The following is a 57,671-nucleotide window of genomic DNA, read 5'->3' on the forward strand; positions in this document are numbered from 1 at the left end:
GATCCAATGACCTCCTCTTCTTCCTTTTCCCAGGACTCCAAGCGCTTCGCGCACAGCCACCCCGAGGGTTTTCGGGCCGATGCCCTGATGGAAGAGGACGTCGCCTGGAGCCACGAGATCGACGGAGAGCGGGACGGCGATCAGTTCGACCGCTCCGACCGCGCGGCCCTGCGCCGTGTGGTGGGCCTCTCCACCGAGCTCGAGGACGTCACCGAGGTCGAGTACCGCCAGCTCCGCCTGGAGCGGGTCGTCCTCGTCGGCGTCTGGACCTCGGGAACCGTGCAGGACGCGGAGAACTCCCTCGCGGAGCTCGCCGCTCTCGCCGAGACGGCCGGTGCGCTGGTGCTCGACGGAGTCACCCAACGCCGCGACAAGCCCGACGCGGCCACCTACATCGGCTCCGGCAAGGCCGAGGAACTGCGCGACATCGTCGTCGAGACGGGCGCGGACACCGTCATCTGCGACGGTGAGCTCAGCCCCGGCCAGCTGATCCACCTCGAGGACGTCGTCAAGGTCAAGGTCATCGACCGGACGGCCCTGATCCTGGACATCTTCGCCCAGCACGCCAAGTCCCGAGAGGGCAAGGCGCAGGTCGCTCTCGCGCAGATGCAGTACATGCTGCCGCGACTGCGCGGCTGGGGTCAGTCGCTGTCCCGGCAGATGGGCGGCGGCAAGGGCGGCGGCCTCGCCACCCGTGGTCCCGGTGAGACCAAGATCGAGACGGACCGGCGCCGGATTCGCGAGAAGATGGCGAAGATGCGCCGGGAGATCGCGGAGATGAAGACCGGCCGCGAGATCAAGCGCCAGGAGCGCAAGCGCCACAAGGTGCCGTCCGTGGCCATCGCGGGCTACACCAACGCCGGCAAGTCCTCGCTGCTCAACCGCCTCACAGGCGCGGGCGTGCTGGTGGAGAACGCCCTGTTCGCGACCCTCGACCCGACCGTGCGCCGGGCCGAGACCCCGAGCGGGCGGCTGTACACGCTGGCCGACACGGTCGGGTTCGTACGCCACCTGCCCCACCACCTGGTCGAGGCGTTCCGCTCCACGATGGAGGAGGTCGGCGAGTCCGACCTGATCCTGCACGTGGTCGACGGTTCGCACCCGTTCCCGGAGGAGCAGCTGGCAGCCGTGCGCGAGGTGGTCCGGGACGTCGGCGCCACCGACGTGCCCGAGATCGTCGTGATCAACAAGGCCGACGCGGCCGACCCGCTGACGCTCCAGCGGCTGCTGCGCGTCGAGAAGCGGTCCATCGCCGTCTCGGCCCGCACCGGCCTGGGCATCGAGGAGCTGCTCGCGCTCATCGACAACGAGCTGCCGCGCCCGTCGGTCGAGATCGAGGCGCTCGTGCCGTACACGCACGGCAAGCTGGTCGCCCGTGCACACGACGAGGGCGAGGTGATCTCCGAGGAGCACACCCCGGAGGGCACCCTGCTCAAGGTGCGGGTCCACGAGGAGCTGGCGGCGGAACTCATGCCGTACGTTCCGACGCCTGCGCTCTGAGCCCGAGCCAGGCCCCGCGTCTCGTGCGACGCGAGAAGGCCCGCCCCCTGTCACGGGGGGGCGGGCCTTCAGCATCTGCGGGTCACTGACCGCCGTACGTCTTGCTCATGTTCTGGTAGAGCGCCTCGGCGTCCCGGCCCAGCTGCGGACCGGCCAGCCACGTGTTGTCGGCCGGGCCGATCGAGGTGTTGGAAACCAGCACCGACTTGCCGTTCAGGACTCGGAACCAGCCTCCACCGGACGAACCGCCAGTCATGTCGCAGCCGATGCGGTACATCGTCGGCAGGGACGGGCTGAGCGAGAACCGGCCGGGCACGTCGACGCACTTGAACATCTTCTCGCCGTTGTAGGGCGGTGCGGCCGGGTAGCCCCAGGCGCCCATCTTGCGGGACTCGGCCGCGGACGGGGCGGAGAAGTCCACGTCCAGCGCGGCGCCGACCGTCTCCTCCAGGGACTTCGCGCCCTGCTCCGGCTTCACGTGCAGTACCGCGTAGTCGTACGCGGCTCCGTCGCCACCGGTCTCCGAACCGCCCTGGATCCACTGGTTCGACGTGGAGGCCCAGTTCGCCCACCAGTTGCCGTACGGGGCGATCTCGCTCTGGTTCGCGTTGCTCAGCTCCGCCTCGGACTTGCCGAGGTCGTTGTAGGCCGGAACGAAGACGATGTTGCGGTACCAGCCGCCGTTGCCGCCGGCGTGCACGCAGTGGCCCGCCGTCCAGACCAGGTTGGACTTGCCCGGGTGGTTCACGTCCTTGACGACCGTGCCGGAGCAGACGGCCGGGCCGTCGGGGGAGTCGAAGAAGACCTTGCCGACCGGTGCCGCGTTGCGGTGGTACGGCGTCTTCTCGGCCTGTGCCCGGACAGGCGCCGGGTCCGGGTCGCTGACCCCCTGGCCGACCGACGCGTCCTTCGTCGTGACCGTCTTGTCGGCCTCGTCGGCGGACTGCATGCGCTCCGGCTTCCAGAGGCCCTCGATCACCGGGTTGACGAAGTCCTTGGCGTCACTGAGCCACTTGTCCTTGTCCCAGTCCTTCCAGCCGCCGTCCTTCCAGCGGTCGACGTCGATCCCGTGCTCCTTGAGCTTGCCCGCGAGATCGGCCGGGACCTTGACCTTGCCGCCGTCCGCGGCGGCCTGGGAACTGCCGGCGTCGGGCTTGTCGCTCGCCGACTCCTCGGAGCCGTTGCAGGCGGTCGCGGTGAGCGCCAGGGCGGCGGCGAGCCCGGTGGCGGCGAGGACGGTGCGCCGCCCACGCCTGGATGCAGGCGTACGTGTGGAACGCATGGTGCGATGACCCCCGTGGTGCGTACGAATGTGGTGCTGGTGCTGGTGCTGGTGCTGGTGCTGGTGCGTCGGTGCGCGGCGCTGCGTGTGCATGTCATGGTGCGCGCGTCGGTGCTCCCGCGCGACTCCCCACTATGCCCGCGGAGTTGAGGGGCTACCGGGGTGGGGCGGTGAAGGTTTTCCGAGAGCCCCCGGGCCGGGCCTCGTGAGGAAGCCGCCCGGGGTGCGCCGCCCCACCGGCAGCGCGATTCAGCGGCCGGTCAGCGCTTGGCGTACTTCTTGCTGACCGAGTCGTACACACCCTTCGCCACGTCGCCCAGGCGCGGTCCGGCCAGCCAGCCCGACGTCACCGGGCCGATCGAGGTGTTGGACACCAGCGCCGGCTTGCCGTCCGAACCGGTCGCGACCCAGCCACCGCCGCTCGAACCGCCGGTCATGGTGCAGCCGATGCGGTACATCGTCGGATCCGACGCGGTGACCGACAGCCGCCCGGGCCGGTCCTGGCAGCGGAACAGCTTCTGCCCGTCGTAGGGCGGCGCGGCCGGGTAGCCGATCGCCGTGACGCTCTTCACCTGCGGCACCGCGGGCGCCTTGAAGTCGACCGGCAGCGCCGAACCGACTATCTCCTCCAGCGACTTGCCGCCGCTGCCCTTCTCCGGCGTCACATGGATGACCGCGAAGTCGTACGGCGCGCCGTCACCGCCCGTCGAACCGCCCTGCTCGATCCACTGGTCCGAGGTCTGCGCCCAGTCGCCCCACCAGACACCGTAGGGAGCGACGTCCTCGCGGGTGGCGTTCTCCAGTTCCGCGACCGGCCTGCCGTCGTCGTTGTACGACGGCACGAACGCGATGTTGCGGTACCAGCCGCCCTTCTTGCCCGCGTGCACGCAGTGGCCCGCCGTCCACACGAGGTTGGACTTGCCCGGGTGCGCCGGGTCCTTCACGACGGTCGCCGAGCAGACCGCCGAGCCCTCGGGGGAGTCGAAGAACACCTTCCCCGCCGTGGGGGCGTTGGCGTGGTACGACGGCGGCACGGCCTGCGCCTCGACCGGCTCGGGCGTCGGGTCGGTCACGCCCTGGTCACCGGAGAGGTCGCTGTCGTCGACGCCCTGGTCGGGCTCCTCGGCCTCCCGCATGCGGTCCGGGTTCCAGAGCCCCTCGATGATCGGGTTGATGTACTCGTTCGCCTCGCGCAGCCAGTCGTCCCGGTCCCAGTTCTTCCAGGCGCCGTTCTTCCACTTGTCGACGTCGATCCCGTGCTCGCGGAGCCGGTCCCTGATGTCGTCCGGGATCCTGAGCTTGCCGTCGTCGGAGGCGGTGGCCGACGCGGAGGCCTCACCGTCCGCCGTGGCGTCGCCCGACTCGCAGGCGGTGGCGGTCAGCGCGAGCGCCGAGGCGAGGGCGACCGCGGCCAGCACGGGGGAGTTCCCGCGGCGCGCCCTCCCTCCTCGGCCGGTATGGGACGACGGTCGTGTGGATCGCATGATCTGACTCCCCCTGGTACGGAACGAACGTGGACGAACCGGCGCTTCGCCCCCGATTCCCGCTGTCTCGCGGGAACTTCGGGGCGACCTCACGGTGTCCGGGAACGGCACCACACACTATGCGGTGGCTGTGGGGGCGATCCGACGGATCCGCAACAGTTCCGTCACGGAAAGGATCTTGAGGCAACCCGTAACCCCGTGAGTGATCCGGGGTTGTTAGCGGATGGGGGGCCTGCTGTCTGGATGCGGTCCTCTGTGCCCGTGCCCAGTGGGAGGTCTTGGAAGCCGTGGCGGAATCCACCTATGGGGGTCGTGCGTCGGAGGAGGCCGCTGTGGGGTGTACGCAGGTGAAATCCGCCCCCGGCGGGGCCGTCGACCACACCGCCCCCGTCCCGCGCTCCACGCCCGAGGGAGCCCCGCGCCGCCAAGGCACACGCGAACCCGCAGCCCGGACCTACGCCCGTGCCCTGCCGATCGTTCCGGTGCGCGCCCGGGGACTGACCATCGAGGGCGCGGACGGCCGCCGATACCTGGACTGCCTCTCCGGCGCCGGCACACTCGCCCTGGGCCACAACCACCCGGTCGTCCTGGAGGCCATCCGCAAGGTCCTCGACTCCGGCGCACCCCTGAACGCCCTCGACCTGGCGACCCCCGTCAAGGACGCCTTCCTCGACGAGCTGCTGCGTACTCTTCCGCCAGGCCTCGCCGAGCGGGCGCGGGTGCGGTTCTGCGGACCGGCCGGCAGCGAAGCCGTGGAGACCGCCTGGGCGCTGGCACGCACGGCGACCGGACGGAGCGGCCTCCTGACGTTCACCGGAGCCGGTCGCGGTGGTGCAGCCGGAGTCCTCGACGGCCCGTCCGCGAACACCCATGACGCGCGGGTGGCCCGCCTGCCCTACCCGCAGGACTACCGCTGCCCGTTCGGCGTCGGGGGCGAGCGCGGGGCCGATCTCGCCTCCCGCTGGACGGAGTCCCTCCTCGACGACCCGGGGTCCGGGGTGCCGCTGCCCGCCGGGATGCTCGTCGAGCCGGTCCAGGGCGAGGGCGGCGTGCTCCCCGCACCGGACTCCTGGCTGCGGCGCATGCGACAGCTCACCGCCGACCGGTCCGTCCCGCTGATCGCCGACGAGATCCAGACGGGCGTGGGCCGGACCGGCGCCTTCTGGGCCGTGGAGCACAGCGGCGTGACTCCCGACGTGATGGTCCTCTCCAACGCCATCGGCGGCAGCCTCCCGCTGGCCGTTGTCGTCTACCGCGACGACCTCGTCACCCGGGAACCCGGCACCCCCGCCGACGCCTTCCCCGGCAACCAGCTCGCCATGGCCGCCGGCACCGCGACCCTCGCCCACGTCCGCGAGAACGCCCTCGCCGACCGCGCGGCGACCCTGGGAGCGCGCTTGCTGAGTCAACTCCGGCAACTGGCCTCCGGTTTCGCGTGTGTAGGGGATGTGCGGGGGAGGGGACTGATGATCGGGGTCGAGCTGGTGGATCCGGACGGGGAGGGGGAGCGCGGCTTCACAGGTAGTCCCGGGGCTGCGGAAGGCGACGCGGCGGCGTCGTTGGTGCCCGGCAGTGGACGCCGACCGCTCCCCGCCGCCCCCGAACTGGCTGCTGCGGTCCAACGGGAGTGCTTGCGGCGCGGCCTCATCGTCGGACTCGGCGGCCGTCACGCGAGCGTCGTGCAACTGCTCCCTCCTCTGACCATCACCGACGAACAGGCGGCGGCCGTACTGGACCGCCTGGCCGACGCGGTCCGGGCAGCGGCCCGGTGCCGAGGGGGTGGCACGGCAGCCACACCGTGAACGCGGCGAGCGCCAGTGGCATGGGAGCCCACGCCGTGCCCGGGCGTTGGTGCCGGGTCACCTGCCAGGCGTTGCCCGACAGGCAACCAGACGACCAGCGCCCGGGCGACCAGGCGCCCTAGGTCTGGCCCGTACGCCCGCCACCTGCGCGACTTCGCGCCCCCTCGGGCCGCGCCGAGCGGAGTGGAGCTCCTCGGCCCGCCGCCCCCACCCCGCATGATCCGAACCACCCCATGAGGTACCTGTCGTGAACGCCACCCCCCACCCCGACGACCCCACCCCGACGCCTGGACACGGCTCCGTCGGCGCCTGGCCGCCGGGGACGTCACCGAACCCGCGAATCCCTCACCAGCGGCCGGTCGCGAAACCCGTCCGGGGGCTGAGCGAAGGCCCAGACGGCGACCCCCTGGAGCATCCCGACCCGCACATCGTCGCCCAGGCCGCCGCGGTGGAGAACCTGCTCCGCTGCTGGGCGCGCGAGGCCGACCAGCCTGCCCCGGCAGACGGCGTCCTGCGTATCCCCCTTCCCGCCAGCGGCACGACTCTCCTCGCGCCGGTCCGCTACTGGTCCCCGACGGGCTGGCACCGTTTCGGCCCCCCTCGTCTCGCCGATGCGCCCGACCACGCCCCGCCGGCCGACGCCGTCACGATCGCCGCCCTGTTCACGAGGGAGACGTCCTCAGACGGCTCCGGTACCGGACCCGCCCACGACTCCCTTCCCACGGGCGCCCCCAGCCCCGCCACCGCCGGCTTCGGCTACGGCGCCGGGCTCGTCGCGGCCGTTGCCGACTCCCTCCACCGGGTCGCCGGTTTCGTCACCGCCCGCCGGGAAGCCCCGGCCGACGGCCCCGACCTCTTCTTGTCCGCGGAACAGGCACTCGTTCTCGGACACCCCCTGCACCCGAGCCCCAAGAGCCGCGAAGGCCTCTCCGACGCCGAAGCGCTCCTGTACTCACCCGAGTTGCACGGCTCCTTCCCCCTGCACTGGATGGCTGTCGCTCCCTCCGTTCTCGCCACCGAGTCCTCCTGGACCGAACGCGGGCGCCCTGTCGCAGCGCCCCGGCTCACCGCCCGCCTCGCCGGGACCGCACCGGCACTGCCGGACGGGTACGCCCTCCTGCCCCTGCACCCCTGGCAGGCACACGAGATCCGTCACCGTGCGGAGACCGCTGCCCTGCTGGACGCCGGGCTGCTCCGTGACCTCGGCACCCACGGCCCTCCCTGGCACCCCACCTCCTCCGTACGAACCGTCTACCGAACCCACGCCCCCGCGATGCTCAAGCTCTCGCTGGGCCTGCGCATCACCAACTCCCGCCGCGAGAACCTCCGCAAGGAACTCCACCGCGGCGTCGAGGTCCACCGCCTGCTCCGCAGCGGCCTCGCCCAGCAGTGGCGGGCCGTGCATCCGGGCTTCGACATCGTCCGGGACCCGGCCTGGCTCGCCGTGGACACTCCCGACGGCGTCCCGGTGCCCGGACTGGACGTGGTGATCCGCCACAACCCGTTCAGCCCCTCCGACGACGTCTCCTGCGTCGCAGGACTCCTCTCGCCGCGCCCGTGCCCGACTCCGCCGGAGGGTGCCCCGGGGCGTACGGAGGAGCACGGCCCGGCCCTGCGGTCCCGGCTGGCCGAGGTCGTCACCCGCCTCGCCCGTCGTACCGGCCGGCCCCGCGGAGCTGTCGCCGCCGAGTGGTTCCTGCGCTACCTCGCGCACGTGGTGCGTCCCGTCCTCTGGCTGGACGGCGAGGCCGGCGTCGCCCTCGAGGCGCACCAGCAGAACACGCTGCTCCTGCTGGACCCCGATGGCTGGCCCACGGGTGGTCGTTACCGCGACAACCAGGGCTACTACTTCCGGGAGTCCCGGCGCGCGGAGCTCGACGACCGGCTGCCCGGCATCGGAGAACGGAGCGACACGTTCGTCCGTGACGAGGTCACCGACGAGCGGCTCGTCTACTACCTGGCGGTCAACAACGTGCTCGGCCTCATCGGCGCGTTCGGCGCCCAGGGGCTGGCGGACGAGCGGCTGCTGCTCGCCGCCTTCCGCCGCTTCCTGGGGGACGTGGCCTCCGGCCCCGCCCCGCTGCACAGCTCACTGCCGGCCCGGTTGCTCGACTCACCCGTCCTGCGCTGCAAAGCCAACCTGCTGACCCGGCTGCACGGCCTGGATGAACTCGTAGGCCCGGTCGACACCCAGTCCGTCTACGTCACCATCGCCAACCCCTTGCACTCCTGAGTGCCTTGATCGCTCCTGACCACTGCTGACCTGTCTCCTTCCTCCTTGAGGACATGCCCCACCCCCTTCATGAGAGGAGTGTTCGATGCCTCCCGCCGAGCCGATCGCCGAAAGCGGTATCGCCGTCCCTGGCAGGGCCGACGTGGTCTGCGCTGCCGGGTCCCGATCCGACTCCCCGGATCTCGGCAGGGCCTCCGGTGAGGACTCGGCATCACGTGCTTACTCCGTCCCCTGTCATGACGACCTCCTCGACCGCGTCGCCGAATGGGGCCCGGTCGACACACCCGCAGGCGGGTTCCACCTCGTCCCCGTGCGCCTCGAACGCGACCTTCCGCTCATCGGCCGCTGGATGAACGACCCCGTCGCCGCGGCGTTCTGGGAGCTGGCGGGACCGCAGGAGGTGACGCAGGACCACCTGTGGGCCCAGCTCGCCGGCGACGGGCGCAGCGTGCCGTGCATCGGTGTTCTGGACGGAGCGCCGATGAGCTACTGGGAGATCTACCGGGCGGATCTGGACCCGCTGGCCCGTCACTACCCGGCCCGGCCTCATGACATGGGGATCCATCTCCTGGTCGGCGGAATTGCGCATCGTGGGCGCGGCCTCGGGGGTCTGTTGCTCCGGGCCGTGACCGATCTCGTTCTCGCGCGGCGCCCCTCTTGCACACGTGTCATCGCTGAACCCGACATTCGCAACACCCCCTCCGTAGCCGCATTCCTGACGGCCGGCTTCCGGTTCTCCGCCGAGGTCGACCTGCCCGCCAAGCGGGCCGCCCTCATGGTCCGAGACCGGTCCCTCCGGCATCTGCTGTAGCGCTGTGTCACCGAGCCATCACTCATTGAACGCAGTCCGTCCCGCCGCAGTTCCCGCCCGAGCCGCGAATCTGCCGGGCAATTCCGCCAGGACCTCATTCGCGCGGTTCCGCCACGACCTCATCCCCGTAGCCGGTCGGCCCGCCCACAGCCCACCCCACCACCTCAACGAGGAGCCCACGGTCTTGATCCCGTCCCCCGTCCCCGCCTTGGTCGCCCGTTTGTCAGTGCGGGGTCGTAGGGTGGTCGCGCTATGACGAAGCCCTCACTCCCCGAACTCCTGCATGCTGCCGTCACTGCCGTCGGCGGTACGGAGCGCCCCGGTCAGGTGGCCATGGCCGAAGCCGTCGAGGAAGCGATCGACGACGGCTCCCACCTGCTGGTCCAGGCCGGCACCGGTACCGGCAAGTCGCTGGGCTACCTGGTGCCCGCGCTTGCGCACGGGGAGCGAGTGGTCGTCGCGACCGCCACCCTGGCCCTGCAGCGCCAGCTGGTGGAGCGCGACCTGCCGAGAACGGTCGACTCGCTGCACCCCCTGCTACGTCGCCGCCCGGAGTTCGCGATGCTCAAGGGCCGGTCGAACTACCTGTGCATGCACCGACTGCACGAGGGAGTCCCGCAGGACGAGGAAGAGGGCCTCTTCGACCAGTTCGAGGCCGCCGCGCCCACCAGCAAGCTGGGCCAGGACCTCCTCCGCGTGCGCGACTGGGCCGATGAGACCGAGACCGGCGACCGTGACGACCTCACGCCCGGCATCTCGGACCGCGCCTGGGCCCAGGTGTCGGTGTCGTCGCGGGAGTGCCTGGGCGCCTCGAAGTGCGCGTACGGTGCTGAGTGCTTCGCCGAGATGGCTCGTGAGCGGGCCAAGCTCGCCGAGGTCGTCGTCACCAACCACGCGCTGCTCGCGATCGACGCCATCGAGGGGGCCCCGGTCCTCCCGCAGCATGAGGTGCTGATCGTCGACGAGGCGCACGAACTGGTCTCCAGGGTCACCGGAGTCGCCACCGGCGAGCTCACCCCCGGCCAGGTCAACCGCGCGGTGCGCCGTGCCGCGAAACTCGTCAACGAGAAGGCCGCGGACCAGCTCCAGACCGCAGCCGAGGGTTTCGAGCGGCTGATGGAGCTGGCGCTGCCGGGCCGTCTGGAGGAGATTCCCGAGGACCTCGGTTACGCCCTCATGGCGTTGCGCGACGCGTGCCGCACGGTCATCTCCGCGATCGGCGCGACCCGCGACAAGTCCGTCCAGGACGAGGACGCCGTCCGCAAGCAGGCCCTGGCCTCCGTGGAGAACGTGCACGACGTGGCGGAGCGCATCACGAACGGCTCCGAGTGGGACGTGGTCTGGTACGAGCGCCATGACCGCTTCGGTGCCTCCCTGCGCGTCGCCCCGATGTCCGTCTCCGGTCTGCTGCGGGAGAAGCTCTTCGCGGACCGTTCCGTGGTCCTGACGTCCGCCACGCTGAAGCTGGGCGGCGACTTCAACGGTGTGGGCGCCTCCCTGGGCCTGTCCCCCGAAGGCACCGAGGGTGACGACGTCCCGAAATGGAAGGGCATCGACGTCGGCTCACCCTTCGACTACCGCAAGCAGGGCATCCTCTACGTCGCCAAGCACCTGGCCCGTCCCGCACGGGACGGCGACCGTGCGGACATGCTCGACGAACTCACGGAGCTGATCCAGGCGGCGGGCGGCCGCACCCTCGGCCTGTTCTCCTCGATGAGGGGGGCCCAGCTGGCCGCCGAAGAGCTCCGGTCCCGGATCCCCGAGTACCCGATCCTCCTCCAGGGCGAGGAGACGCTGGGCGAGCTCATCAAGAACTTCGCGGCCGACCCGAAGACCTGCCTCTTCGGCACGCTGTCGCTCTGGCAGGGTGTGGACGTCCCGGGATCCAGCTGCCAGTTGGTCGTCATGGACAAGATCCCGTTCCCGCGCCCGGACGACCCCCTCATGAGCGCCCGGCAGAAGGCCGTCGAGGACGCGGGCGGCAACGGCTTCATGGCGGTCGCCGCCACCCACGCCGCGCTCCTCATGGCTCAGGGCGCCGGCCGCCTCGTACGGGCGTCGGGGGACCGGGGTGTGGTCGCGGTCCTCGACCAGCGTCTGGCGACGGCCCGGTACGGGAGCTATCTGAAGGCGTCACTGCCCGACTTCTGGTTCACGACGGACCGTAACCAGGTGCGGAAGTCCCTGGCGGCGATCGACGCGTCTGCCCAGCAGACGGCAGCCGGGCAGACGGACGACGCATGAGCTGCGGGTTGGCCGGTGGCTCAGCCACAGGCCGACCGCCGGCCCCCACCACACGAGTCGGCGCCCCGGTCTGCCCCCGGACAGCGCAGGGCCCCGGAACCGGCGCAGAGGTCCCGGGGCCCGGTCAGGGGGCGGGCCCGTTGGGCCCACCCGACGCGGTGCGCGCTGTCAGACGCGTCGCAGTACGGCCACCACCTTGCCGAGGATGGTCGCGTCGTCGCCGGGGATGGGCTCGTAGGCCGCGTTGTGCGGCAGGAGCCAGACATGGCCGTCCTCGCGCTTGAAGCGCTTGACAGTGGCTTCGCCGTCGAGCATCGCGGCCACGATGTCGCCGTTCTCGGCGACCGGCTGACGGCGCACCGTGACCCAGTCGCCGTCGCAGATCGCGGCCTCGATCATCGAGTCACCGACGACCTTCAGGACGAACAGCTCGCCGTCCCCGACGAGCTGCCGGGGGAGGGGGAAGACGTCCTCGACGGACTCCTCGGCGAGGATCGGGCCACCTGCGGCGATGCGGCCGACCAGCGGCACGTACGACGCGGCCGGCTTGCCCGCGGTGTCCGTGGGCTGCACCGAGGCGGCCTGGTCGGAGCCCCGCACCTCGTACGCCCGCGGGCGGTGCGGGTCGCGGCGCAGGAAGCCCTTGCGCTCCAGAGCCATCAGCTGATGTGCCACGGAGGAAGTGCTGGAGAGGCCGACGGCCTGACCGATCTCCCGCATGGACGGCGGGTAGCCCCGTCGCTGCACGGAGTCCCTGATGACCTCGATGACGCGGCGCTGGCGATCGGTGAGTCCCGAGCTGTCCGCCCGGATGCCGGGAGGTCGGCCCGGCAGGGAGCGCTTGTGCCCCTCAGGGTTCGTAACTTCGTTCATCGCATGCACCGGCTCCAGTCGGCCCTGGGAGCGGTCCTGGGCAGCGATGGCGGCACTGTCTGCGGTGGTGGTCACGTCGGCCCCTCTCGATGGTCTCCCTGCTGGACAACGGTAGTTGCTTTCGAAAGGTTGCGCCAAACACACGTTCGAGTGAAAAATCGCGAATCACCGGACGCGATCATGTGTCCGGGTGTATTGGCGGCCGCGCCACCTGGCGGGCAAAAGGGCCCATTGCTGTACTCTTCACCGCCGGGGTGATCGCTCGTGGACTGGTGCCCCAGTCTGCCATTCGGCATTCCCCTGCCCCGGGACCAGGCCTCATCTGTGCGGGAGTCCTACGTCCCCTCCTCGCGGCGCCCACGGTATCTCCGCATGTGCCGCGGCGATACGGCTGTGCAGGAACGGATCCGTCCGTGTCCCCGGGAAGGCCGTTCGCGGGGGGCCCTCCGCAGGTATGCGGGTCGGTGGGGCTCGGCCCGTCGTGTGCCACCGGCTCCTCCGCGCGCGACACGCGGGAGCGGTGTCGATGTATGAGCCAATCCCCACATCTAGTGGTTGGATTGCATCAGCAGCCCAGAAGTTGTGGTCCCCCGGGTCTCGAGGCCCATGGTCATCGCCTATGCTTGGGACTGCTTCGTGGGGCGCAAGAGGCCCGGCGAGGCTATTGAGTCTGCTGTGAGGAGGGTTGGGAGTTCATGCACTGCCCCTTCTGCAGGCACCCCGACAGTCGTGTCGTCGACAGTCGTACGACCGACGACGGCACATCGATCCGCAGGCGCCGTCAGTGCCCTGACTGCTCCCGTCGTTTCACGACCGTGGAGACGTGCTCGCTCATGGTGGTGAAGCGGTCCGGAGTCACCGAGCCCTTCAGTCGTACGAAGGTCATCAATGGAGTGCGCAAGGCGTGCCAGGGGCGGCCCGTCACCGAGGACGCACTCGCCCAGCTCGGCCAACGGGTCGAGGAGGCGGTGCGGGCCACCGGAAGCGCCGAGCTGACCACCCACGACGTGGGGCTGGCCATACTCGGCCCGCTGCAGGAACTCGACCTCGTCGCCTACTTGCGATTCGCTTCCGTCTACCGGGCGTTCGACTCGCTCGACGACTTCGAGGCGGCCATCGAGGAACTCAGGACGCAGACGGGGCACCCCGGCGCGGACGACGAAGACCGCGAGGACACGGCCGCGGGGGGCCAGGAAGACGACCGCGGGTCCGGAGGGGCGGAACAGGTCCCCCAGCCCGCCGGCGCCGCCGACTGACCGGCGGGCCGGACCCGGAAGGCAGCTCCGGGCCCGGCCGGGCGGCGGCGATGTGAAGACCTGTTGCGGGCGACGTGAGTGGGTGCCCGCAACACCAGACAGAACACCGTGCCACGGGAACAACGGGGCACTTCAGGGCGTTTTCGCCCGTACAGGGAGGCGGCATGACAGAGACGGCGAGCGGTCCGGCACGGAGTTCCCGCGCCAAGAGCGCCAAGGCGAGCAAGGGCCTGCGTATCGAGCGCATCCACACCACCCCTGGGGTCCACCCCTATGACGAGGTGGCCTGGGAGCGCCGTGACGTCGTCATGACCAACTGGCGCGACGGCTCGGTCAACTTCGAGCAGCGCGGCGTCGAGTTCCCCGACTTCTGGTCGGTGAACGCGGTCAACATCGTCACCAGCAAGTACTTCCGCGGTGCCGTGGGCACCCCGCAGCGCGAGACCAGCCTCAAGCAGCTGATCGACCGCATCGTGAAGACGTACCGGAAGGCCGGTGAGGACTACAAGTACTTCTCCTCGCCCGCCGACGCCGAGATCTTCGAGCACGAGCTGGCGTACGCCCTCCTGCATCAGATCTTCAGCTTCAACAGCCCTGTCTGGTTCAACGTCGGCACCAAGCAGCCCCAGCAGGTCTCCGCGTGCTTCATCCTGTCCGTCGACGACTCCATGGAGTCGATCCTCGACTGGTACAAGGAAGAGGGCATGATCTTCAAGGGCGGCTCCGGCGCAGGCCTGAACCTCTCCAGGATCCGCTCCTCCAAGGAGCTCCTGTCCTCCGGCGGCAACGCCTCCGGCCCGGTCTCCTTCATGCGCGGTGCCGACGCCTCCGCAGGAACGATCAAGTCCGGTGGCGCCACCCGCCGCGCCGCCAAGATGGTCGTCCTCGATGTGGACCACCCGGACATCGAGGACTTCATCGAGACCAAGGTCAAGGAAGAGGAGAAGATCCGCGTCCTGCGCGACGCGGGCTACGACATGGACCTGGGCGGCGACGACATCACGTCCGTCCAGTACCAGAACGCCAACAACTCGGTCCGTGTCAACGACGAGTTCATGAAGGCGGTCGAGCAGGGCGGCCAGTTCGGGCTGCGTGGCCGGATGACCGGTGAGGTCATCGAGGAGGTCGACGCCAAGTCGCTCTTCCGCAAGATCGCCGAGGCCGCCTGGGCCTGCGCCGACCCCGGCATCCAGTACGACGACACCATCAACACCTGGCACACCTGCCCCGAGTCCGGCCGGATCACCGCGTCGAACCCGTGCAGCGAGTACATGCACCTGGACAACACGTCCTGCAACCTGGCCTCGCTGAACCTGATGAAGTTCCTGAAGGACGACGGCAAGGGCAACCAGTCCTTCGAGGCCGAGCGCTTCCAGAAGGTCGTCGAGCTGGTCATCACCGCGATGGACATCTCGATCTGCTTCGCGGACTTCCCGACCCAGAAGATCGGCGAGAACACGCGCGCGTTCCGCCAGCTCGGCATCGGCTACGCCAACCTCGGCGCCCTGCTGATGGCCACCGGTCACGCCTACGACTCCGACGGCGGCCGCTCCCTCGCCGGTGCCATCACCTCCCTGATGACGGGCACGGCGTACCGGCGCTCCGCCGAACTCGCCTCGGTCGTCGGCCCGTACGACGGCTACGCCCGCAACGCCGACGCCCACAAGCGCGTCATGAAGCAGCACTCGGACGCCAACGACACGGCCGTCCGCATGGACGACCTGGACACCCCGGTGTGGGCCGCCGCCAGCGAGGCCTGGGGAGACGTGCTGCGCATCGGTGAGAAGAACGGTTTCCGTAACTCTCAGGCGTCCGTCCTCGCCCCGACCGGCACCATCGGTCTGGCGATGTCCTGCGACACCACCGGTGTCGAGCCCGACCTCGCACTGGTCAAGTTCAAGAAGCTGGTCGGCGGCGGCTCGATGCAGATCGTCAACGGCACCGTGCCGCAGGCCCTGCGCCGCCTGGGCTACCTGGAAGAGCAGATCGAGGCGATCGTCGCCCACATCGCCGACAACGGCAACGTGATCGACGCCCCCGGCCTCAAGCCCGAGCACTACGAGGTGTTCGACTGCGCCATGGGCGAGCGGGCCATCTCCCCGATGGGCCACGTCCGCATGATGGCCGCTATCCAGCCGTGGATCTCCGGCGCCATCTCCAAGACGGTCAACATGCCGGAGACGGCGACCGTCGAGGAGGTCGAGGAGATCTACTTCGAGGCCTGGAAGCTGGGCGTCAAGGCGCTCGCGATCTACCGCGACAACTGCAAGGTCGGTCAGCCCCTCTCCGCCAAGACCAAGGAGAAGGAGAAGGCGGAGATCACCGAGAAGACCGAGGAGACCATCCGCACCGCGGTCGAGAAGGTCGTCGAGTACCGCCCGGTCCGCAAGCGCCTGCCGAAGGGACGTCCCGGCATCACCACGTCCTTCACCGTCGGCGGTGCCGAGGGCTACATGACCGCCAACTCCTACCCGGACGACGGTCTCGGTGAGGTCTTCCTCAAGATGTCCAAGCAGGGCTCGACCCTCGCTGGCATGATGGACGCCTTCTCCATCGCCGTCTCCGTCGGTCTCCAGTACGGCGTGCCGCTGGAGACGTACGTCTCGAAGTTCACCAACATGCGCTTCGAGCCGGCCGGCATGACGGACGACCCGGACGTGCGGATGGCGCAGTCGATCGTCGACTACATCTTCCGCCGCCTGGCGCTGGACTTCCTGCCCTTCGAGACGCGCTCCGCGCTCGGCATCCACTCCGCCGAGGAGCGCCAGCGTCACCTCGAGACCGGGTCGTACGAGCCGTCCGACGACGAGGTCGACGTGGAGGGGCTGGCCCAGTCGGCACCGCGCGCCCAGGAGCTGAAGGCCGTTGCCGCTCCGAAGGCCGAGGAGGCGGTCAAGCCCGCCCCGCAGCAGGCGCACACCAGCGCCGAACTGGTGGAGATGCAGCTGGGCATCCAGGCCGACGCCCCGCTGTGCTTCTCCTGCGGTACGAAGATGCAGCGCGCCGGTTCCTGCTACATCTGCGAGGGCTGCGGCTCGACCAGCGGCTGCAGCTGACGCCGAACGCCTGAGCCGATGACGGAGGGGCACCGCCTACGGGCGGTGCCCCTCTCGTCGTACGCGCCTCGTCCGCGACCAGGTCAGGGCCGGTGCGCCGCGCCCATCGTCCTGGTGAAGTCCACCGGGTCGCCCTCGAAACCACGGAGTCCGGAGCGCAACTCCCATGGGCCGGAGCCTTCCCGCACGAACTCCGCGACCGTCGCCGCCGTCGCTCCCAGGACGTCACCGAAGTCGCCCTCCGCCAGGACGGTGTACCCCTCGCGGATACGCAGTCCGGGGTTGCGCACGCTGACGAAGGTGCGCTCCGCCGGGCGTTGCTGAATGACGACACCCACCACCACGCGGGCGTAGCGGGCGTCGAGCCGGTCGAGCTCCAGCGTCATGACTTCGTCGTAGCCGAAGCCCTGACCGTCCTTGCTGTCCCGGTCGAGCGTGATGGTGCCGTCGGGGGAGCGGCTGTCGAAGTGCACCAGGTACGCGGCGTCGCCGTGCGGGTCGCCCGCCGTATAGGTCGCCGCGACCAGGTCCAGATCGGTGGACGGCTGCCCCGCCGGGCTGGGATCCCACCGCACAGCGATCTCGACCTTGCGAAGCCCCTTGTTGAGCCCGTCCACCAGAGTCCCCTTCCCCGTTCGACCTGTCCGTCGGCCCCAACTGCCGGGCGCACATGACTGTTTGTCCATCCTGCCACGCGAGGGGGTGCGGGCGTGGAGGAGCGGTCCAGCCGAGAGTGACCGACGCCACGCTTCCTGGCCTTACCATGGCGCGGTGCTGGTCAAGTGGATTCGCTGCACCGTGGTGGACCGCCGCGGTTTCGAGCGGGGGCAGCGGAAGTGGGCGGGGCTTCTGGGGGAGCCGGGGTTTCGCGGGCAGGGGGGTGGCTGGAGCCGGGGGCGGCCGGATGTGGCGCACATCTTCGCGTTCTGGGAGAGCCGCGCCTTCTACGACTCCTTCATGGCACGGTCCCACGACCGGCTCGCGTCGACCCAGGCGGGCACGTTCAAGGACGCCCAGGTCAGACTCTTCGACTACCGCTTCGACGTGAAGACCGGTTTCGAACCGCGCTTCACGGACGCCGACCTGCTCCGGGTGGCGCTCTGCCGCATCCACGAGGAGCGGGCCGAGCACTTCGTGCTGATGCAGGAAAAGGTCTGGAACCCGGCGATGGCGGGCTCGCCCGGCATGGTGCGCGGGCTGTTCGGCGAGGCGCCCGGGAACGAGTTCATGGTGCTGTCGATGTGGCGCTCGGCCGCCGAGCACGGCAAGTACCGCACGGAACGTGTGGAACGGCTCGCCCTGAGGGCTCAGACGGAGGCGGACGTGGCGGCGCTCACCGGGGACGTCGTGGACATGGAATCGAGCTGGACGGTCTGATTCCGACCGGTCTCGACCGCTTCTCCGGATGCTCGGACACGGGCCCTGTGACGCCGGGTGGGCGCGGACGGAGTCATTTCGTCCGTACAAGCGTGCGACCGGTGTGACCTGTGGTGCAGGAATCGTGTGACCTACGCCGTATGGGTGCGGGGGGAGTGCTCCACCGGACCTCACCCGATCTAGGGTCTTGGCATGGCACGACCACGGCGCATCGTCCTTGTCCGGCACGGCGAATCAACGGGCAATGTTGATGACTCCGTCTACGAGCGTGAACCCGACCACGCCCTCGCGCTGACCGAGCGCGGCCGGCGGCAGGCGGAGGCGACGGGAGAGCAGCTGCGCGAGCGGTTCGGCGACGAGCACGTCAGCGTGTACGTCTCCCCCTACCGGCGTACGCACGAGACCCTGCGCGCGTTCCACCTCGACCCTGGACTCATACGAGTGCGCGAGGAGCCGCGGCTGCGTGAGCAGGACTGGGGCAACTGGCAGGACCGGGACGAGGTCCGCCTCCAGAAGGCCTACCGGGACGCGTACGGCCACTTCTTCTACCGATTCGCCCAGGGCGAGTCCGGCGCCGACGTCTACGACCGGGTCGGCGGCTTCCTGGAGAGCCTGTTCCGCAGCTTCGAGGACCCCGACCACCCGCCGAACGTCCTCATCGTCACCCACGGCCTGGCGATGCGGCTGTTCTGCATGCGGTGGTTCCACTGGACGGTCGCGGAGTTCGAGTCGCTGTCGAACCCGGGGAACGGCGAGGTGCGGATGCTCGTTCTGGGGGACGACGGCAAGTACACCCTCGACCGGCCGTTCGACCGTTGGCGAGATCCCGAGCCGTACGGGATCACCGGATAGAGTGGCAGGGCGATGACCGCTGATTCCTCCCCCGACGTGCGCCTGGAGCGCGCCCTGGCCTGCCTGCGCGGACTGTCCGTCGGAGACGCCCTCGGCTCCCAGTACTTCGTGCCGGTGAACTACCCGCTGCTGAAGCGCCGCGAGGTGCCCTCCGGACCGTGGCAGTGGACGGACGACACGGAGATGGCCGGCTCGGTCGTCGCCGTCCTGGCCGCCCACCACCGCATCGACCAGGACGCCCTGGCGCACTCCTTCGCCGAGCACCACGACTTCGACCGGGGCTACGGTCCCGCGGTCAACCGTCTGCTGCGGCTCGTCCGGGAGGGTGGCGACTGGCGGGAACTGGCCGCCGCGCTCTTCAAGGGGCAGGGGTCCTGGGGCAACGGCGCGGCGATGCGGATCGCTCCGCTGGGGGCCTGGTACGCGGACGATCCGGAGCAGGCGACCCACCAGGCGGAGATCTCGGCCTACCCCACCCATCAGCATCGCGAGGCCGTCGTCGGGGCCATGGCCGTCGCCGCGGCAGCGGCGTTCGCCGCCGCCCCCGAGGGGCCGCCCGGAGCCGAAGCCCTCCTCGACGGTGTCATCGACCTGGTACCGAAGAGCGCCGTGGGCGCGGGACTCCGCAGGGCGCGGGACATGCTCGACTACGGCGACCCGGGCACGGTCGCGGCGGTACTGGGGTGCGGGCGGCGGACGACCGCCCACGACACCGTTCCCTTCGCCCTCTGGTCGGCGGCGAGGAGCCTCGGCGATTACGAGCGGGCGTTCTGGACGACCGCCCAGGTCGGCGGGGACGTCGACACCACGTGCGCCATTGTCGGCGGCGTCATCGCCTCGGGGAAGGCGGGGGCACCGCCCGCCGAATGGGTCGAGCGGACGGAGCCGCTCCCGGACTGGGTGCCCACGTCGGCCTGACGCAGGACTCGCGCCTCGTTCGGAAACTCTCCGTACATCCTGGGAACTCTCCGTGATCGGCCGTCCGTTGTTCCGGCATCCGCTGTGTCACTGTCGGGGCGTGCACACGCCGGACGTCCGTGTTCGTGGAGAGGGGGGTGGTCATGGAGGTGCTGCCTGCTGTTCTGATCGGCTGGTGCGGCGCTGTCACGCGTCGTGGGTGTCGCGCGAGGGCAGCCGTGCTGCCGGTCTCGCGGTCCGTCCCTCGCCTGCGACCCGCCCCGCCGCAGCCGAGCACGAACCGGCCCGGCAGCCGCCGGCGGGACTGTGCTGCACCCTTCGGTGAGGCTCCGGAGCCGGTTCGTGGTGCTCCTGCGTCAGCCGAGTCCTGGTCCGGCAGAACCGGAGAGGGCCTCCAGGTCGCTCTTGCGGACCCGGATCACCAACCAGGCCGTTGCCAAAGCGAGGACGGCCATCGCGGCGGCCGGGATGAACGCCGTCGAGATCCCGTGGGCCAGCACCTCGTGCCCCCACGGCGCGGGCAGCTGGTGGGTCCTGGCGAACTCCGCCTTCTGCTCCGCCGTCCCCTCGGCCATGAACTGCGGAAGCTGCTTCTCGGCCTCGTTCTTCGTCGCCGTGCCGAAGACGGTCGTGAGGATGGACAGGCCCAGCGATCCGCCCACTTGCTGAGTCGTGTTGAGCAGCCCGGAGGCCGCGCCCGCCTCGTGCGGGGCGACGCCGGAGACGGCGGTGAGCGTCAGCGTCACGAAGTTCAGCCCCATGCCGAAGCCGAACACCAGCATCGGGCCGAGGACACCACCGACGTACGAGCTGTCGGAGCTGATGAGTGCCTGCCAGGCCAGCCCGGTCATCGCGAGCGCGGAGCCCACGAGCATGAAGGGCTTGGGGCCCAGTACCGGCAGGAACCGCTGCGACAGACCGGCGCCGAGCGCGATCACGACCGTCACGGGCAGGAAGGCGAGCCCCGCCTGGATCGGGCTGTACCCGAGCACGTTCTGCACGAACAGCACGATGTAGAAGAACATGCCGAACATCGCCGCAGCGAGGCTCAGCATGATCACGTATGTGCCCGAGCGGTTGCGGTCGGCGAACATCCGCAGCGGGGTGATCGGCTCCTTGGCCCGGGATTCGATGACCCCGAAGGCGAGCAGCAGCAGCACGGCGGCGGCGAAGGACCCGATGGTGAGGCGGTCCTTCCAACCCTCGTCCGCGGCGCGGATGAAGCCGTAGACGAGGGACGCCATACCGGCGGTCGAGGTCACGGCGCCCGCGATGTCGAAGCGGGCCGAGTGCCGTTCGGACTCGCTGATGTAGAGCGGGGTGAGCACGGCTATCAGTACGCCGATCGGCACGTTCACGAAGAGCACCCAGCGCCAGTCGAGCCACTCGGTGAGCATGCCGCCCGCGAGCAGGCCGATGGCGCCACCGCCCGCGGAGACAGCGGCGAAGACACCGAAGGCCCGGTTGCGCTCCGGCCCCTCGGGGAACGTGGTGGTGATGAGCGCCAGCGAGGTGGGCGAGGCGATCGCGCCCCCCACGCCCTGCAGGACCCGGGCGGCCAGCAACTGCCAGGGTTCCTGGGCCAGCCCGCCGAGCAGCGAGGCCAAGGTGAACAGGAGGATGCCGGTCATGAAGACCCGGCGCCGTCCGAGGATGTCACCGGCGCGGCCGCCGAGGAGAAGCAGGCCGCCGAAGGTGAGGGTGTAGGAGCTGACGACCCAGGTGAGGTCGGTGGTGCTGAACTCGAGCGCTTCTTGAATGTGCGGGAGTGCGATGTTCACAATCGTCGCGTCGAGTACCACCATGAGTTGGCAGGCCGCGATGACGGCGAGCGCTATGCCGGGGCGTCCTTGTCGGCGTGCCGCGCCTGGCTTGTGATCTTGGAGCAATGGAGAGGTTGTCACTATGGGTCCCCCACGAGTGCTTTAGTGAACGCTGGCGTTCACTGCCGCGTCAACGGTAGTGAGTCCCCGACAGTGAACGCAAGCGTTCACTTAGACGTCGTCGGTCGGCACGTCCCCCTGTATGGCCGTCCGGCGCGTCTCTCATCCCCGGAATTTCCGCTTCCTCTGCTCGTTGGAGAGAGTCAGATGGTTACCCCCAGCTGGGCGGATGCCCCCGCTCAGACTGCCGTCCGCCGCCGCGGCGCGGTCCTCGAACGTGCGATCCTCGACGCCGCCCTCGACCAACTCAGCACCGTCGGCTGGAACGGCCTGACGATGGAGGGTGTCGCCGCCGGCGCCCAGACCGGCAAGGCCGCGGTCTACCGGCGTTGGCCGTCCAAGGAGGATCTTGTCGCCGACGCCCTGCGTGCCGGGCTGCCGCAGTTCGACGCCGCTCCGGATGAAGGGAGCGTCCGCGAGGACCTCTTGGTGCTGTGTCTGCTGGCCCGTGACGCGATGTTCTCCCGCCCGGGTTTCGCGCTTCGCTCGGTGATTCACGAATGCGACACGGCGCAGGCCGAACGCTTCCATGGCGTGATCTTCGACGGGGTCGTGGAGCCCACCATGAAGATGTTGCGGGAAGTCGTCGACCGCGGGATCAAGCGCGGCGAGGTGCGCCCCGAGGCTGCCAACGGCTATGTCTTCGATGCCATACCGGCCATGATGATGTACCGCTCCAAGATGTGCGGCTGTGAATGGCAGGACAGTGAAGTCGAGGAGATGATCGACCAGTTGATGGTTCCACTGCTGCGGCCGCACGGTGTCTGACGCTGCCCTCGAGGAGGCTTGCGCTGGAGTCGAGCGACGGCCCGCGCGGCGACCGGCCGATGCTCGGCGGGGGGTCTCGAGGGCGACGAGGCTGCCGTGGCGGACCGGGGTGTCGCGGGCAGTTCCCGGCGGCGTAATCTAGGGGCGCCATGCCGTACGAACCGCCTACTCACACCGTCGAGCGCTCCCTTCGAGCCACGACCGGAGCGAAGATCGTTGCAGGTGTCGACGAGGTGGGCCGCGGCGCGTGGGCCGGGCCCGTTACCGTCTGCGCGGCGATCACCGGACTGCGTCGCCCGCCCGAGGGGCTCACGGACTCGAAGCTGCTCACCATCAAGCGACGCACCACCCTTGCCGAGGAACTGCGGACCTGGGTGACGTCGTACGCACTGGGTCATGCCTCCCCGGAGGAGATAGACGCTCTGGGGATGACGGCCGCGCTGCGGCTCGCTGCGGGGCGTGCGCTGGACGCACTGCCCGTGCGTCCCGACGCGGTCATCCTCGACGGCAAGCACGACTACCTCGGTGCGCCCTGGCGGGTCCGAACGGTGATCAAGGGTGACCAGTCGTGCGTGGCGGTCGCGGCGGCCTCGGTGATCGCCAAGGTCCAGCGCGACAAAATGATGGCCGAACTGGGTATCGACCATGCAGACTTCGGTTTTGCGGACAACGCCGGGTACCCATCACCCGTGCACAAGGCCGCACTGGCGGAGCGGGGCCCCACCCCCTACCACCGGTTGTCGTGGGCGTATCTTGATGCGCTGCCCCAGTGGCGGCACCTCAAGAAGGTCCGCAGCTGGGCGGACGGAAGTGTTCCGGAGATCGAGGGGCAGCTCGGCTTCGATTTCTGACGGTTTCGTTCGCGCGCATGCGCCACCCGCTGACGCGGGTCGTACCAACGTTTGATAGATATCAACTCATGCCTCTCATTCCCGAGGAGCCTCAGATTCACGAGAGTGCCCAGGGTCCCCGCGCCACTCCGGCCAGCAGCCGTACCGCGCCGACCCCCCGTCCCGTACCCGGCCCCCGTCCCGCGGCTCCGTCGCGTCCCGGTCGTCCCGGCCCTCTCCGGCCGGCGCCGCCCGTGCAACGGAGTCCGCGCGATGTGGCCACGAAGCCCGCTCCGTCGGGTCCCGCCGCCGATGCCGCCGCTCCGGTCACCCCGCAGATCCAACTGATCCCGGCTTCCGTGGAGGGGGCGCTCGACGCCGCCGAAGAGGCCGTGGACCTGCTGCTGGACTCCGGTCGTGCCCCCGGCGACATCCTGGTGATCACGACCGGGGAGCAGCACCCGTGGGCCGCCCACGAGCTGTCCTTCGGCGAAGCCTCCTACTGGGCCCAGCACGACGCCGGCGACGACGTCTTCTACACGGACGTCACCATCGCGGCCCGCGCCGCGTCGCGTCCGGTGACCGTGGTCGCCGTCAACGGCGGTCCCGAGGATGCTGCCGTGAGCGCCCTCTCCCTGGCTCACTCCCGGGCCGGTGCCCTGCTGATCGTCTGCGGTGACCCGCAGCGGATCAACTCGGTGCTGGGCGCGGGTGTCTGAGCCTGTGCCGTAGCGCCCGGCAGGGCGTTGGGGGTGACTTCAGGTGCCGCTGCCGCGGCGCTGCCCGGCGGGTTGTTCACCATGCCCGAGGGCGGGGGCCGTGCCCGCGTGGTGACCCGGCCCGACCCGAGAAGCGCTTCTGTGGCCGTGGCGGACCGCCGTGCTTGCGGCAGGTCCGGTGCAGGGGCCGGACGGCCTCTTCCGGCTCGTTGTCGGAGTCGTGATGCGCCGTGTGACGAAGTGCGGTCCCGGCTCCGTTCGGAACGGTCTGTTCGGGACTCAGCGTGCCGCCGCTGCGCGGCGCAGTACCTCGGAGGCGCCGCCGGTGCGCGGTATGGGTGGCGGTGCCTCCGACGTGGCGAACGGCTCCGGTGCGGACGCCGAGTGAGGGCGGCGTCCGCCGCGGCCCTCGCCCAGGACCTGCCATCCGTCACGGGTCAGCGTGATGTACGCCCCGCAGCGCAGTCCGTGGAGCGTGCACGCGTCGCGCAGCCCCCACATCCACGCGCCGTCCTCCTCCGTCCAACGAGCGTCGCCCTCACGGCAGTAGAGCAGTATCGCGGTGCGCGCCGGTGTGCGGCGGCGCAGATCGTGCGGGATGACCCGGCGCAGCTGTGCGAGCAGCGCGTTGCGGAACATCCAGCCGTCGGCAGGGGCCGCACGGCGCACGAACGAGGCGCTCGCTCGCAGCCGCTCGTCCGGGTCGAGTACGGCGACGACAGCCGTCGCCGGCTGCGGGTGGTGCCGGGCGTGCAGTCCGCTGACGATCTCACGGGGGTTGCGCAGGAGTGGGATCCCGGCGGCGGCCCATTCCGCGGGTTCGAGCAAGCGGTTGGCGGAAGCGGCGGACATCGACGCCGCTGCCGAGGCCGGAGCGAATCCGAAGGTCACGGTCCTCCCTTCGGCTACGCGCCCACACTGCGGGCGGGGTCGGATTCCTGGGAGCGCGCACCGCAGCAAAGCCCTACCGGAGCGGCCGGCGAGCCGTGCGGGAGCGGACTTCAATTCTTCCTGTCGAACTTGAATGCGGCAACGAGCAATTGAGGCAGCCGACCGTTATCAGATGATGCGCGGCTAATATCCCCACCGAGTGTGTCGCCGGATCACCCATGGGGCGTTCGACCACGACACGTTCGTACGTCATGGGGGTGTGCGGCGTCCAGAGGCGTGCCTGGGCGGCCGCTCCGGATCCCGTACCGACGTCAGCCCTGCACAGCCAGCACCAGCGGCAACACCCCCTGCGCGCCGGAGCGTCGGAGCATGCGGGCCGCGACCGCGAGAGTCCAGCCGGTCTCTGTGTAGTCGTCCACCAGGAGGACCGGGCCCTGGGCTCCAGTGAGGGCGGACGCGAGGGCGGGTGGCACGGCCAGAGCCCCGTCGAGCGCCTTCAGCCGCTGGGCGCTGTTGCTCCGAGAACCCGGGAACGCGTCGTCGGTGTATTCGACGGCGCCCAGCAACGGCAGCCGGCCGATCTCTGCGATGCGCGCCCCAAGGGAGTTGATCAGCTGCGGACGCGTGCGCGAGGCGACGGTGACGACGCCGGCCGGGCGCGGCCCGCTCTCCGGAGCGCCCGGGGCCCAGCCGCCGGGACCCTTGGCCCAGTCGGCCAGCACATCCACCACCGCCTTGGCCACGTCGTCGGGCACCGGCCCGTCGGGTGCCTGGGGTGCGAGCATGGGCCGCAGCCGGTTGCCCCACCCGATGTCCGACAGGCGCCCCAGCGCGCGCCCCGACGCGGCCTGTTCGCCGGCCGGGATGCGTCCCTTGAGGTCCACTCCGATCGCCGGCAGCCCGGTGGGCCACATCCGTCGGGGCTCCACCTCGACACCGGCCCGGCCCAGGTCCAGGCGCGCGGCGTCGAGCGCCTCCTCGGACGTGTCGGCGGCGAAGCGCGGACCGGCGCAATTGTCGCAGCGTCCGCACGGTTTGGCGGCCTCGTCGTCCAGCTGGCGCTGCAGGAACTCCATGCGGCAGTCGGTCGCCGACGCGTAGGCGCGCATGGCCTGCTGCTCGGCCTCGCGCTGACGTGCCACCCATGCGTACCGCTCGGAGTCGTACGTCCACGGCTGCCCGGTCGCGATCCAGCCGCCCTTGACCCGCTTGACCGCCCCGTCCACGTCGAGGACCTTGAGCATGGTCTCCAGGCGGGAGCGGCGCAGCTCCACCAGTGGCTCCAGGGCGGGGAGCGACAGGGGCTTCTCCGCGTGCCCGAGGATGTCGAGCGTGCGGCGCACCAGGTCTTCGGAGGGGAAGGCGAGCGACGCGAAGTACTTCCAGATCGCTTCGTCCTCCCTGCCCGGGAGCAGGAGCACCTCGGCATGCTCCACACCGCGCCCGGCGCGGCCCACCTGCTGGTAGTAGGCGATGGGGGAGGAGGGCGAGCCCAGGTGCACCACGAAGCCCAGGTCGGGCTTGTCGAAGCCCATGCCGAGCGCCGAGGTGGCGACCAGCGCCTTCACCTTGTTGCCGAGCAGATCCTCCTCGGCCTGCTGGCGATCGGCGTTCTCCGTCTTGCCCGTGTACGACGCGACCGTGTGCCCCCGCTGCCGGAGGAAGGCGGTGACCTCTTCGGCGGCCGCCACGGTGAGGGTGTAGATGATTCCGGACCCCGGCAGTTCGTCGAGGTGTTCGGCGAGCCAGGCCATCCGGTGCGCGGCGTCCGACAGCCGCAGCACGCTCAGGCTCAGGCTGTCCCGGTCCAGCGGACCGCGCAGCACGAGGGCGTCCGAGCTGCCGCCGGTGCCGAGCTGTTCCGCGACGTCGGCCGTCACGCGCGCGTTGGCCGTGGCGGTGGTCGCGAGCACCGGCACGCCAGGAGGGAGATCGGCGAGCATCGTGCGCAGCCGACGGTAGTCCGGCCGGAAGTCGTGTCCCCAGTCGGAGATGCAGTGGGCCTCGTCCACCACGAGGAGCCCTGTGGCGGCCGCGAGTCGGGGGAGCACCTGGTCCCGGAAGTCCGGGTTGTTGAGCCGCTCAGGACTCACCAGGAGGACGTCCACCTGGCCCGCGGCGATCTCGTCCTGAACGGCGTCCCACTCCTCGGTGTTGGAGGAGTTGATGGTCCGGGCGTGGATACCCGCCCGGGCAGCCGCCTCGACCTGGTTCCGCATGAGCGCGAGGAGCGGCGACACGATCACCGTCGGGCCGCTGCCCCGCGCCCGCAGCAGCGAGGTCGCCACGAAGTACACCGCGGACTTGCCCCAGCCCGTGCGCTGGACGACCAGGGCACGGCGTCTGTCGGCGACCAGTGCCTCGATCGCCCGCCACTGGTCCTCGCGCAGCCTGGCCTCCCCCGAGACGTCCCCGACGAGACGGGCGAGGACCGCGTCGGCCGCCGCCCGGAGTTCCGCGTTGCTCGTGTGCTCCATGCGTTCCATACAACAGGACGGGACTGACATCCGGAGCCGCGCACCGGAACCTGTGGACGCAGTGGCTTCGGGGTGACGTGTCCCTGATCGGACTTATCCACAGGCTCAAGCGGAGGATTGTGTTCCGCGAGATCGTCTTGGCATGACGAACCACAGCGAAACGACCGGATCCTCCGAGAACGGCGACATCACCGGGCCCGCGTCCCAGGGCGGGCACAAGAACAGTGAAGAGGCGAGTAAGGGGAGCAACCCGTCCGGACCGCGCTCCTCCAGCCCCGCGTACGGCAGTCACGGCGACGAGCACCAGGTCACCCTGCGCACCCCTGCCGAACTGGCAGACGCCCTGCCGTACCTGCTCGGATACCGCCCCGAGGACAGCATCGTCCTGGTCGCGCTGCACGACAGGGACGGACGCGGGCGGTTCGGCGGCCGGGCCCGGCTCGGTATCCCCGCGAACGCGGACGACTGGCCGTCCGCAGCCCGGCAGCTGTCCCATGGCCTCGTGACGGGAAGCGAGCGCCGAGGGGCCCGGCCCGAGGCGATGGTCGCCTTCCTGTGCCAGGAACCGGAGAAGGGACAGACCGGCCGGCAGGTGATGGAGCGGCTGAGGCCTCTGGCCCAGAGGCTGCGTGTCGAGTGCGGTTCCCTGGACGTGGTGGTGGTCGAGGCGCTGTGTATCTCGGAGGGCCGCTACTGGTCCTACTGCTGCGACAACGCAGCATGCTGCTCCCCTGAGGGAGCCCCCATGGGCCTGCCCGGCACCTCCGTGCTGGCCGCGGCGGCCACCTACGCCGGTATCCAGGTACGCGGCACGCTGCGGGAGCTCCGGGCCCGGCTGTTCCCCTGGGAGAGCGCCGCGGCACTCGAGCAGGAGGCCGCCCTGGACGCCGCCAGCATGGCTCTGGTGCCGAAGATCCTGGACGACACGGGTCGCGTCGCCGTGGCCGACGAGACGCTGGAACTGGCCGGGAGGATCCTGGACCGCCTCGCCGAGGCGCCGCCCGCCTCCGGCGTGCTCCTGGCGGATCTCCGCGACGACGAACTGGTCGGGCACGACGAGGCCGCCCGGCTGATCCTCGGCCTCCAAGACCGAGCGACCCGCGACCGCGCTGCCGAGTGGATGGAGGGCGACGAGGCCGGACACGCCCTTCGCCTCTGGAGGACACTGGCTCGCCGCTGCGTCGGGCCCTACGGCGAACATGCTGCCGCGCCGCTCACCCTGGCCGGCTGGGTCGCGTGGTCCACCGGCGACGAACTGGAGGCCCGAGAAGCCCTGGCCATGGCCCTGGGCGCCGATCCCGACTACCTCTTCGCCCGCCTTCTGCACCAGGCCTGCAATGAAGGTCTCGACCCGGAGTCGGTCCGAAGCTGCCTGCGATCGGAGCGCGAAGACCGTGGGCGCGTGGTGGCCGATCTCTTGGAGCCGCGGGCGGCCGGGGACGAGTCCGCTGCACGCGGGACGACCTCGGTGTCCGAGACCGAGCCACACGACAGGCGTTCGCCGGCAGCGGCGCCGTCCGACTCCGGGCCATTCGGTAAGCCCTCACCCGCAGTGGCGCCGCTGCCCGATCCCGGGGTCCTCGGCAAGTCCTCGCCGGCAGCGGTGACGCCCGATTCCTTGGCCTCCGGCAAGCCCTCACCATCAGTGGTCACGCCCGAGATCGGGTCATCCGAAGTGCCCTTGCCGGCAGCGGTGCCGTCGCGTCGTCGCCGCCGTTCCCGCCCTGCCGGCACCACCGGCGCAGCCTCCGGAGGTACTGGCATGGAAGACCGTGACAGGGGAGCTCGGGCTCCCCGGCGGCGCACGCCGACGGACAGCACGCGCCCTGCCGGTGCTACCGAAACCGGTTCTCGCCCGGGCCGTGCCACAACGGCGAGCTCTACGCGGTCCGGCAGCGTGCGAACGACCGGTACGCGCGCGCGTCCGTCCAAGAAGTCGGCCATGCCCTGCCGGGACACAGGTCAGGAAGCCGCACCGCCCGGTCACGGCGGGGGCGACCAGGAGTGAGCCATCGCCGGGCGACCTCGACGCGCAGGGCGACGGGCTACGGGCGTGACTCGAAGGACGCCCCCACCGTTCACCTGAGTGGCGGAGCGGCTGGACAGGCCGTGACGCCGCACTGCCCCGCTCCGCCGGAGCCCTCCGGCCCCGGCGCCGAACACGATCGAGGCGCACTGAGCGCAGAGGAAGCCTCCTTATGCAACAGCCGACTCCGCCCGCTGCCGCCGATGACCGCCGCCCCCAGGGCGGGTCCCCGCCACGCCTCGGTTCGGGTCTGGGCCCGTCCGGGGCCGGAGTACCGGGGGCGGGGGAGCAGGTTGTCCCTCCGCGACCGGCGGCACGGCTCGACGGTTACGGACCGAGGTTCCCCGGTAGTACGGCAACCGCCTCTGCACCCACCGGCCCCGACTCGCGCTCGCCGTCGTCACCGGGCCCGGGCCGATCGTCTCTCCGATGGACGGCCCAGAATCGTCGCCCTGGTGCGGGTCCGGGGTACGGCGCGCTCTCACCACCCTCTGCTCAAGGACGGACTCCGGCCTCCCCGGGGGATTCGTCGTCGCCCCCGCCCCGGGGTGCCACGATCCCCGGACTGCGCTGGTCCACCGACTTGCCACCCGCCCACACCGCGATGATCTGCGTCGCCTTACCCGGTCTGGCCATCTCGACCGACGAAGGGCAGCTGACCGGTCGTGGGCTGGAGGGGTTCTACCGCGCCGGGCGGCGCGTGCTCTCCCGGTGCGAGATCCGTGTCGCCGGACGAGAACCCCTCGCAGTGCAGGCCCGGATGGTCTCGGCCGACCGCGCCAGGTTCGTGGGCACGCTCCGCGCGTCACCGCAGGCGGGCCCGGACCCGGACGTGATCGTGGAGCGCTACCGCTTCGCGGACGGCACCGAGCGGATCACCCTGCACAGCGCAGCTCCCCGCCCGCTGCGGCTGCCGGTCGAGATCGTCCTGGGCACCGACCTGGCCGACCTCGGGTCGATCGCCTCCGGGAGCGCGGGCCCCGAACTCTCCGCCAGCGTGCACGGCTCGGGCCTGCGCTGGTCCTGCGCCGCCGGCGACGCGTCCGTCACGGCCGAACCGCCTCCCTCGGACGCCCTCGCCTCGGCCGGGCTGCTGCGCTGGGAGCTCGACCTGCCACCCGGCGGTAGCAGGACCGTGGAGCTGCGGGTGAGGCCGGACGGCGCGGGGCCCCTCCGAGCCGCGGGACGAGCCGCGACCAGCCCTCTGGCCGCGGCGTGTGCGGAGGGCGACGACCCGAGAGCCACAGCCCTGCTGCGGACGAGCATCGAGGACCTCCAGGCCCTCCTCCTGCGCGACTCCGCGAACCCCGCCGACACCCACCTCGCGGCCGGCGCGCCCTGGCGCTGCGGTCTGGCCCCCGCCGACGCGCTGGTCGCCGCCCGGATGGCGCTGCCACTCGGCACCGGCCTCGCCGCCGGGACGCTGCGGATCCTTGCCCGGACCCAACTCACCGGCCCCGGAACGCAGTCCGGAATGATCCCCGGCCCCAGACGGGACGCAGGGCCGCACCTGCCGCCGCAGTGCACCGGTACAGAGGCCACGCTGCTGTTCCCCGCCTTGCTCGCCGAGGCCCGCCGCTGGGGTCTCCCCGACCAGGAGACGGAAGAGCTGCTGCCCGCCGCCGAGCGTTGTCTGGCATGGCTGCGCACCAGCGTGGGCGACGGCACGTACCTGCGCGACCCGAACCCGGGCGGCGTCCGCTGTGAGACGCAGGCTCACGCCCACCGTGCCGCCCTGCTCGGCGCCGACCTGCTCGACGCCTGTGGCCGGGCGGGGGGAGCGGCACTCCGGGAATGGGCACAGGCCTTGCGGACCGCGTTCGCACGGGACTTCTGGGTGGAGGACCGCGGGGGCGGCCGACCCGCGGCAGCCCGTGCCCCGGACGGCAGCCTGGTTCCCCACCTCGGCGCGGCCGCCGTGCACCTCCTCGACACCGGCCTGCTGGGCGGGGGCGAACTGGCACCCGGTCTGCTCGACAAGGTCCGGACCGAAAAGCTTGCCCGGCTGCTCGGCGGCCCGCTCATGGACTCCGGGTGGGGCCTGCGCGGGCTGGGCGCGAAGGAACCCGGATTCAATCCGTTCGGCCACCGAGCAGGAGCCGTACGGATCCAGGAGTCGGCACTCGCTGTCGCCGGACTGGTCGCCGCCGGCTACGAGAGAGAAGCAAGCTCGCTGCTGCGCGGCGTACTCGCGGCCGCCGAGACCTTCGCCCACCGGCTGCCCGAGATGTACGCGGGGGCGCAGCGCACCGCAGGAAGTGCTCCGCTCCCGCACCCGGCGGCCTGCCGCCCCGCGGCCACAGCGGCAGCCGCCGGAGTGCTGCTTCTGACCACCCTCGCCGGCATCCGCCCCGACGCCCCGGCCGGGACGGTCACCCTGCGCCCCATGCGTGGCGCACCCCTCGGGGAGATCGGCTTCACGGGGCTGCGCGTAGCGGGCGCCCCGTTCTCCGTGAGGGTGAGCCGCCTGGGCCTCGCCATGGTCGAGGAGGCGGCCGACGGACTGCAACTGGGGGTTTGACGTGCGGCGACGTACAAATTCAGGACCAGGTGCCAGGCAGTGGAGTCCAAACCCGACCGAAGTGGATCAGTAAGGGGAGGGACCGAAGAAGGGAGTGTTTATCGTCAGGCAGACGACTATGATCGCCGCATGCCCTACGACCCGTCAGCGTTCCCGCCCTTCGCCGTCACCGTGGACCTGGTCGTACTGACCGTGCGCCGTCATGCTCTGTGTGCGCTGGCGGTACGCAGGGGCGAACCGCCGTTCCAGGGACGTTGGGCGCTGCCCGGCGGCTTCGTACGGGCCGACGAGGACTTGGCGCAGGCCGCGGCTCGGGAGCTGGCCGAGGAGACCGGACTGAGCGTCCACGACCCGTCCGTCCCGGCTCAGGACAACGGCGCACATCTTGAGCAGCTCGCCACCTACGGAGACCCCAAGCGGGACCCCAGGATGCGGGTCGTCAGCGTCGCCCACCTCGCCCTCGCCCCCGACCTGCCCGCGCCCCGGGCCGGCGGAGACGCCAGCAACGCGCGCTGGGCCCCGGTCGAGGAGCTGTTGCAGCAGGGCGGCTACGGGCGGGACGCCGAGCCGGTGGCGCCACTCGCCTTCGACCACGCGCAGATCCTCGCGGACGGAGTGGAGCGCGCCAGATCCAAGATCGAGTACTCGTCGCTGGCCACCGCTTTCTGCCCGCCCGAGTTCACCGTCGGGGAACTGCGCCGTGTCTACGAGGCGGTGTGGGGCGTGGCGCTCGACCCGCGCAACTTCCACCGCAAGGTCACGGGCACTCCCGGCTTCCTCGTACCCACCGGTGGGACGACAACCCGACAGGGCGGACGCCCGGCCCAGCTCTTCCGCGCCGGTGGCGCGACGCTGCTCAACCCCCCGATGCTGCGCCCCGAGGTGTGACCGGCGGGCCTGCCATGCGCGCCTGCCGCGGGCCCCGCCGGGCCCGGAACGCGACCCGCACGCAGTCCGGTCGCGGGTGACGGTCCTGCCCGAGGCGGACCTCGGGGTGCCCGAAAAACCGGATATAGCGCGCTATCTTGCTGCGAGTGATCCAGGCCTTCGGACTGACCAGCAACCCGCGCAAAGAGCGTCCGCCCGCAGCCGACGACGTCTCCTTCGAGGCGCGGGCGGGCCGCATCACCGTACTGCTCGGAGCGCCGGGCGCCGGCAAGACGACGGTCCTCAGACTGATGCTCGAACTGCAACAGGGGCGCGGCATCACCCACTTCCGTGGCCGCCCCCTGCATCGCATCGCCCATCCCTCGCGCGAGGTCGGTGTGCTGCTGGGCGACGTGCCCGGGCATCCCGCCCGCACGGTCCGGGGTCATCTGCGCATGCTGTGTGCCGCCGCGGGCGTCCCGGTCCGGCGTGCTGACGAAGTCCTGGAGGCCGTCGGGCTCGTGAGCCTGCGCGAGGAACGCCTCGGCACCCTCTCCCGTGGCATGGACCGGCGCCTCGGCCTGGCCTGTGTCCTCCTGGCCGATCCGCACACCCTCGTCCTCGACGACCCGGCCGACGGGCTCTCCACGCGTGAGGGCACCTGGCTGCACGGCATGTTGCGTGCCCACGCCGCCCAGGGCGGCACGGTTCTCTTCACCACGTCCGACCCGAAGGGAGCCGCGCGCACGGCCGACCGGATCGTCACCCTGGAGCAGGGCAGGATCGTGGCCGACCAGGAGGCCGCGGAGTTCTCGCGCACCCGCCTCCGCCCGCGAGTCGCCGTACGCAGCCCGCACGCGGCCCGTCTGGCGGTTCTCCTGGCCAAGCAGGCCCGCACCTCGCAGCGCTCCGTCGAAGTCGTCCGCGAGGGCGGCAATCGCCTTTCGGTGTACGGCGGTACGTGCGCGGACATCGGCGAGATCGCGTTCCGCCACGGCATCGTCGTTCACCAACTCGCCGACGAGGTAGGTGACATGGGGCCCGGTGCGGGGGGTGCTCAGGCAGACGGAGTGCCTGAGCGAAGTCGCGTCGAGGCAGGGCGCATCACTGACGCGTCGCATGACCGGGATCTGGTGGAGTCAGGACGCATCACTGACGCGACCGATGACCGAGGTCTTGATGAGTCAGACCGCGTCACTGATGCACACCGGACAGTCCTCGCGCCCCGGCTCGGAGAACAGGCATCCCCTCTCGACCCTTCGAGACCGTCCACGCCGGACCCCACGGCCCACACGACCGAGTCACGCCCCACGCCTGAGCCTGCGTCCCTCCCAGACGCGCTGGAGTCGGCCACGGACGAGCCTTCTCCCTCCACAGGAGATCCGACAGCCCCCACGGCCGAGCCGCCGCCCACACCCGCGCCGGAATCCCACCCGGATGCACCGAAGCCGGTCACGAACACGCCGACGCTGTCCTTCGGGCAACCGCAGCTGCCCGATGCCGAGCCGGATCAGCTCCTGGGCGCCTCCTCGGCCGATCACCCGGGCGACGGTTCACCGGCGGCGACCGCGCCCTCGTCGCACAGGGTGCCGCGCGCCGCCCGTGCCCGCACACTCGACGCACTGCCTCCTCTGCCGCCCCCCATCTCCGTCCGCCCCGCCCCCAGCCCCCTCCGTCCTCTCCGCTACGAGATCCGCCGCGCCACCGGGATCGGCACCGGGTTCCTGACCGGGGCCGTCACGCTCGCCGTGTCCGCCGTGATCGCCGTCGTGCTCGCACGCATCGGTCACACCCCGCAGCCGCGCCTGCTGGCCGCATGGCCGCAGGAGCTTCCCCTGCCGCCCGCGGCGCTCGGCGCGGGACTGCTCGGCGCGCTGGCCTTCGGCGACGAGTTCCGCCACCCCGCCCTGGCGGCGGACCGCGGCACCGTGCCCCGCCGACTGGGGCTGCTGGCCGCCAAACTGCTCGTCTCCTCGGCCACCGCGCTGGTACTGGCCGTCCTCACTGTCGGCTGCGATGCCGAAGTGCTCTATCTCGTCTACGGACGGGAGCTCGCCCAGGTTCCCGTCGACTGGCTCCCACTGGGTGCCAGTTGGATCGGGCTCGTGGTCGGCTGCGCCTGGGCCGGCGTATTGGCCGCAGGCGTATTCCGGTCCACCACGGCCGGACTCGCCGCCGTGGGCGCCGTCCCCCTCCTCGTCGTGCCTGTCGTGCACCAGCTCGTGAACGGACCATCCGTGCGAACGGCGGCCGGACTCCCCGTGCGGCTGCGGGAGGCCCTTCTGCCGCGATGGCCCTTCGGGGGCGAGCGCTACCTGGAGGCCGCGCTCAAGGTGGTCTCCCAACCCGTGGGCGGAGCACTGACGTTGTCGCTGACCGCGCTGCTCTGCGCGTATCTGCTCACCACTCTGCGCAGCAGGTTCCGGTGACGACTGTCCGTAACCCTTAGTCCGGCCATGCGCACAACTCCCCGCAGAACGCCCATTTCTTTCCGATAAGGCGTCAATTGCGACGGGGTGAGCGATCACCCTTTCGTGTGCTTTTCACCAAAGACCTCAAGGGAGTTGGAGACGGCGCCGACAAAGGATGCGTGAGTACCCTTGCGCACACCATGATGACCGCCGCCCGCTCCGCTGACTCCGGCCTCGCGAGCCCGGGCGAACTCGACCGCTACCCGTACGCCGAGGCGCCCGCCGTCGACCGTGTCGGGATCCCTGCCTGGGACGGCGGGGACCCCGAGCTGGGCCGCGTGGGCCGTCGCGCCGCGGGCAGCCGCGGACGCGGGCTGCACGGCCAACTCGTCCAACAGCTGGGTCAGATGATCGTGTCCGGCGATCTGGGTGCGGACCGCCCTCTGGTGCCCGAGGAGATCGGCCAGCGCTTCGAGGTCTCCCGCACCGTCGTCCGCGAGTCGCTCCGCGTCCTGGAGGCCAAGGGTCTGGTGAGCGCCCGTCCGAACGTCGGCACGCGCGTGCGTCCCGTCAGCGACTGGAATCTCCTCGACCCGGACATCATCGAGTGGCGGGCCTTCGGGCCGCAGCGCGACGATCAGCGCCGCGAGCTGAGCGAGCTGCGATGGACGATCGAGCCGCTCGCCGCCCGCCTCGCCGCCGGGCACGGGCGCGAGGACGTCCAGCAGCGCCTCGCGGACATGGTCGAGATCATGGGGCACGCGATGGCCCAGGGTGATGCGCTCACCTTCTCCCGCGCCGACTCCGAGTTCCACTCGCTGCTCATCCAGGTCGCGGGCAACCGCATGCTGGAGCACCTCTCCGGGATCGTGTCCGCGGCCCTTCAGGTCTCCGGCAGCCCGGTCACGGGCTGTGACCGGCCGAACGAGGCGTCCCTGGGGCATCACGGCCGCATCTGCGACGCCCTCGCCGCCGGCGACGGAACGGCAGCCGAGGCGGCCATGCGCCAACTCCTCACGGTCCACCCCGAGGTGGAACGGGTCGTGCCCGCCCCGCGCGAGCACTGACCGCGTTCCGCGGGCGGCGCGGCCGGGTGTGCCACCCCCCTCCTGTGGCAATGCCTGATCGGTGATCCGCCTCCCGTCGGACCCCGTGGGATCCTTGGGATCCTGCGGGGTCCGACGGCGCGAAGGGGCCGGGGCCCGGCAGGGCGGCCGGGTCGGTACCGTATGTGACCTCCTCTGTCAGTGTCTGACCGTTTTTGTTCGCTTACGGGGTGTGACTCGGGCCACGCAGATTGGGCGTAACGCTCGCGGGAAGAACGCGATGACCTAAGAGGTGACAGCCGCGGAGGGAATACGGACGTCGTTCACGGCGCTGTGCATCTTCCCGGCCCCCGCCCGCGCCGTCGGCCCATCTCCAAGCCGGCGGTCGGCTCCTGTCCACTGTGGACGGGGCCGGAAGCCGTTTTCCAACGTTCCGAGAGGTTGTTCGTGTCGGCCAGCACATCCCGTACGCTCCCGCCGGAGATCGCCGAGTCCGTCTCTGTCATGGCGCTCATTGAGCGGGGAAAGGCTGAGGGGCAGATCGCCGGCGATGACGTGCGTCGGGCCTTCGAAGCTGACCAGATTCCGGCCACTCAGTGGAAGAACGTACTGCGCAGCCTCAACCAGATCCTCGAGGAAGAGGGTGTGACGCTGATGGTCAGTGCCGCAGAGCCCAAGCGCACCCGAAAGAGCGTCGCAGCGAAGAGTCCCGCCAAGCGCACCGCCACCAAGACGGTCGCGGCCAAGGCGGTGACCACCCGGAAGGCGACTGCCACCGCCACGCCGGCGGCGCCCGCCGCGGAGCCCGCCGCCGAGGAGGAGGCACCCGCCAAGAAGGCGGCTGCCAAGAAGACGACCGCCAAGAAGGCCGCAGCGAAGAAGACCGTCGCCAAGAAGACGGCGGCCAAGAAGACCGGCGCCAAGAAGGACGACGCCGAGATCATCGAGGAGGAGGTGCTCGAGGAGGCAGCCCCCGGCAAGGCCGGTGAGGAGCCCGAGGGCACCACCGAGAACGCGGGCTTCGTGCTCTCCGACGAGGACGAGGACGACGCGCCTGCCCAGCAGGTCGCCGCCGCCGGAGCCACCGCCGACCCGGTCAAGGACTACCTCAAGCAGATCGGCAAGGTCCCCCTGCTCAACGCCGAGCAGGAGGTCGAGCTCGCCAAGCGCATCGAGGCGGGTCTGTTCGCCGAGGACAAGCTGGCGAACGCCGACAAGCTGGCCCCGAAGCTCAAGCGCGAGCTGGAGATCATCGCCGAGGACGGCCGCCGCGCCAAGAACCACCTCCTGGAGGCCAACCTCCGTCTGGTGGTCTCCCTGGCCAAGCGTTACACCGGTCGCGGCATGTTGTTCCTGGACCTGATCCAGGAGGGCAACCTCGGTCTGATCCGCGCGGTCGAGAAGTTCGACTACACCAAGGGCTACAAGTTCTCCACGTACGCCACCTGGTGGATCCGTCAGGCGATCACCCGCGCCATGGCCGACCAGGCCCGCACCATCCGTATCCCGGTGCACATGGTCGAGGTCATCAACAAGCTCGCGCGCGTGCAGCGGCAGATGCTCCAGGACCTGGGCCGCGAGCCCACCCCGGAGGAGCTGGCCAAGGAACTCGACATGACCCCCGAGAAGGTCATCGAGGTCCAGAAGTACGGCCGCGAGCCCATCTCGCTGCACACTCCGCTGGGCGAGGACGGCGACAGCGAGTTCGGTGACCTCATCGAGGACTCCGAGGCTGTCGTTCCGGCCGACGCGGTCAGCTTCACGCTCCTGCAGGAGCAGCTGCACTCCGTCCTGGACACCCTGTCCGAGCGCGAGGCGGGCGTCGTCTCGATGCGCTTCGGCCTCACCGACGGTCAGCCGAAGACCCTCGACGAGATCGGCAAGGTCTACGGCGTCACGCGCGAGCGGATCCGCCAGATCGAGTCCAAGACCATGTCGAAGCTGCGCCACCCGTCGCGTTCGCAGGTGCTGCGCGACTACCTCGACTGAGCGAGGTCGTACGACACGGAAGGCCCGGTTCCCCGAGGGGGACCGGGCCTTCGTGATGCTGCCTTGCCGCGGGTGCGGGGTTTCACGGGGTGAATCACTCTGGGTGTCCCACGGACACCACGGAGTGAGGAGTGCGTATGCGTCGTCGTCTGGCACGATCTCTGGTCCCGCCACTGGTCCTGGCGGTCGCGGTACCGGCCCTGGTAATGGGCTCCAGTGCCCCTGTGGCCGCCGACAGTGTGGTCATAGGTGGTTTTCCCGTCGAGGCGTCCCAGAGCCCGTGGACGGTGGCCCTGTCCAGCCGTGACCGATTCGGGGGTACGCGCGCAGGCCAGTTCTGCGGAGGCGTGGCGGTCGGCCGCTCGACCGTGCTCACCGCGGCCCACTGCCTGGACGAGGACGTCCTGGGCGGGCCGCCCGGGCGTGTACGTGACCTCAAGGTCATAGCCGGCCGCACAGACCTGCTCTCAGGCAGCGGCGGCCAGGAGGTCATCGTGCGCCGCACGTGGGTGAACCCGGCCTATGACGGTGTCAGCAATGCCGGGGACTTCGCCGTGCTCACTCTGGCCGAACCGCTTCAGGGCGACCCGGTCATCGGCATGGCGGCCGATGGTGATCCCGCGTACACGGCGGGCGAGATCGCCACGGTGTACGGGTGGGGCGACACCTCGGGTGCCGGCGAGTACCCCGACAGCCTGCGGGCGGCGCGCGTGCGTGTGCTCCCCGACGCGATGTGCGAGGAGGCCTACCCGGGCGGCTCGGACGGCACCTACGACGCCACGAGCATGTTGTGCGCCGGGGAGGCCGAGGGGGGCCGCGACGCCTGTCAGGGGGACAGCGGAGGGCCGCTGGTGGCCCAGGGGCGCCTGATCGGGCTCGTGTCCTGGGGGATCGGCTGTGGCCGGGCCGGCAACCCCGGGGTCTACATGAGGGTGTCCGACATCATGCGGACACTCGGCTGGGCACGGGCTTCGGGCGGTGCGTGAGGCCCGGTGGAGCCATGGGCACGGGCCTCGGGCGGCGTGTGAGGCGTCCGGCGGAGCCCTGCATCGGCTGGGCGCCTGAACCGGCTGGAGACGAGGGCGGGCGGCTGCCCCTGGTCACCAGGGGCAGCCGCCCGTCCACCGGCCTGTGCCGGGCTGGCTCGTCGTCGGACGCGAGGTCTCAGCGCTCTTCTTCGGAGGCGTTCGCGGGAGCAGACGTGAGCCGCTCCGTCTCGTCCTGTATCTCAGCGGCGATCTTCTTGAGTTCCGGCTCGAACTTGCGGCCATGGTGGGCGCAGAAGAGCAGTTCTCCGCCGCTGAGCAGGACGACGCGCAGGTACGCCTGGGCGCCGCAGCGGTCGCAGCGATCAGCGGCCGTCAGGGGGCTCGCGGGGGTCAGAACAGTAGTCACGTCGCCTCTTCTCTAGCTCGACGAGCTGTCGTACCAGGGTCAACATCCAACCAGCCCCAAAACGTTCCCGCTCGTGGCTTTTCCTCGAAAGAATCTTGCGAGGCGGCTGTCTGCTGCCGGTTGGCGGCGAATGTGCCGTATTGCGTGTCTATGTGTCTTACGGGGCTTCGCGTTGTATCGGTGGTCGGTCCTCCCGGCTGGGTTGCCGGTTGTTCATGAGGACGTGCCCGGAGCCTAAATGGTTCATGCCTGGAAGGGAACGTGATGTGTACTTCACTCCATCGAGGGATCGAACACGCATGCGAGTGTGGACTAGTGTGAGTTTCCGACGAGGGTGGCGTTACAACGGCTCTACCAGGCCTCGGTACCCTCTCACCGGTGACTGAAGCCGCGCCCTTACCCATGAGGGCCCCATCTGAAATTCAGCGAGGAGCGAACCGCGTGACCGCCGAAACGTCCGTGCCGTCCACAGCTCTGCTGGCAGGAGCAGACCGGGACGGTTCCAACTACACCGCGCGGCACCTGCTCGTCCTCGAGGGGCTCGAGGCCGTACGCAAGCGCCCGGGTATGTACATCGGGTCGACCGACAGCCGTGGCTTGATGCACTGCGTCTGGGAGATCATCGACAACTCCGTCGACGAGGCCCTGGGCGGGTACTGCGACCACATCGAGGTGATCCTCCAGGACGACGGCTCGGTCGAGGTCCGGGACAACGGCCGGGGCATCCCGATCGACGTCGAGCCCAAGACCGGCCTGTCCGGTGTCGAGGTCGTCATGACCAAGCTTCACGCCGGCGGCAAGTTCGGAGGTGGCTCCTACGCCGCCTCCGGCGGTCTGCACGGCGTCGGCGCCTCCGTGGTGAACGCACTGTCCGCCCGGTTGGACGTGGAGGTGGACCGCGCTGGCCACACGCACGCGATCAGCTTCCGGCGCGGTGTCCCCGGCGCCTTCGCGGGGAACGGCGCGGAGGCCAAGTTCGAGGCCAAGAGCGGGCTGCGCAAGGCCAAGAAGATCCCGAAGACCCGCACCGGCACGCGCGTGCGGTACTGGGCCGACCGCCAGATCTTCCTCAAGGACGCCAAGCTCAACCTGGAGACGCTGCATCAGCGCGCCCGCCAGACCGCGTTCCTGGTACCCGGTCTGACCATCGTCGTGCGCGACGAATACGGGCTCGGCGAGGGCGGCAGCAAGGGCGAGGAGTCCTTCCGCTTCGACGGCGGAATCAGCGAGTTCTGCGAGTACCTGGCCAACGACAAGCCGGTCTGCGACGTCCTCCGCTTCTCCGGACAGGGCACCTTCAAGGAGACCGTCCCGGTTCTGGACGAGCACGGCCAGATGACCCCCACCCAGGTCACCCGTGAGCTCGATGTCGACGTGGCGATGCGCTGGGGCACGGGGTACGACACGACCCTGAAGTCGTTCGTGAACATCATCGCCACGCCCAAGGGCGGCACCCATGTCGCCGGCTTCGAGCAGGCCGTGGCCGCCACGATGAACGAGGTGCTCCGCGCCAAGAAGCTGCTGCGCGTCGCCGAGAACGACATCGTCAAGGACGACGCGCTGGAGGGTCTGACGGCGGTCGTGACCGTGCGTCTGGCCGAGCCGCAGTTCGAGGGGCAGACCAAGGAGGTCCTCGGGACCTCTGCGGCCCGCCGGATCGTGAACACGGTGATCTCCAGGGAATTCAAGGCGTTCCTGACGTCCACGAAGCGGGACGCCGCCCAGCAGGCCCGTGTCGTGATGGAGAAGGCTGTCGCCGCGGCCCGTACGCGCATCGCCGCCCGGCAGCACAAGGACGCGCAGCGGCGCAAGACGGCCCTGGAGTCCTCCTCGCTGCCCGCCAAGCTGGCCGACTGCCGCAGCGACGACGTCGACCGCAGCGAGCTGTTCATCGTCGAGGGTGACTCCGCGCTCGGCACGGCGAAGCTCGCCCGGAACTCCGAGTTCCAGGCGTTGCTGCCGATCCGCGGCAAGATCCTCAACGTCCAGAAGTCGTCCGTGACGGACATGCTGAAGAACGTCGAGTGCGGCGCGATCATCCAGGTCATAGGAGCCGGTTCGGGCCGGACCTTCGATATCGACACCGCCCGCTACGGCAAGATCATCATGATGACCGACGCCGACGTCGACGGCTCGCACATCCGCACCCTGCTTCTGACGCTGTTCCACCGCTACATGCGGCCCATGGTCGAGGCCGGCCGGGTCTTCGCGGCGGTGCCGCCGCTGCACCGCATCGAGATCATCCAGCCGAAGAAGGGCCAGGACAAGTACGTCTACACGTACTCGGACCGCGAACTGCGCGACAAGCTCATGGAGTTCCAGAGCAAGGGCATCCGCTACAAGGACTCGATCCAGCGCTACAAGGGCCTCGGCGAGATGGACGCCGACCAGCTGGCCGAGACGACGATGGACCCGCGTCACCGCACCCTGCGCCGCATCAACCTCTCCGACCTGGAGTCCGCCGAGCAGGTCTTCGACCTGCTGATGGGCAACGACGTGGCGCCGCGCAAGGAGTTCATCTCCAACTCGGCGGCGACGCTGGACCGGTCGCGGATCGACGCGTAGCCGCGGCACCGGGCTGTTTTGCTGGGCGCGGCCGGGGGGCCGGGACCCGGGTCGCTGTCACGTACGGTCAGAGGCTCGAGACCCGGCCGGTGTCGTGTACGGCCGGGAGTTCGGGACCTGGTCGCTGCCGCGTACGGCCAGGTACGGCCGGGGTTCCGGAACCCCGGCCCGTGCCGCAGCGGTCCGGCATGCCTGGGGCGCCTGAACACCCGCACCTTCCCGGCCGCGTCCAGGCGTCTCTCCACCCTCGGGTGGATAGACGCACAGCCGAGGATCCACCCGTGATCCACCCCCGCTCCGATCCCGTGACCTGGCGATATCCGTAGCGTCGAAGGCGTCGGCAGCACCCGCTGCCGATACCCCCTTCTCGCTCACGGAGGCCGTGATGTCCGGGCTCGTCGACGCGTCGCTGATCGTGCTCGTTGCCGTCGTGGTGATAGCCCGGCAGTTCCGTGCGCGCCGGATCGACAGCGAGCGCCGCTGGTGGCTCCTGCCGGTGGTCCTGGTCGTCCTCGCGCTGCGCGAGCCCGGCCTGCTCGACGTCCACCACCACACGGTCTCGGCGCTCCTGCTCGGTGCCGAGCTGCTCATCGGCCTGGCCACGGGGGCCGGCTGGGCCTGGACCACTCGCATCTGGGCGGAGCCGGACGGCACGGTGTGGAGCAGGAGCAGCACGGCGAGCGTCGGCGTCTGGGCCGTCGGAATCGCCCTGCGCGCCGGTCTCTTCGCGCTCGGTGCAGCGGCGGGTGCGCACCAGGGCAGCTCCGCCCTGCTGCTGGGCCTCGCCGGCACCCTGCTCGTCCGGGCCGGAATTCTCGCCCGGCGCGGGCAGTCCCTGCGCCCCACAGTGACGTCGAGCGGGGCGTACGGTGACGGCACGGCCTGGTCCGTGGGGAGGGAGCGCGTGTGAGGGAGAACGTTTGGACGCGCTGGCCTTCCCGGGAGGCACTCAGCCGAGAGGGGCTCTCACGTTCCCGGTGCCTGCTGGCCTGGACGGTGCGGACGCTGGTCCTCGGGCTGCTTCTGTGGGGTGTCTTCTCCGACAGCCACGCGGGCGGCTGGAAGGCGGCGGCCTGCGCCGCGGGAGTTCTGCTGGCGGCCCTGCTCGCCTGGGCATTCTTCCGGACCACGCTCCGGCACCGGCTGTGGCCGTCGCTGGCCTCGCTCGCCCTGCTGCAGGTCATCGCTCTGGCAGCCCAGCTGTCCGGGTTCGGCGTCGCCGCCCTGGTCATGTGGTGCGGCTGCGCCGTCTCGGCGCTGGAACGGCTGCCGGCGGCGGTCGCCCTGAGCGCCGCTGGAACGGCACTCGGCGCGTACGGGGTCGTCCAGAACGACGACGTGCTGACGACGGTGGTCACCGGCATCGGCATCGCCCTGGCCGGCTACACGCTGCGCCTCGACGCCGAGGCCCGCGGCAGCGCACAGCGGCTCCTCGCCCAGGAGCGGGTGGCGCGTGCGGCCGAGGCGGAGACGGCGGCGCTCGCGGAACGGGCCCGTATAGCGCGGGAGATCCACGACGTGCTGGCGCACAGCCTCTCGGCCCAGCTCGTGCACCTGGAGGCGGCCCGGTTGCTGATCGAACGGGGAGGGGAACGGGAGCAGGTCCACGAACGCGTGGTCGCGGCACGGGAGATGGCGCGAGGCGGCCTCGCCGAGACCCGGCAGGCGCTCTCCGCCCTGCGCGGCGAGCTGACCCCGCTGGAAGACTTCCTGAACGAGCTGGTCAGCGCGGCCGGAGGCGCTGAGATCACCGTCACGGGTGAACGCAGGGCCTTGCCGACCGAGGCGTCCCAGGCCGTGCGCAGAGCGGCACAGGAGGCTCTGACGAACGTCCGCAAGCACGCCCCTGGCGCCAAGGTGCGCCTCAGGCTCGACTACCGTCCGCACGAAGTGACCCTGGATGTAAGGGACTCGGGGGGCTCGCCGGGCGAACTGACAGGGTCGGGCGCCGGGTACGGTCTGCTGGGCATGCGGGAGCGTGCCGAGTTGCTGGGCGGCTCCCTCGATGCCGGCCCGGGCGAGGAGGGGTTCGTGGTGACGCTGAAGGTGCCGGTATGACGCAGGAGGCCGAGCCGAGGTCCGCTCGGGTGGTGGTCGCCGACGATCAGACCGTGGTGCGGGAGGGCATCGTGATGCTGCTCGGTCTGCTGCCCGGGATCGAGGTCGTCGGAGCCGCGGGGGACGGGGAGGAGGCGGTGGCGCTCGTCGCCGGACTCGCCCCGGACGTGGTGCTGATGGACCTGCGCATGCCGCGCTGCGACGGTGTGGAGGCGACCCGCAGGATCCGCGCGGAGCACCCCGGGACGCAGGTCGTGGTGCTCACGACGTTCGCGGACGACGAGTCGCTGTTCCCGGCCCTGGAGGCGGGGGCCCGCGGCTATCTCACCAAGGACGCGGGCGGGGACGAGATCGTGCGAGCCGTGCACAGCGTGCTGTCGGGAGACGCGGGCCTCTCACCGGGCATCCAGAGGCGCCTGCTGGAGCGCCTCGCGCAGGCCGGGCTCGCACCGGCCGCGCCGTCTGAGCCACCGGACGGGCTCACCGCCCGGGAGATGGAGGTGCTGCTCCTCATCGCGGAAGGTCTCAGCAACCCGGAGATCGCCCGGAGGCTGCATGTCTCCACGGCGACCGTGAAGACCCACATCAACAATCTCTTCACCAAGACCGGGCTCAAGGACCGTGCGCAGGCGGTGCGTTACGCCTATGCGAAAGGAATCGTGCGGCCACCAGCGGGTTAGTCACCTGAAGGGGTGAAGATCGAGGGGAAGAAGAGTCGGGGATCTTCCCGTTCTGTCCATCCTTGGGCATGCAGCGAAGCAAGGGCCGTCCCCGTGGCGGCGGGGCCGGCCAGGAGAGTTGGGTCGAGCCTCTCGACGGTCATGACCCGGTCCCGGCCGAGGCGACCGGACAGCTCAGGTACGACGATCCCTGGTACGACGCCCTCGCCTCCGGGTGGGGCGAGTCGGCCGGTGACGGGGCGCAGGGTCCTGCGGTGGTTCCGTCGGCACGGACGGAGGGCGGGGCGGGGGCCGCGGCGGCCGACGTGTACCTCGAAGTGCAGCGCAGTGCGGCTTTCCAGGAGGTGCGGCGGCGGTACCGGAGGTTCGTGGTGCCGGCGTTCGTGGCCTTCTTCGCCTGGTACGTGGGTTACGTCGTGGCCGCCACGACCGTGCCGGATCTGATGGCACGGCCCGTGGCGGGAGCGGTGAACGTGGCGATGGCGGCGGGACTCGGGCAGTTTCTGTCCACGTTCCTCCTCACCTGGGCGTACGCACGGCACGCGCGGCTGCGCCGGGACAGGGCCGCGCTCGAACTGCGATGGGACACACAGGAACTGACGCGTGGCATGAACGGTGGTACGTCGTGACGGAGGAACACCAGACGCTGGCGCTGCTGCTCTTCAGCGCGTTCGTCGCGGTCACGCTGGGGATCACCACCTGGGTCAGCCGAAACCGGCGGGGCTCGGCGGAGGAGTTCTATGCGGGCGGGCGGCTGTTCTCCCCCATGGAGAATGGTTTTGCCATCGCGGGCGACTACATGTCGGCCGCCTCCTTCCTCGGAGTCACCGGGCTCATCGCCCTGTTCGGTTACGACGGGCTGCTGTATGTCGTCGGTTTTCTCGTGGCGTGGCTGGTGGTGCTGTTCCTGGTCGCCGAACTGGTTCGCAACTGCGGCCGGTTCACGATGGCCGACGTCGTGGCAGCGCGGATGAGGGAGCGACCGGTTCGCATCGCGGCGGGAACCTCCTCGGTCACGGTGTCCGTTCTGTATCTGGTGGCGCAGATGGTCGGCGCGGGCAGCCTGGTGGCGCTGCTGCTCGGGGGCACGAGCGACGCGGCGCGGGACTGGACCGTCATCGGTGTGGGCGCGCTCATGGTGATCTACGTGTCCCTGGGAGGGATGCGGGCGACCACGTGGATCCAGATCGTCAAGGCGGTTCTGCTGCTCGGCGGCACCATCGTGCTGACGGCGCTCGTCCTGGTGCGTTTCCACGGTGACGTGGACCGGTTGCTGCTCACGGCGGCGGAGCGCAGCGGGCACGGCGCGGCGTTTCTGGCGCCGGGGCTGAAGTACGGCGGGGACTGGACGGCCCGCTTCGACTTCATCAGTCTCGGGCTGGCCCTGGTGCTGGGTACGGCGGGGCTACCGCACATCCTGTCCCGCTTCTACACTGTGCCCACCGCGCGGGCCGCTCGCCGCTCGGTCGTCTGGGCCGTCGGGCTCATCGGCGGCTTCTACCTGATGACGATCGTGCTCGGGTTCGGTGCGGCCGCCATCCTGGGGCCGGACGCGGTGCGAGGGTCGAACGCGGCCGGGAACACGGCGGTTCCGCTGCTGGCGCTCGACCTGGGTGGTGGCGCGGGGTCCACCGGGGGGACGGTTCTCTTCGCGATCGTCGCCGCGGTCGCCTTCGCCACGATTCTCGCCGTGGTCGCCGGGATCACGCTCGCGTCCTCGGCGTCCGTGGCCCACGACCTGTACGCCTCCCTGCGGCGCCGGGGCGGGAAGCCGCGCAGCGAGGTGGCCGTGGCCCGTCTCGCGGCCGTCGGCGTCGGCGTGGTGGCGATCGCGCTCGGTCTGCTGGCGCGGGATCTCAACGTGGCGTTCCTGGTCGGCCTGGCCTTCGCCGTCGCCGCGTCCGCGAATCTGCCGGTACTGCTCTACTCCCTGTTCTGGCGCGGCTTCACCACCCGCGGCGCCGTGTGGGCGGTCTACGGCGGTCTGATTCCGGCCGTGGTGCTGGTGGTCCTGTCCCCGGTGGTCTCGGGAAGCCCCGACTCACTCTTTCCGGGCGTCGACCTCCATTACTTCCCGCTGCAGAACCCGGGCCTGGTCTCGATTCCCCTCGGCTTCCTCGCGGGCTGGCTGGGCACTGTCACCTCGACGGAGGTCCCGGACGAGGCCAAGCACGCGGAGACCGAAGTGCGTTCGCTGACGGGTGCCGGAGCGGCGTAGGGGCGGTGCCTTCGGTGTCATGGCAGGAGGGCGCCCGGCACCGGTTCGTGGAGGAACCGGCAGGCTGTCGCCCTAGCCGCGGGTCGCCCACACGTATCGGTGTTCCGGGCGGCCCGCGTCGCCGTACTTGAGGGTGAGTCTGGCCCGTCCCGTGCGTTCCAGGAGCTTCAGATAGCGCTGTGCGGTCTGACGGCTCACTCCGGTCCGCTCGGCGATCTCCTGGGCGGACAGGGGGCCGTCCGCGTTCATGAGGGACTGGCGGACCAGCTCGGCGGTGGTGGGGGAGTGCCCTTTGGGCAGGTCGGGTTCCGACGGTGCCGAGAGCGCCCCGAAGATGCGGTCCACCTCGGCCTGCTCGGCCTCTCCGCCGCCGTCGAGGGTGCGGCGCAGTTCGGCGTAGGCATCCAGCTTGGCCCGCAGGCCGGCGAAGGCGAACGGCTTGACCAGGTACTGCAGCGCGCCGTGCCGCATCGCCGCCTGCACGGTGGAGACGTCCCGGGCCGCGGTGACCATGATCACGTCGGTCTGATCGCCGCGCCGCCGCATCTCCTGGACGACCGCCAGCCCGGTCGCGTCCGGCAGGTAGTGGTCCAGGAGCACCAGGTCCAGCAGCGGCAGCGTCTCCAGCTGATGCAGTGCTTCCGCGGCGCTGTGGGCCACCCCCGCGACATGGAAGCCCGGTACCTTCTCGACGTAGGCGGCGTTGACCCGCGCGACCCTCATGTCGTCGTCCACGACCAGGACCTCGATCATCACGACTTCTCCTCGGTGGTCTGCGGAGCTGACGGCACGGTCAGGACGGTCGGCTCCGGGCCCGGCTCGGCCAGCGCCTCGGGCAGGACGACGGTGAACTCCGCGCCCCCGCCGTGCGCCTCTCCGACGGTCGCGCTGCCACCCTGCCGCTCCGCGAGCCTGCGCACCAGGGAGAGCCCGATACCCCGCTCGCGGTGAGCCGGCGGCTTCTTCGTAGACCATCCCGTGTTGAAGATCAACTCGCGGTGCTCCGGCGGGATCCCGGGCCCGGTGTCGCGCACCCTGAGGATCGCCGTACGCCCCTCCGCGCGCAGTTCGACCTCCACGCGCGCGTGCGGTGTGCCGGCGACGGCGTCCAGGGCGTTGTCGACCAGGTTCCCGACGACGGTGACGAGCCCCTGCGGGTCGACCAGCCGGTCGGGCAGCCGGGTCCGGTCCGACACCCACAGGGCGACGCCCCGTTCGGCCGCGACGGTCGCCTTGCCGACCAGCAGGGCGGCGAGGAGCGGGTCCTCGATCCGCTCCGTGACCTGTTCCGCGGTGGCCCGGTGGTCACCGACCACCTCGCCGACGAACTCGACGGCGTCGTCGTACATCTCCAGTTCGAGCAGTCCCAGAAGCGTGTGCATACGGTTGGCGTGCTCGTGGTCCTGGGCGCGCAGGGCGTCGATCAGACCATGCGTCGAGTCCAGTTCGCGGCCCAGCTGCTCCAGCTCGGTGCGGTCGCGCAGGGTGGCCACGGCGCCGCCGTCGTCGGTGGGCATGCGGTTGGCGACCAGCACCCGCTGCCCGCGCACGGTGAGCAGATCCGTCCCGGTCACGCGTCCGGCCAGTACATCGGCCGTACGGCCCGCGCCGAGCGCCTCGTCGGGGGAGCGGCCCACCACCGTCTCCCCGATGCCCAGCAGGCGCTGTGCCTCGTCGTTCACGAGGCGGATGCGGCCGGTGCGGTCCAGGGCGACGACGCCCTCCCGAATACCGTGCAGCATCGCCTCGCGTTCGGACAGCAGCGCCGCGATGTCCGAGAAGGCCAGGTCCCTGGTCTGCCGCTGGACCCGCCGGGAGATGAGCCACGCGGCCAGCGCGCCCACGGCCAGGGCGCCGCCGGCGTACGCGAGCAGGCCCGGGATCGCGTGGATCAGGCGGGCCCGGACGCTGTCGTAGGCGATGCCGACGGAGACCGCGCCGACGACGGTGCCGTCGCTGTCGCGCAGCGGCACCTTGCCCCGGGCGGAGCGGCCCAGGGTGCCGCTGTCGATCTCCATGACCTCCTTGCCGGCCAAGGCCTGGCCGGGGTCGGTGGAGACGATGCCGCCGATCTGCTTCGGGTCCGTGTGCGACCAGCGCACGCCCCGCCAGTCCATCACCACGACGTACTCGGCCTTGGTGGCCTTCCGGATCCGCTCCGCCTCCCGCTGCACCGGACCGTTCGGCGACGGCGGCGTCTGCCTCACGTCCCGTGCGAGCTCCGGCTGCTGCGCGGTCGTCTGCGCGATCGCGAGAGCGCGGCGCATCGCCTGGTCGTCCAACTGGTTGCTGAGGGGCGCGAGGAACAACCCGGTCGCGAGCACCGCGACTCCCGCGGCGATCGCCACCTGCATCAGCAGCACCTGCGAGAACACCCGCCGGGGCAGGCCGAGGCGCAGGCGGCGTGCGGGGGGAGTGGGGCTCATACCCAAGACGGTACGTGCGGCCGGCTGCCTGCCCTAGACGGGTGTGGCGTGGATCTCCAGATCAATGTGTGCAGGGCCGGCAGCATCAATGCACGAGAGCCGACAGCGTCCATGCACGAGAGCCGACAGCGTCAATGCACCAAGTCAGCCTGCCAGCGCCGTCGCCATCCTCAGCTCGCGCACCGCCACCACGTCCATCCGCGCGGGCGACCCGAGGACGGACGCCCCGCAGCTCTCCGGGCGGGCCGGCAGCGCCGCACCCTGGGCCACGTCGACCTGCCAGCGGCGCCCGTCGGAGTGGGCGACGGTCACCTCCCAGCGCGGGGCCGAGCCGACCGTCCGGACGACGCTCAGCGCTTCCGCGGTGTATTCGCCCGTCCTGGTGCGCACGGCGAGCTCGGCCGCCTGACCGGGCCGTTCCCAGGCGGAGCTGCCCCGGCACCCCTCCACGACGATCCGCCCCTCCCGGGCTCCGTGCAGGACCTCCTTGAGGGAGTGTGCCTCGGCCCGGCCGTATGCGTATCCGTACGGCAGCACCAGCACCGTGGGGGAGAAGCGGTGACCACCCAGATGGGTGACCTCCCAGACGCCCTCGACCCCGGACGTCGCCAGCTCGGCCGCGAGGGGCCTGCCGAGGAGGGCGCAGCAGCGGTCGCGCTTGCCGTTGGTGCAGACGAGGGCGAGCGGGTCACCGGCGTGGGGCCGGCCATCGAGCAGCGCGTCGAACGTACGGTGGTCGCCCCGGCCGAGCGCGGCGAAGTCGAGGCCGAGCAGCTGTCCTGGGTCCGAGGTCGAGGCGCTGTGCAGCCACACGTTTCCCGGGACGACGTGCGCGACGTACACCCGGCGTGCGGTGGGCATGCGGCGGTCCGCGTGGCGCCCGGGGCGGCGGATGAGCGCGATCCGTACGCCCGTGTCCTTGGCGGCGGCCTCCAGGGCACGTCCCAGGGCGGGGTCCAGGTGGCTCGAAGTGAGCGCCTTGGCACCCCACGGACCGGGCTGTTCGATCAACAGCCAGGTCCTCGCGGTGGCCGCGGTTCCCGAAACGGGCTCGTCGAAGTCCCGGGAGACGCTTGAGCACGTACTCACAGAGGTGAGCCTAACCTGACTTCGGCCGCTGCGAATTCCGGCCCCGCCCCGCGCTACTCCGGCAGTGGCCGGGGAGGCCTCGGACCTGCGTAGAGACCGGTGGGGCGCATCCGCAGGGGGCGTTCGCCGTACTCCTCCAGGGCGTGGGCGATCCAGCCCGCCGTGCGGGCCACGGCGAAGATCGTCTCGCCCGCGGTCGGCGCCATGCCGGAGGACACCGTGAGCACGGCGAGCGCCAGGTCCACGTTGGCGTGCAGCGGGACGTGCCGGGCGGTGGTCTCGACGATGTCGCGGGCCGCGAGGAGGGCGGGCTCGGCGCGAGGGATCCGCTCCAGGTGGGCGAACAGGGCACGCGCGCGTGGGTCCTCGCCGGGGTAGAGCCGGTGGCCGAGGCCCGGGACGCGGCGGCCGGCGCGCAGTTCGTCCGCGATCACGGGTGCCGCGTCGCCCTGTTCGAGTACGTCCTGCAGCAGCCGGTGGGCGAGCCCGCTGGCCGCGCCGTGCAGCGGGCCCTCGATCACGCCCAGCCCGGCGGAGACCGCCGCGTAGGGGTGGGCACGGGCCGAGGCGGCGACGCGCACCGCGAGGGTGGAGGCGGCCAGGTCGTGGTCGACGAGGAGGGCGAGGGCGGCGTCCAGGGCGCGCAGGGACGCCTCGTCGGGGTCCTTGCGCATCGAGAGCCGGGTCCACAGGCGGTGGGCCATGGGGCCCTCGTCACGGCGGTCGTGTCCCCTCGGCGGCAGGGCGGCGACGAGCGTGGGGATGAGGGTGCGCGCGGTGCCGAGCACGGCGTCCTCGGACAGGTCGAACCGCAGCGGGTCGGCGGTCGCGGCGGCGACCGTCGCCACTCGCAGCAGGTCGGCGGGCGCGGCGTGTTCGGGCAGCGCCTCGACGGCGCGGCGGGCGACGGACACGAAGGCGGCGGGCGCGGTGAACGTGCTGCCCGGGAGCATCCGGCCCGTCCAGAGCCACTCGGCGACCTCCTCGTAGGTGTGCCGTGTGGCCAGGTCGACCGCGTCGACACCGCGGAAGAAGTAGCGGTCGCTCTCGATGAGCGTGAGGCGGGTGCGGACGGACAGCTCGCCACCGGAATCGCCCCCGCCGGAGCTGCCCGAGCCGGAGCTGCCCGAGCCGGAGCTGCCCGAGCCGGAGCCGCCGGAGCCGTCCCGCCTGTTGCGCCGGGCGAGCGCCTCGACCTCTCCGGCGTCGAAGGTGCTGCCCCGCCCGCCGCTCACCCGCCGGCTGGTGAGCTGGCCACGGCTCACGTACGCGTACACGGTCTCCGGCTTCACGCCGAGCAGCTCGGCGGCCTCCCTGGTGCTCAACCGCCGTTCCGCGTCCATGGGGGCGGGCTCTTGATCGCGCATGGGGGTCACCGTATCCGTCCACCGGTCCATTGACTGATGTATTGATTCAATCAATATTGACAGACATTGAGTCAATCATGGACAGTCAAATCAAGTCCAGGGAGGAAGTCATGTCCGTGAACAGGTCAGCAGCCACTCTTCTCGAAGTGCCTCGGGGGCTCGCCGGTGTCGTCGTCACCGACACCCGGATCGGTGACGTCCGCGGTCTGGAGGGCTTCTACCACTACCGGCAGTACTCGGCCGTCGACCTCGCGCGGACCCGCGGCTTCGAGGACGTCTGGCATCTCCTCGTCCACGGCGAACTGCCGGACGCGGCGCGGAGCGCGGCCTTCGCGACCGAGACCGCCGCGCTGCGTCGGCTGCCCGACGAGGTGCGAGCGGCGCTGCCGGCCATCGCCGCGGCCGGCGGGCGCTCCGGACCGCTCGCCGGGATGCGTACGGCCCTCTCGCTGCTGGGTGCGGCGAAGGGGTTCCGGCCCGTGTACGACATCGCCGCGGACCGGCGCCGGCAGGACACGATCGAGGCGGCCGCGGCGGTGCCCACGCTGCTCGCCGCGCTGCATCGGCTCGGCGATGGGCTGGAGCCGGTGGAGCCGCGCGAGGACCTGTCCTACGCGGCGAACTACCTGTACATGTTGACCGGTTCGGTGCCCACCGAGCCGCACGCGCGGGCGATCGAGCAGTATCTGATCTCCACCATTGATCACGGATTCAATGCATCAACGTTCACGGCCAGGGTCATCGCGTCGACGGGCGCGGACGTGGCGGCGTGCCTCGCCGGGGCGGTGGCGGCGCTGTCGGGGCCGCTCCACGGGGGTGCGCCCAGTCGCGCGCTGGACACCCTGGACGCGATCGGCACCCCGGACCGTATCGACCCCTGGGTACGTCAGCGGGTGCTCGCCGGTGAGCGCATCATGGGCTTCGGGCACGCGATCTACCGCACGGAGGATCCTCGCTCCCGCATGCTGCGCGAGGTCGCCCAGGGGTTCGGCGGGCCGCGGGTGGACTTCGCCGTCGAGGTGGAGCGTCACATCGAGGCGATCCTGGCGGAGCTGAAGCCCGGCCGGGAACTGCACACCAACGTCGAGTACTACGCGGGTGTGGTCATGGAACTCTGCGGCCTGCCGCGCGAGATGTTCACCCCGACCTTCGCCGCCGGGCGCGCGGTGGGCTGGAGCGCCAACATCCTTGAGCAGGCGGAGGACACGAAGATCATCAGGCCGGTGGCGCGGTACGTGGGGCCGGAGGCACCGGCGCCGTTGCCCGCCTGAGCGAGGGCGCCGCGGGAGCGCAGGCGGCCCGGCACCGGGAGGTGTCGGCCGCGGCCTCAGCGCGATGAGCGCCTGGTGGTGGCGGCACTCGCCCGCCCTCGCCGGATCTCACCAACGCCGATGTGATCAGGTCCCGCTGTCCCATGGCGCCACGTGATGCCGTATCCGTTCACCTTGAGGTGAACCATGCCGTGAACGCAGATCCGCCACAGGTCATCAGGATCGTCAACAACCGCACCGGCATGCTTTGGACCGTCATGCGGAATCCGCCGATGCGGATGTCCAGGGCCGGTGCCTGCTGATGCTTCTCATCTGTGCGGTCGCTCTTCATTTCGTGTTCCTCCACGAGGTCTTATGTGACCTATGCACGAGGCGGTGGGATGCGGCCCTGTGGGGCCGAGGCCTCGACAACCGGGCGGCGTGGAGCGGCGGTTCGGCGGTGATCGACCCGGTACGCGGGATACGCAGTAGTCAACCTTGTGGACACCTGGGGAAACGCGCCGGTTTATGGGTTCGTTACCGCCCAGCCGTGTGATCCGTTCCGGAGGGTGATCCGCGAGGTGTGGTGCTTACGGCCGGGGCGTGGAACCACTCGACCGGCGGGTCCCCGACCACCCACCACTCGTCGATGTCCGCATCCTCCAGCTGCACGAGCAGATCGTCGACCATGCGGCCCAGTCCGGCCTCGTCGGAGGTGTCGACGAGGGTCGCCCGGTGTGGGCGGGTGGCGTACCAGTACTCCCTGAAGAGGGGGTTCTGCAGCATGCTCCGGGCGAAGCCGAAGAACTCCTCTCTGGTCACGTTGCCCATGCGGTAGTAGCACAGGGCGTTGGTGTACAGCGCGTTGGCGAAGAGGAACTGGCGCTGCTTCCTCGGGGGACGGTCCGTCGTAGGCGTCGAGCACCTCGGCCAGTTCCGGATCGTCCATCGCCTTGCTCAGCAACTCCCAGTGCAGACGCTGCTGGTGAGCGAAGTTGGTCCGGCGCTGCGACTGCGCGGCCTCCTCCAGGTGCTCGATCCGGGCGCGCAACGCGTGGAACGCGGGCCACTGCAGGGCCAGGGCGACGGCGGCACCCGCCGCCAGGCCCATCCCTGCCGAGGCGGTGGCCCTCAGCCCTCGGAACCCAATTTCTGTGTGGCCATGTCAACCCCCGGTTCAGGCGGCGTCCGCCGGTCGTCGGGGTGCGGGTCGACTGGAGGGGACCGGCGAGCGGTGGGCGGCGCTTGCCGTCTCCCAGAGTGCCGAGCGGCTCTGATCGGCGGGGAGGCGGAGAGGAGGCGCACGGAGGGAAGCGAGGGTCGCACAAACCGGCGCCATGCCCAACGTCTGCCCCGCGAGTGCTGCTAACAATCGTTCACTCAGGCGTGGATCTCACGGCTCGTATCCTGGGGCGGCATCCCCATTTCCCACGTGTGCCGGGAACGCGAGCCGGTGCACGCGTCGGCGCGAGAGAGGTCGCACGGTGAGCCAGCCGAGTCCGAAACCGCAGCAGCTCCCGGTCGTCGTCCTGGCCGGATTCCTCGGCTCGGGAAAGACCACCCTGCTCAATCACCTCCTGCACCGCAGCGGCGGCAGCCGGATCGGCGCCCTCGTCAACGACTTCGGGGCGATCGAGATCGACGCGATGGCCGTGGCGGGAGCGCTCGGCGACTCGACGGTCTCCCTCGGCAACGGCTGCCTGTGCTGCGCCGTCGACGCGAGCGAACTGGACCAGTACCTGGAGCGGCTCGCGGAACCCGGCCTCGGCATCGACGTCATCGTCATCGAGGCCAGCGGTCTCGCCGAGCCGCAGGAACTCGTGCGGATGCTGCTGGCCAGCGAGCACCCGGGGGTGGTGTACGGCGGGCTCGTCGAGGTCGTCGACGCCGCCGAGTTCGACGACACCCGGGCCAGGCACCCCGAGATCGACCGGCATCTCGCGCTGGCCGACCTCGTCGTGGTCAACAAGCTCGACCGGGCGGCGGACGGTGAACGCGTGCTCGGGCTGGTCCGGACCCTCGTCGACCGTGCCGCCGTCGTCCCGGCCACCTACGGCCGGATCGACCCCGAGTTCCTCTTCGACTGCCGGCTGAGCGAGGAGCGCATCGGGCAGCTGTCCTTCGACGACCTGCACGAAGCCGACCGCCACGAAGCCGACCGCCACGAAGAGGGCGATCACGCCGGTCACCTGCACGCCGCCTACGACAGCCTCTCGTTCGCCTCCCCGGTCCCCCTCGACCCGCGCCGGCTGATGACGTTCCTCGACAGCCGCCCCGAAGGGCTGTACCGGATCAAGGGCTACGTCGACTTCGGGCCGTACGACGTCCGCAACCGCTACGCCGTCCATGCCGTCGGGCGGTTCCTGCGTTTCTACCCGGAGCCCTGGCCGGCCGGCGGCGAACGCCTCACCCAGCTGGTCCTCATCGGCTCGGGGATCGACTCCGCCGCGCTCGAGAAGGAGTTGAAGGCGTCCACGAGCGACGCCCCACATGCCGACGAGCACGGCATGTGGGGCGTCCTGCGGTACGTACGCGACTCCGAGGAGCAGGGCGCGGACCCGGCCTAGACCGGCCCGGCCACCACCGCCACCGTCTTGGCCAGGGACACCCCCGAGCCGTCGCGGCGCGGGTCGATGTCCGGGAGGTCGGCCGGGGTGCCGTTCTTCTGCGCGGCGAGCGCGGGGACGGGGCCCGCCCAGGCCAGGGACAGGCAGTCCTCGCCCTTCAGGAACCGCTGGCAGCGGACACCGCCGGTGGCGCGGCCCTTGCGCGGGTACTGGTCGAACGGGGTCAGCTTGGCCGTCGTCTGGACGGAGTCGTCCAGCGTGCCCCGCGAGCCGGCGACGGTGAAGACAACGGCGTCCACGGCCGGGTCCACCGCCGTGAAGGAGATGACCTTCGCTCCCTCGGTGAGCTTGATGCCTGCCACACCGCCGGCCGGACGCCCCTGCGGGCGGACCTGGGACGCCTGGAAGCGCAGCAGCTGCGCGTCGTCGGTGACGAAGACCAGGTCCTCCTCGCCGGTACGCAGCTCGACCGCGCCGACGATCCGGTCGTCCTCCTTGAGGGTGATCACCTCGAGCTCGTCCTTGTTGGCCGGATAGTCCGGCACCACGCGCTTGACGACGCCCTGCGCCGTGCCGAGTGCCAGGCCCGGCGACGACTCGTCGAGCGTGGTCAGGCAGACCACCGTCTCGTCGTCCTCCAGGGTGACGAACTCCGCCAGCGGCGCGCCCCCCGCGAGGTTCGGCGTCGGCAGCGACTCCGGGAGCTGGGGCAGGTCGACCACGTTCAGCCGCAGCAGCCGGCCCGTCGAGGTGACAGCGCCCACCTCACCGCGGGCGGTGGCGGGCACCGCAGAGACGATCACGTCGTGCTTCACGCGCTTGGCGCCGGGTTCCTCCGTGAAGGGCTCGCCGTTCGCCGTACGGGCCAGCAGCCCCGTGGAGGACAGCAGCACCCGGCACGGGTCGTCGGCCACCTGGAGCGGCACGGCCGCGACCGGGGCACCGCCCGACTCCAGCAGGACGGTACGCCGGTCGGTGCCGAACTTCTTGGCGACGTTGGCCAGTTCGGAGGAGACCAGCTTGCGCAGCTCGGAGTCCGAGTCGAGGATCCGGGTCAGCTCCTCGATCTCCGTGTTGAGCCGGTCCTTCTCCGACTCCAGCTCGATGCGGTCGTACTTGGTCAGACGGCGCAGCGGCGTGTCGAGGATGTACTGCGTCTGCACCTCGCTCAGCGAGAACTGCTCCATCAGGCGCTGCTTGGCCTGCGCGGAGTTCTCGCTGGAGCGGATCAGGCGGATGACCTCGTCGATGTCCAGCAGGGCCGTCAGCAGACCCTCGACCAGGTGCAGCCGGTCGCGCTTCTTGGAGCGGCGGAACTCCGAGCGCCGCCGTACGACGGTGAAGCGGTGGTCGAGGTAGACCTCCAGGAGCTCCTTCAGGCCCAGCGTGAGCGGCTGGCCGTCCACCAGCGCCACGTTGTTGATGCCGAAGGACTCCTCCATCGGCGTCAGCTTGTAGAGCTGCTCGAGCACCGCCTCCGGCACGAAGCCGTTCTTGATCTCGATGACCAGGCGCAGGCCGTGCTCGCGGTCGGTGAGGTCCTTGACGTCGGCGATGCCCTGGAGCTTCTTGGAGCCGACCAGGTCCTTGATCTTGGAGATGACCTTCTCGGGGCCGACCGTGAAGGGCAGCTCCGTGACGACGAGGCCCTTGCGGCGGGCCGTCACGGGCTCCACCGACACCGTCGCCCGGATCTTGAACGTGCCGCGGCCGGACTCGTAGGCATCCCGGATGCCGGACAGGCCGACGATGCGGCCGCCCGTGGGCAGGTCGGGGCCCGGGACGTGCTTCATCAGCGCGTCGAGATCCGCGTTCGGGTGCCTGATCAGGTGGCGGGCGGCGGCGATGACCTCGCGCAGGTTGTGCGGCGCCATGTTCGT

The 57,671-nt window shown here is 70.7% G+C and carries 43 protein-coding genes and 1 pseudogene (1 of these 44 only partly in view); 29 read left to right on the plus strand and 15 right to left on the minus strand.

The features are described 5' to 3' along the window. Positions 1–6: 6 nt before the first annotated feature. A complete protein-coding gene (gene hflX / locus IE153_RS29390; RefSeq protein WP_189592814.1) occupies positions 7–1,500 on the plus strand; it encodes a GTPase HflX in 1,494 nt (497 codons plus the stop codon). Positions 1,501–1,582: 82 nt separating this feature from the next. On the opposite strand, the gene IE153_RS29395 is transcribed toward hflX, so the two are convergent. Next, a complete protein-coding gene (locus IE153_RS29395; RefSeq protein WP_189592815.1) occupies positions 1,583–2,782 on the minus strand; it encodes a trypsin-like serine peptidase in 1,200 nt (399 codons plus the stop codon). Between the two features lie 15 nt (positions 2,783–2,797). Here IE153_RS29395 and IE153_RS42445 point away from each other — a divergent pair, with 15 nt between their 5' ends. Beyond that, positions 2,798–2,932 (plus strand): hypothetical protein, encoded by a 135-nt coding sequence (locus IE153_RS42445; protein ID WP_268251864.1) that lies wholly within the window; start codon positions 2,798–2,800, stop codon positions 2,930–2,932. 110 nt (positions 2,933–3,042) lie between these two features. Here IE153_RS42445 and IE153_RS29400 read toward each other — a convergent pair whose 3' ends face one another. Next, positions 3,043–4,266, minus strand: a complete 1,224-nt coding sequence (locus IE153_RS29400) for a trypsin-like serine peptidase (protein ID WP_189592816.1) — start codon at positions 4,264–4,266, stop codon at positions 3,043–3,045. Between the two features lie 347 nt (positions 4,267–4,613). Here IE153_RS29400 and IE153_RS29405 point away from each other — a divergent pair, with 347 nt between their 5' ends. The 4 genes from IE153_RS29405 (at position 4,614) to IE153_RS29420 (ending at position 11,356) form a co-directional block, all read left to right on the plus strand. Continuing rightward, the gene (locus IE153_RS29405) at positions 4,614–6,068 is read left to right on the plus strand and encodes an aminotransferase class III-fold pyridoxal phosphate-dependent enzyme (protein ID WP_189592817.1); all 1,455 of its coding nucleotides are present in this window, start codon (positions 4,614–4,616) and stop codon (positions 6,066–6,068) included. 247 nt (positions 6,069–6,315) lie between these two features. Beyond that, positions 6,316–8,301 (plus strand): IucA/IucC family protein, encoded by a 1,986-nt coding sequence (locus IE153_RS29410; RefSeq protein ID WP_189592818.1) that lies wholly within the window; start codon positions 6,316–6,318, stop codon positions 8,299–8,301. An 85-nt stretch (positions 8,302–8,386) separates the two neighbouring features. Next, positions 8,387–9,112, plus strand: a complete 726-nt coding sequence (locus IE153_RS29415) for a GNAT family N-acetyltransferase (protein WP_189592819.1) — start codon at positions 8,387–8,389, stop codon at positions 9,110–9,112. A gap of 252 nt (positions 9,113–9,364) precedes the next feature. Next, positions 9,365–11,356 (plus strand): ATP-dependent DNA helicase, encoded by a 1,992-nt coding sequence (locus IE153_RS29420; protein WP_189592820.1) that lies wholly within the window; start codon positions 9,365–9,367, stop codon positions 11,354–11,356. Between the two features lie 168 nt (positions 11,357–11,524). Here the strand turns inward: IE153_RS29420 and lexA are convergent, their stop codons facing one another. After that, entirely contained in the window at positions 11,525–12,304 is a 780-nt protein-coding gene (gene lexA, locus IE153_RS29425; protein ID WP_189592821.1) for a transcriptional repressor LexA, read from the minus strand. Positions 12,305–12,924: 620 nt separating this feature from the next. Here lexA and nrdR point away from each other — a divergent pair. Next, positions 12,925–13,485, plus strand: coding sequence for a transcriptional regulator NrdR (gene nrdR, locus IE153_RS29430; protein ID WP_189592822.1), 561 nt, complete (start codon positions 12,925–12,927; stop codon positions 13,483–13,485). A 164-nt stretch (positions 13,486–13,649) separates the two neighbouring features. Further along, on the plus strand, positions 13,650–16,541 hold the full coding sequence (locus IE153_RS29435; RefSeq protein ID WP_189592823.1) for a vitamin B12-dependent ribonucleotide reductase: 2,892 nt from the start codon (positions 13,650–13,652) through the stop codon (positions 16,539–16,541). Positions 16,542–16,624: 83 nt separating this feature from the next. On the opposite strand, the gene IE153_RS29440 is transcribed toward IE153_RS29435, so the two are convergent. Then, positions 16,625–17,158, minus strand: a complete 534-nt coding sequence (locus tag IE153_RS29440; RefSeq protein WP_189592824.1) for a TerD family protein — start codon at positions 17,156–17,158, stop codon at positions 16,625–16,627. Between the two features lie 154 nt (positions 17,159–17,312). Between IE153_RS29440 and IE153_RS29445 the strand changes: the two genes are divergently transcribed. The 3 genes from IE153_RS29445 (at position 17,313) to IE153_RS29455 (ending at position 19,688) form a co-directional block, all read left to right on the plus strand. Next, positions 17,313–17,918 (plus strand): YdbC family protein, encoded by a 606-nt coding sequence (locus tag IE153_RS29445; protein ID WP_189592825.1) that lies wholly within the window; start codon positions 17,313–17,315, stop codon positions 17,916–17,918. Positions 17,919–18,110: 192 nt separating this feature from the next. After that, positions 18,111–18,770 carry a histidine phosphatase family protein gene (locus IE153_RS29450; protein WP_189592826.1) on the plus strand — a complete coding sequence of 220 codons (660 nt, stop codon included), beginning with the start codon at positions 18,111–18,113 and terminating at the stop codon, positions 18,768–18,770. A gap of 12 nt (positions 18,771–18,782) precedes the next feature. Then, positions 18,783–19,688, plus strand: a complete 906-nt coding sequence (locus IE153_RS29455) for an ADP-ribosylglycohydrolase family protein (RefSeq protein ID WP_031107592.1) — start codon at positions 18,783–18,785, stop codon at positions 19,686–19,688. Positions 19,689–20,044: 356 nt separating this feature from the next. Here IE153_RS29455 and IE153_RS29460 read toward each other — a convergent pair whose 3' ends face one another. After that, positions 20,045–21,592, minus strand: a complete 1,548-nt coding sequence (locus IE153_RS29460; protein ID WP_189592827.1) for an MFS transporter — start codon at positions 21,590–21,592, stop codon at positions 20,045–20,047. A gap of 186 nt (positions 21,593–21,778) precedes the next feature. Here IE153_RS29460 and IE153_RS29465 point away from each other — a divergent pair, with 186 nt between their 5' ends. From IE153_RS29465 to IE153_RS29475, 3 genes are all read left to right on the plus strand, one after another. Beyond that, positions 21,779–22,399 (plus strand): TetR/AcrR family transcriptional regulator, encoded by a 621-nt coding sequence (locus IE153_RS29465; RefSeq protein WP_189592828.1) that lies wholly within the window; start codon positions 21,779–21,781, stop codon positions 22,397–22,399. A gap of 149 nt (positions 22,400–22,548) precedes the next feature. Beyond that, the gene (gene rnhB, locus IE153_RS29470; RefSeq protein ID WP_030845438.1) at positions 22,549–23,250 is read left to right on the plus strand and encodes a ribonuclease HII; all 702 of its coding nucleotides are present in this window, start codon (positions 22,549–22,551) and stop codon (positions 23,248–23,250) included. Positions 23,251–23,318: 68 nt separating this feature from the next. Next, complete coding sequence (locus tag IE153_RS29475) at positions 23,319–23,948, plus strand: hypothetical protein (protein WP_189592829.1); 630 nt, start codon at positions 23,319–23,321, stop codon at positions 23,946–23,948. 279 nt (positions 23,949–24,227) lie between these two features. Here the strand turns inward: IE153_RS29475 and IE153_RS29480 are convergent, their stop codons facing one another. Together IE153_RS29480 and IE153_RS29485 are read right to left on the minus strand one after the other, a co-directional pair. Next, a complete protein-coding gene (locus IE153_RS29480; RefSeq protein ID WP_189592830.1) occupies positions 24,228–24,839 on the minus strand; it encodes a hypothetical protein in 612 nt (203 codons plus the stop codon). 311 nt (positions 24,840–25,150) lie between these two features. Next, entirely contained in the window at positions 25,151–27,316 is a 2,166-nt protein-coding gene (locus tag IE153_RS29485; protein ID WP_189592831.1) for a RecQ family ATP-dependent DNA helicase, read from the minus strand. Positions 27,317–27,458: 142 nt separating this feature from the next. Between IE153_RS29485 and IE153_RS29490 the strand changes: the two genes are divergently transcribed. The 7 genes from IE153_RS29490 (at position 27,459) to IE153_RS29520 (ending at position 39,162) form a co-directional block, all read left to right on the plus strand. Continuing rightward, positions 27,459–29,324: a DUF4192 family protein gene (locus IE153_RS29490; RefSeq protein ID WP_189592832.1), complete on the plus strand. Its 1,866-nt coding sequence runs from the start codon at positions 27,459–27,461 to the stop codon at positions 29,322–29,324. A gap of 622 nt (positions 29,325–29,946) precedes the next feature. After that, positions 29,947–31,863: a glycogen debranching N-terminal domain-containing protein gene (locus IE153_RS29495; RefSeq protein WP_189592912.1), complete on the plus strand. Its 1,917-nt coding sequence runs from the start codon at positions 29,947–29,949 to the stop codon at positions 31,861–31,863. Between the two features lie 129 nt (positions 31,864–31,992). Further along, positions 31,993–32,751, plus strand: a complete 759-nt coding sequence (locus tag IE153_RS29500; RefSeq protein WP_142158764.1) for an NUDIX hydrolase — start codon at positions 31,993–31,995, stop codon at positions 32,749–32,751. 146 nt (positions 32,752–32,897) lie between these two features. After that, positions 32,898–35,159: an ABC transporter ATP-binding protein gene (locus tag IE153_RS29505; protein WP_189592833.1), complete on the plus strand. Its 2,262-nt coding sequence runs from the start codon at positions 32,898–32,900 to the stop codon at positions 35,157–35,159. A 161-nt stretch (positions 35,160–35,320) separates the two neighbouring features. After that, the gene (locus IE153_RS29510; protein ID WP_189592834.1) at positions 35,321–36,208 is read left to right on the plus strand and encodes a FadR/GntR family transcriptional regulator; all 888 of its coding nucleotides are present in this window, start codon (positions 35,321–35,323) and stop codon (positions 36,206–36,208) included. Positions 36,209–36,634: 426 nt separating this feature from the next. Further along, positions 36,635–38,176: an RNA polymerase sigma factor gene (locus tag IE153_RS29515; protein WP_031103324.1), complete on the plus strand. Its 1,542-nt coding sequence runs from the start codon at positions 36,635–36,637 to the stop codon at positions 38,174–38,176. Between the two features lie 137 nt (positions 38,177–38,313). Then, positions 38,314–39,162: a S1 family peptidase gene (locus tag IE153_RS29520; protein WP_189592835.1), complete on the plus strand. Its 849-nt coding sequence runs from the start codon at positions 38,314–38,316 to the stop codon at positions 39,160–39,162. Positions 39,163–39,340: 178 nt separating this feature from the next. Here IE153_RS29520 and IE153_RS29525 read toward each other — a convergent pair whose 3' ends face one another. Beyond that, a complete protein-coding gene (locus tag IE153_RS29525) occupies positions 39,341–39,571 on the minus strand; it encodes a DUF7455 domain-containing protein (RefSeq protein WP_031103326.1) in 231 nt (76 codons plus the stop codon). Between the two features lie 441 nt (positions 39,572–40,012). Here IE153_RS29525 and IE153_RS29530 point away from each other — a divergent pair, with 441 nt between their 5' ends. From IE153_RS29530 to IE153_RS29555, 6 genes are all read left to right on the plus strand, one after another. Next, positions 40,013–42,136, plus strand: coding sequence for a DNA gyrase/topoisomerase IV subunit B (locus tag IE153_RS29530; RefSeq protein ID WP_189592836.1), 2,124 nt, complete (start codon positions 40,013–40,015; stop codon positions 42,134–42,136). A gap of 385 nt (positions 42,137–42,521) precedes the next feature. After that, complete coding sequence (locus IE153_RS29535; protein WP_189592837.1) at positions 42,522–43,046, plus strand: DUF1453 domain-containing protein; 525 nt, start codon at positions 42,522–42,524, stop codon at positions 43,044–43,046. Further along, a complete protein-coding gene (locus tag IE153_RS29540) occupies positions 43,043–44,194 on the plus strand; it encodes a sensor histidine kinase (RefSeq protein WP_189592838.1) in 1,152 nt (383 codons plus the stop codon). Before IE153_RS29535 ends, IE153_RS29540 begins: the two co-directional genes overlap by 4 nt. Next, positions 44,191–44,874 (plus strand): response regulator transcription factor, encoded by a 684-nt coding sequence (locus IE153_RS29545; RefSeq protein ID WP_189592839.1) that lies wholly within the window; start codon positions 44,191–44,193, stop codon positions 44,872–44,874. Before IE153_RS29540 ends, IE153_RS29545 begins: the two co-directional genes overlap by 4 nt. 68 nt (positions 44,875–44,942) lie before the next feature. Then, entirely contained in the window at positions 44,943–45,503 is a 561-nt protein-coding gene (locus IE153_RS29550; RefSeq protein ID WP_189592840.1) for a DUF485 domain-containing protein, read from the plus strand. Next, a complete protein-coding gene (locus IE153_RS29555) occupies positions 45,500–47,092 on the plus strand; it encodes a monocarboxylic acid transporter (protein ID WP_189592841.1) in 1,593 nt (530 codons plus the stop codon). Before IE153_RS29550 ends, IE153_RS29555 begins: the two co-directional genes overlap by 4 nt. A 72-nt stretch (positions 47,093–47,164) precedes the next feature. On the opposite strand, the gene IE153_RS29560 is transcribed toward IE153_RS29555, so the two are convergent. From IE153_RS29560 to IE153_RS29575, 4 genes are all read right to left on the minus strand, one after another. Continuing rightward, a complete protein-coding gene (locus IE153_RS29560) occupies positions 47,165–47,845 on the minus strand; it encodes a response regulator (RefSeq protein ID WP_189592913.1) in 681 nt (226 codons plus the stop codon). Further along, complete coding sequence (locus IE153_RS29565; RefSeq protein ID WP_189592842.1) at positions 47,845–49,518, minus strand: sensor histidine kinase; 1,674 nt, start codon at positions 49,516–49,518, stop codon at positions 47,845–47,847. The genes IE153_RS29560 and IE153_RS29565 overlap by 1 nt, the downstream gene beginning before the upstream one ends. A gap of 144 nt (positions 49,519–49,662) precedes the next feature. Then, positions 49,663–50,607, minus strand: a complete 945-nt coding sequence (locus IE153_RS29570) for a ferredoxin family protein (RefSeq protein WP_189592843.1) — start codon at positions 50,605–50,607, stop codon at positions 49,663–49,665. 53 nt (positions 50,608–50,660) lie between these two features. Further along, a complete protein-coding gene (locus IE153_RS29575; RefSeq protein WP_189592844.1) occupies positions 50,661–51,974 on the minus strand; it encodes a citrate synthase in 1,314 nt (437 codons plus the stop codon). A 110-nt stretch (positions 51,975–52,084) separates the two neighbouring features. Between IE153_RS29575 and IE153_RS29580 the strand changes: the two genes are divergently transcribed. Next, entirely contained in the window at positions 52,085–53,245 is a 1,161-nt protein-coding gene (locus IE153_RS29580; RefSeq protein ID WP_189592845.1) for a citrate synthase/methylcitrate synthase, read from the plus strand. A gap of 169 nt (positions 53,246–53,414) precedes the next feature. Here the strand turns inward: IE153_RS29580 and IE153_RS29585 are convergent, their stop codons facing one another. Together IE153_RS29585 and IE153_RS42615 are read right to left on the minus strand one after the other, a co-directional pair. Beyond that, positions 53,415–53,576, minus strand: a complete 162-nt coding sequence (locus tag IE153_RS29585) for a hypothetical protein (RefSeq protein ID WP_189592846.1) — start codon at positions 53,574–53,576, stop codon at positions 53,415–53,417. A gap of 185 nt (positions 53,577–53,761) precedes the next feature. Beyond that, a pseudogene (locus tag IE153_RS42615) lies at positions 53,762–54,335 on the minus strand (DUF6082 family protein). A 373-nt stretch (positions 54,336–54,708) separates the two neighbouring features. Between IE153_RS42615 and IE153_RS29595 the strand changes: the two are divergent. Next, on the plus strand, positions 54,709–55,791 hold the full coding sequence (locus tag IE153_RS29595) for a CobW family GTP-binding protein (protein WP_189592847.1): 1,083 nt from the start codon (positions 54,709–54,711) through the stop codon (positions 55,789–55,791). Here the strand turns inward: IE153_RS29595 and IE153_RS29600 are convergent. Further along, positions 55,788–57,671, minus strand: the 3' portion of a protein-coding gene (locus IE153_RS29600) for a DNA gyrase/topoisomerase IV subunit A (RefSeq protein ID WP_189592848.1). It continues 573 nt past the right edge of the window; the window shows 1,884 of its 2,457 coding nt (coding positions 574–2,457); its start codon lies beyond the right edge, outside the window; it ends in the stop codon at positions 55,788–55,790. The two genes, IE153_RS29595 and IE153_RS29600, sit on opposite strands and share 4 nt — an antisense overlap.

It is taken from the genome of Streptomyces massasporeus, from assembly GCF_014648995.1.
Taxonomy (GTDB): Bacteria; Actinomycetota; Actinomycetes; order Streptomycetales; family Streptomycetaceae; genus Streptomyces; species Streptomyces massasporeus.

What these genes read in the sequence shown, in the direction of transcription:
- hflX (WP_189592814.1), top strand. Translation starts at nt 7, where the DNA reads ATGACCTCCTCTTCTTCCTTTTCCCAGGACTCCAAGCGCTTCGCGCAC.
- IE153_RS29395 (WP_189592815.1), bottom strand. Translation starts at nt 2,782, where the DNA reads ATGCGTTCCACACGTACGCCTGCATCCAGGCGTGGGCGGCGCACCGTC.
- IE153_RS29400 (WP_189592816.1), bottom strand. Translation starts at nt 4,266, where the DNA reads ATGCGATCCACACGACCGTCGTCCCATACCGGCCGAGGAGGGAGGGCG.
- IE153_RS29415 (WP_189592819.1), top strand. Translation starts at nt 8,387, where the DNA reads ATGCCTCCCGCCGAGCCGATCGCCGAAAGCGGTATCGCCGTCCCTGGC.
- IE153_RS29420 (WP_189592820.1), top strand. Translation starts at nt 9,365, where the DNA reads ATGACGAAGCCCTCACTCCCCGAACTCCTGCATGCTGCCGTCACTGCC.
- nrdR (WP_189592822.1), top strand. Translation starts at nt 12,925, where the DNA reads ATGCACTGCCCCTTCTGCAGGCACCCCGACAGTCGTGTCGTCGACAGT.
- IE153_RS29435 (WP_189592823.1), top strand. Translation starts at nt 13,650, where the DNA reads ATGACAGAGACGGCGAGCGGTCCGGCACGGAGTTCCCGCGCCAAGAGC.
- IE153_RS29450 (WP_189592826.1), top strand. Translation starts at nt 18,111, where the DNA reads ATGGCACGACCACGGCGCATCGTCCTTGTCCGGCACGGCGAATCAACG.
- IE153_RS29455 (WP_031107592.1), top strand. Translation starts at nt 18,783, where the DNA reads ATGACCGCTGATTCCTCCCCCGACGTGCGCCTGGAGCGCGCCCTGGCC.
- IE153_RS29465 (WP_189592828.1), top strand. Translation starts at nt 21,779, where the DNA reads ATGGTTACCCCCAGCTGGGCGGATGCCCCCGCTCAGACTGCCGTCCGC.
- rnhB (WP_030845438.1), top strand. Translation starts at nt 22,549, where the DNA reads ATGCCGTACGAACCGCCTACTCACACCGTCGAGCGCTCCCTTCGAGCC.
- IE153_RS29475 (WP_189592829.1), top strand. Translation starts at nt 23,319, where the DNA reads ATGCCTCTCATTCCCGAGGAGCCTCAGATTCACGAGAGTGCCCAGGGT.
- IE153_RS29485 (WP_189592831.1), bottom strand. Translation starts at nt 27,316, where the DNA reads ATGGAGCACACGAGCAACGCGGAACTCCGGGCGGCGGCCGACGCGGTC.
- IE153_RS29490 (WP_189592832.1), top strand. Translation starts at nt 27,459, where the DNA reads ATGACGAACCACAGCGAAACGACCGGATCCTCCGAGAACGGCGACATC.
- IE153_RS29495 (WP_189592912.1), top strand. Translation starts at nt 29,947, where the DNA reads ATGATCTGCGTCGCCTTACCCGGTCTGGCCATCTCGACCGACGAAGGG.
- IE153_RS29500 (WP_142158764.1), top strand. Translation starts at nt 31,993, where the DNA reads ATGCCCTACGACCCGTCAGCGTTCCCGCCCTTCGCCGTCACCGTGGAC.
- IE153_RS29520 (WP_189592835.1), top strand. Translation starts at nt 38,314, where the DNA reads ATGCGTCGTCGTCTGGCACGATCTCTGGTCCCGCCACTGGTCCTGGCG.
- IE153_RS29535 (WP_189592837.1), top strand. Translation starts at nt 42,522, where the DNA reads ATGTCCGGGCTCGTCGACGCGTCGCTGATCGTGCTCGTTGCCGTCGTG.
- IE153_RS29545 (WP_189592839.1), top strand. Translation starts at nt 44,191, where the DNA reads ATGACGCAGGAGGCCGAGCCGAGGTCCGCTCGGGTGGTGGTCGCCGAC.
- IE153_RS29550 (WP_189592840.1), top strand. Translation starts at nt 44,943, where the DNA reads ATGCAGCGAAGCAAGGGCCGTCCCCGTGGCGGCGGGGCCGGCCAGGAG.
- IE153_RS29560 (WP_189592913.1), bottom strand. Translation starts at nt 47,845, where the DNA reads ATGATCGAGGTCCTGGTCGTGGACGACGACATGAGGGTCGCGCGGGTC.
- IE153_RS29565 (WP_189592842.1), bottom strand. Translation starts at nt 49,518, where the DNA reads ATGAGCCCCACTCCCCCCGCACGCCGCCTGCGCCTCGGCCTGCCCCGG.
- IE153_RS29575 (WP_189592844.1), bottom strand. Translation starts at nt 51,974, where the DNA reads ATGCGCGATCAAGAGCCCGCCCCCATGGACGCGGAACGGCGGTTGAGC.
- IE153_RS29580 (WP_189592845.1), top strand. Translation starts at nt 52,085, where the DNA reads ATGTCCGTGAACAGGTCAGCAGCCACTCTTCTCGAAGTGCCTCGGGGG.
- IE153_RS29585 (WP_189592846.1), bottom strand. Translation starts at nt 53,576, where the DNA reads ATGAAGAGCGACCGCACAGATGAGAAGCATCAGCAGGCACCGGCCCTG.